This is a genomic window from Megasphaera sp. UPII 135-E (assembly GCF_000221545.1).
GTDB lineage: Bacteria > Bacillota > Negativicutes > Veillonellales > Megasphaeraceae > Megasphaera > Megasphaera hutchinsoni.
The window spans coordinates 1-49,811 of sequence record NZ_AFUG01000018.1; the positions used below are offsets into that span (position 1 = coordinate 1).

General features: G+C 38.9%; 41 protein-coding genes, 8 tRNA genes and 1 pseudogene. 39 read left to right on the plus strand and 11 right to left on the minus strand.

Annotated features, from left to right (window positions below; genetic code table 11):
- Positions 1–52: 52 nt before the first annotated feature.
- Positions 53–1,417, minus strand: coding sequence for a sodium:alanine symporter family protein (locus tag HMPREF1040_RS02910; protein ID WP_007392459.1), 1,365 nt, complete (start codon positions 1,415–1,417; stop codon positions 53–55).
- A 5-nt stretch (positions 1,418–1,422) separates the two neighbouring features.
- On the minus strand, positions 1,423–2,142 hold the full coding sequence (locus HMPREF1040_RS02915; protein ID WP_007392461.1) for a glycerophosphodiester phosphodiesterase: 720 nt from the start codon (positions 2,140–2,142) through the stop codon (positions 1,423–1,425).
- Between the two features lie 257 nt (positions 2,143–2,399).
- On the opposite strand from HMPREF1040_RS02915, the gene gyrA reads away from it, so the two are divergent.
- Entirely contained in the window at positions 2,400–4,838 is a 2,439-nt protein-coding gene (gyrA, locus tag HMPREF1040_RS02920; protein ID WP_007392467.1) for a DNA gyrase subunit A, read from the plus strand.
- A gap of 273 nt (positions 4,839–5,111) precedes the next feature.
- Positions 5,112–6,266 (plus strand): DNA/RNA nuclease SfsA, encoded by a 1,155-nt coding sequence (sfsA, locus tag HMPREF1040_RS02925; protein WP_007392428.1) that lies wholly within the window; start codon positions 5,112–5,114, stop codon positions 6,264–6,266.
- Between the two features lie 68 nt (positions 6,267–6,334).
- Here the strand turns inward: sfsA and HMPREF1040_RS02930 are convergent, their stop codons facing one another.
- Complete coding sequence (locus tag HMPREF1040_RS02930) at positions 6,335–6,763, minus strand: MarR family winged helix-turn-helix transcriptional regulator (protein ID WP_007392443.1); 429 nt, start codon at positions 6,761–6,763, stop codon at positions 6,335–6,337.
- Positions 6,764–6,977: 214 nt separating this feature from the next.
- On the opposite strand from HMPREF1040_RS02930, the gene HMPREF1040_RS02935 reads away from it, so the two are divergent.
- Complete coding sequence (locus HMPREF1040_RS02935; RefSeq protein ID WP_007392432.1) at positions 6,978–7,427, plus strand: GtrA family protein; 450 nt, start codon at positions 6,978–6,980, stop codon at positions 7,425–7,427.
- 63 nt (positions 7,428–7,490) lie between these two features.
- Here HMPREF1040_RS02935 and HMPREF1040_RS02940 read toward each other — a convergent pair whose 3' ends face one another.
- Positions 7,491–8,330, minus strand: a complete 840-nt coding sequence (locus HMPREF1040_RS02940) for a pyridoxamine kinase (RefSeq protein WP_007392446.1) — start codon at positions 8,328–8,330, stop codon at positions 7,491–7,493.
- Between the two features lie 257 nt (positions 8,331–8,587).
- Here HMPREF1040_RS02940 and HMPREF1040_RS02945 point away from each other — a divergent pair, with 257 nt between their 5' ends.
- The 9 genes from HMPREF1040_RS02945 to HMPREF1040_RS02985 all read left to right on the plus strand — a co-directional run bounded on the left by HMPREF1040_RS02945 (position 8,588) and on the right by HMPREF1040_RS02985 (position 18,395).
- The gene (locus HMPREF1040_RS02945; RefSeq protein WP_036257437.1) at positions 8,588–9,931 is read left to right on the plus strand and encodes an acetyl-CoA hydrolase/transferase family protein; all 1,344 of its coding nucleotides are present in this window, start codon (positions 8,588–8,590) and stop codon (positions 9,929–9,931) included.
- Between the two features lie 78 nt (positions 9,932–10,009).
- Entirely contained in the window at positions 10,010–11,473 is a 1,464-nt protein-coding gene (locus HMPREF1040_RS02950) for an aminotransferase class I/II-fold pyridoxal phosphate-dependent enzyme (RefSeq protein ID WP_007392435.1), read from the plus strand.
- Positions 11,470–12,153, plus strand: coding sequence for a thymidylate kinase (locus HMPREF1040_RS02955; RefSeq protein ID WP_007392429.1), 684 nt, complete (start codon positions 11,470–11,472; stop codon positions 12,151–12,153). The genes HMPREF1040_RS02950 and HMPREF1040_RS02955 overlap by 4 nt, the downstream gene beginning before the upstream one ends.
- Before the next feature lie 95 nt (positions 12,154–12,248).
- Complete coding sequence (locus HMPREF1040_RS02960; RefSeq protein WP_007392436.1) at positions 12,249–13,244, plus strand: DNA polymerase III subunit delta'; 996 nt, start codon at positions 12,249–12,251, stop codon at positions 13,242–13,244.
- Positions 13,241–14,083, plus strand: a complete 843-nt coding sequence (locus HMPREF1040_RS02965) for a stage 0 sporulation family protein (protein ID WP_007392430.1) — start codon at positions 13,241–13,243, stop codon at positions 14,081–14,083. The genes HMPREF1040_RS02960 and HMPREF1040_RS02965 overlap by 4 nt, the downstream gene beginning before the upstream one ends.
- A complete protein-coding gene (locus tag HMPREF1040_RS02970; protein WP_007392438.1) occupies positions 14,073–14,810 on the plus strand; it encodes a tRNA1(Val) (adenine(37)-N6)-methyltransferase in 738 nt (245 codons plus the stop codon). Before HMPREF1040_RS02965 ends, HMPREF1040_RS02970 begins: the two co-directional genes overlap by 11 nt.
- On the plus strand, positions 14,811–15,671 hold the full coding sequence (gene rsmI, locus HMPREF1040_RS02975; RefSeq protein ID WP_007392448.1) for a 16S rRNA (cytidine(1402)-2'-O)-methyltransferase: 861 nt from the start codon (positions 14,811–14,813) through the stop codon (positions 15,669–15,671). It begins immediately after the preceding gene.
- Positions 15,672–15,688: 17 nt separating this feature from the next.
- The gene (gene metG, locus HMPREF1040_RS02980; protein ID WP_007392453.1) at positions 15,689–17,626 is read left to right on the plus strand and encodes a methionine--tRNA ligase; all 1,938 of its coding nucleotides are present in this window, start codon (positions 15,689–15,691) and stop codon (positions 17,624–17,626) included.
- Position 17,627: 1 nt separating this feature from the next.
- Positions 17,628–18,395, plus strand: a complete 768-nt coding sequence (locus HMPREF1040_RS02985) for a TatD family hydrolase (protein ID WP_007392440.1) — start codon at positions 17,628–17,630, stop codon at positions 18,393–18,395.
- Between the two features lie 55 nt (positions 18,396–18,450).
- On the opposite strand, the gene HMPREF1040_RS02990 is transcribed toward HMPREF1040_RS02985, so the two are convergent.
- A complete protein-coding gene (locus HMPREF1040_RS02990; protein ID WP_007392450.1) occupies positions 18,451–19,404 on the minus strand; it encodes a LysR family transcriptional regulator in 954 nt (317 codons plus the stop codon).
- 567 nt (positions 19,405–19,971) lie between these two features.
- On the opposite strand from HMPREF1040_RS02990, the gene HMPREF1040_RS02995 reads away from it, so the two are divergent.
- Positions 19,972–21,267 (plus strand): amino acid permease, encoded by a 1,296-nt coding sequence (locus HMPREF1040_RS02995; protein ID WP_007392452.1) that lies wholly within the window; start codon positions 19,972–19,974, stop codon positions 21,265–21,267.
- 49 nt (positions 21,268–21,316) lie between these two features.
- Here the strand turns inward: HMPREF1040_RS02995 and HMPREF1040_RS03000 are convergent, their stop codons facing one another.
- From HMPREF1040_RS03000 to mgtA (HMPREF1040_RS03015), 4 genes are all read right to left on the minus strand, one after another.
- On the minus strand, positions 21,317–23,158 hold the full coding sequence (locus HMPREF1040_RS03000) for a phosphoethanolamine transferase (RefSeq protein ID WP_007392439.1): 1,842 nt from the start codon (positions 23,156–23,158) through the stop codon (positions 21,317–21,319).
- Positions 23,159–23,343: 185 nt separating this feature from the next.
- Positions 23,344–26,091 carry a magnesium-translocating P-type ATPase gene (gene mgtA, locus HMPREF1040_RS03005; RefSeq protein ID WP_007392456.1) on the minus strand — a complete coding sequence of 916 codons (2,748 nt, stop codon included), beginning with the start codon at positions 26,089–26,091 and terminating at the stop codon, positions 23,344–23,346.
- A gap of 95 nt (positions 26,092–26,186) precedes the next feature.
- The gene (locus HMPREF1040_RS03010) at positions 26,187–26,693 is read right to left on the minus strand and encodes a winged helix-turn-helix domain-containing protein (RefSeq protein ID WP_007392451.1); all 507 of its coding nucleotides are present in this window, start codon (positions 26,691–26,693) and stop codon (positions 26,187–26,189) included.
- 12 nt (positions 26,694–26,705) lie between these two features.
- On the minus strand, positions 26,706–29,354 hold the full coding sequence (mgtA, locus tag HMPREF1040_RS03015) for a magnesium-translocating P-type ATPase (RefSeq protein WP_007392464.1): 2,649 nt from the start codon (positions 29,352–29,354) through the stop codon (positions 26,706–26,708).
- A 198-nt stretch (positions 29,355–29,552) separates the two neighbouring features.
- On the opposite strand from mgtA (HMPREF1040_RS03015), the gene HMPREF1040_RS03025 reads away from it, so the two are divergent.
- From HMPREF1040_RS03025 to HMPREF1040_RS03040, 4 genes are all read left to right on the plus strand, one after another.
- A tRNA-Asp gene (locus HMPREF1040_RS03025) sits at positions 29,553–29,629 on the plus strand.
- 5 nt (positions 29,630–29,634) lie between these two features.
- Positions 29,635–29,710, plus strand: a tRNA-Phe gene (locus tag HMPREF1040_RS03030).
- 11 nt (positions 29,711–29,721) lie between these two features.
- Positions 29,722–29,808 (plus strand) — tRNA-Leu (locus tag HMPREF1040_RS03035).
- A gap of 455 nt (positions 29,809–30,263) precedes the next feature.
- Positions 30,264–30,902 (plus strand): peptidoglycan recognition family protein, encoded by a 639-nt coding sequence (locus HMPREF1040_RS03040; RefSeq protein WP_007392468.1) that lies wholly within the window; start codon positions 30,264–30,266, stop codon positions 30,900–30,902.
- Positions 30,903–30,982: 80 nt separating this feature from the next.
- Here HMPREF1040_RS03040 and HMPREF1040_RS03045 read toward each other — a convergent pair whose 3' ends face one another.
- Complete coding sequence (locus HMPREF1040_RS03045) at positions 30,983–31,852, minus strand: metal ABC transporter substrate-binding protein (protein ID WP_235808629.1); 870 nt, start codon at positions 31,850–31,852, stop codon at positions 30,983–30,985.
- Between the two features lie 227 nt (positions 31,853–32,079).
- Here HMPREF1040_RS03045 and HMPREF1040_RS03050 point away from each other — a divergent pair, with 227 nt between their 5' ends.
- The 16 genes and pseudogenes from HMPREF1040_RS03050 (at position 32,080) to HMPREF1040_RS03120 (ending at position 46,955) form a co-directional block, all read left to right on the plus strand.
- Positions 32,080–32,754 (plus strand): metal ABC transporter ATP-binding protein, encoded by a 675-nt coding sequence (locus HMPREF1040_RS03050; RefSeq protein WP_007392434.1) that lies wholly within the window; start codon positions 32,080–32,082, stop codon positions 32,752–32,754.
- Positions 32,747–33,550, plus strand: coding sequence for a metal ABC transporter permease (locus tag HMPREF1040_RS03055; protein WP_007392455.1), 804 nt, complete (start codon positions 32,747–32,749; stop codon positions 33,548–33,550). Before HMPREF1040_RS03050 ends, HMPREF1040_RS03055 begins: the two co-directional genes overlap by 8 nt.
- Before the next feature lie 9 nt (positions 33,551–33,559).
- The gene (locus tag HMPREF1040_RS03060; protein WP_007392447.1) at positions 33,560–34,036 is read left to right on the plus strand and encodes a Fur family transcriptional regulator; all 477 of its coding nucleotides are present in this window, start codon (positions 33,560–33,562) and stop codon (positions 34,034–34,036) included.
- Positions 34,037–34,166: 130 nt separating this feature from the next.
- Positions 34,167–34,493, plus strand: a complete 327-nt coding sequence (locus HMPREF1040_RS03065) for a metalloregulator ArsR/SmtB family transcription factor (protein ID WP_050791353.1) — start codon at positions 34,167–34,169, stop codon at positions 34,491–34,493.
- Positions 34,494–34,512: 19 nt separating this feature from the next.
- Positions 34,513–35,010 carry a histidine phosphatase family protein gene (locus HMPREF1040_RS07685; RefSeq protein WP_007392444.1) on the plus strand — a complete coding sequence of 166 codons (498 nt, stop codon included), beginning with the start codon at positions 34,513–34,515 and terminating at the stop codon, positions 35,008–35,010.
- Between the two features lie 11 nt (positions 35,011–35,021).
- Positions 35,022–35,825 (plus strand): bifunctional hydroxymethylpyrimidine kinase/phosphomethylpyrimidine kinase, encoded by an 804-nt coding sequence (thiD, locus tag HMPREF1040_RS03075; protein WP_141557791.1) that lies wholly within the window; start codon positions 35,022–35,024, stop codon positions 35,823–35,825.
- 17 nt (positions 35,826–35,842) lie between these two features.
- A complete protein-coding gene (locus HMPREF1040_RS03080) occupies positions 35,843–36,649 on the plus strand; it encodes a hypothetical protein (RefSeq protein ID WP_007392433.1) in 807 nt (268 codons plus the stop codon).
- A gap of 317 nt (positions 36,650–36,966) precedes the next feature.
- Positions 36,967–38,628 (plus strand): ribonuclease J, encoded by a 1,662-nt coding sequence (locus HMPREF1040_RS03085; RefSeq protein WP_007392437.1) that lies wholly within the window; start codon positions 36,967–36,969, stop codon positions 38,626–38,628.
- Positions 38,629–38,764: 136 nt separating this feature from the next.
- Positions 38,765–39,646: a DUF2232 domain-containing protein gene (locus HMPREF1040_RS03090; RefSeq protein ID WP_007392466.1), complete on the plus strand. Its 882-nt coding sequence runs from the start codon at positions 38,765–38,767 to the stop codon at positions 39,644–39,646.
- A gap of 30 nt (positions 39,647–39,676) precedes the next feature.
- Positions 39,677–41,692 (plus strand): DHH family phosphoesterase, encoded by a 2,016-nt coding sequence (locus tag HMPREF1040_RS03095; RefSeq protein ID WP_007392449.1) that lies wholly within the window; start codon positions 39,677–39,679, stop codon positions 41,690–41,692.
- Positions 41,693–41,694: 2 nt separating this feature from the next.
- A complete protein-coding gene (gene rplI, locus HMPREF1040_RS03100; protein WP_007392426.1) occupies positions 41,695–42,141 on the plus strand; it encodes a 50S ribosomal protein L9 in 447 nt (148 codons plus the stop codon).
- A gap of 17 nt (positions 42,142–42,158) precedes the next feature.
- Positions 42,159–44,063, plus strand: a complete 1,905-nt coding sequence (lonC, locus tag HMPREF1040_RS03105; RefSeq protein ID WP_007392445.1) for a Lon family ATP-dependent protease — start codon at positions 42,159–42,161, stop codon at positions 44,061–44,063.
- A gap of 14 nt (positions 44,064–44,077) precedes the next feature.
- Positions 44,078–45,411 (plus strand): annotated as a pseudogene (gene dnaB / locus HMPREF1040_RS03110) (replicative DNA helicase).
- Between the two features lie 40 nt (positions 45,412–45,451).
- Entirely contained in the window at positions 45,452–45,973 is a 522-nt protein-coding gene (locus tag HMPREF1040_RS08295; RefSeq protein ID WP_007392469.1) for a S49 family peptidase, read from the plus strand.
- An 8-nt stretch (positions 45,974–45,981) separates the two neighbouring features.
- Complete coding sequence (locus HMPREF1040_RS08300) at positions 45,982–46,398, plus strand: S49 family peptidase (protein WP_007392463.1); 417 nt, start codon at positions 45,982–45,984, stop codon at positions 46,396–46,398.
- Positions 46,395–46,955 carry a YIP1 family protein gene (locus HMPREF1040_RS03120; RefSeq protein WP_036257435.1) on the plus strand — a complete coding sequence of 187 codons (561 nt, stop codon included), beginning with the start codon at positions 46,395–46,397 and terminating at the stop codon, positions 46,953–46,955. The genes HMPREF1040_RS08300 and HMPREF1040_RS03120 overlap by 4 nt, the downstream gene beginning before the upstream one ends.
- Here HMPREF1040_RS03120 and HMPREF1040_RS03125 read toward each other — a convergent pair.
- Entirely contained in the window at positions 46,905–47,837 is a 933-nt protein-coding gene (locus HMPREF1040_RS03125; RefSeq protein ID WP_007392431.1) for an epoxyqueuosine reductase, read from the minus strand. The genes HMPREF1040_RS03120 and HMPREF1040_RS03125 overlap by 51 nt on opposite strands.
- 216 nt (positions 47,838–48,053) lie before the next feature.
- On the opposite strand from HMPREF1040_RS03125, the gene HMPREF1040_RS03130 reads away from it, so the two are divergent.
- The 6 genes from HMPREF1040_RS03130 to tuf form a co-directional block, all read left to right on the plus strand.
- A tRNA-Thr gene (locus HMPREF1040_RS03130) sits at positions 48,054–48,129 on the plus strand.
- Positions 48,130–48,135: 6 nt separating this feature from the next.
- Positions 48,136–48,221 (plus strand) — tRNA-Tyr (locus HMPREF1040_RS03135).
- Between the two features lie 5 nt (positions 48,222–48,226).
- Positions 48,227–48,302 (plus strand) — tRNA-Met (locus HMPREF1040_RS03140).
- Between the two features lie 42 nt (positions 48,303–48,344).
- A tRNA-Thr gene (locus tag HMPREF1040_RS03145) sits at positions 48,345–48,420 on the plus strand.
- Positions 48,421–48,425: 5 nt separating this feature from the next.
- A tRNA-Met gene (locus HMPREF1040_RS03150) sits at positions 48,426–48,502 on the plus strand.
- Positions 48,503–48,668: 166 nt separating this feature from the next.
- Positions 48,669–49,811: elongation factor Tu (gene tuf, locus HMPREF1040_RS03155; protein WP_007392442.1), on the plus strand; the 1,143-nt coding region annotated here is incomplete at its 3' end.

Genomic DNA, 49,811 nt, shown 5'->3' on the forward strand with positions numbered 1-49,811 from the left:
CGGTATGAGTATGGGAACTCATACCGCCTTTTTATTAGCTGATTAATATATGCTATTGTTCTGTTCGGTTATAATATTTGGGATTACTAAAATATTCTTTTGTTTTTTTCCGCACAACAGGGAATAAAATGAAGAGCGCTATCATGTTAGGAATAATTACTAATCCCATTGCTAAGTCTTGGATGCTCCAAACTAAATTGATTTTGGCAGTTGCACCAATGATGCATAAAAAGGGGAAAATATATTTTATTTTATCCGTTACAGCGGGACCAAATGCATAAGTGAAACTTTTTGCGGCATTCCACCATTGTCCCATGAGAGTAGTGAAACAAAAGATAAGTAAGGCTAAGGTTCCTGCGTGTTTTAACGGGCCCCAAATGGTGCCAAAAGAATTTAAGGCCATTACGGTTGCGGAATTGTCAGTTAAATTCATACCTGTAACACCGATAACTAAAGCGGTAATAGTACAAATAATAATTGTATCTACAAATACTTCTGTAACGCCTGTGATTCCTTCATCGACAGGATGAGGAACAATTGAACTACCATGAGCAAAAGGTGCGGTGCCTTCACCCGCTTCATTTGAGTACATCCCGCGAGTAATCCCATATTGCATGGCCGTGAATATGACATATCCGCCTGTCCCACCAGCTGCGGCTTTAAAGGACCAAGCTTGTTCAAAAATTTCAGCAAAAATATGAGGAACGGCTTGGAAGTTGATGATAATAACAAGTAAGCCGATTACGACATAAAACACGGACATGATAGGAACTAAATTCATGGCAATATTGGCTAAGCGTTTTAGCCCACCTAGTGTAATGGAGAGTAAGCAAATAATTAAAACGACACCAGTACCGAAAGTAGAAATACCATAATTTGATTGTAAAATACCAGAGATGGTATTGGATTGTACTAAATTTGCACCCATCATTTTTATACACATTAAAATAGCGATAACCACACCTAACCAGGGAAGTTTTAAGCCGTCACGAATATAATACATGGGACCACTTAAAATATTTCCTTCCGAGTCTTTTCCGCGGTGAATTTGAGAAAGGACAATTTCACCATATTTTAAAGCCATTCCGAAAAAAGCGGCGAACCACATCCAAAATACAGCACCCATACCGCCTGATACAATTGCTGTAGCAACACCAACTACATTTCCTCCACCTACATTTCCTGCAAGTGTTACCATCATTGCTTTAAAGGTAGAAATAGAGCCATTGCCCTTGTCTTCGTGCCGAGATTTAAACGAATGAATCAATGTCTTTTTTATGATAAATGGAAAATAACGAATTTGAATAAATCCGTTTGCGATGGTATATAGGATACCTAAGCAGAGCAGAACATAGACTAGCCATTTGCCCCATAAATAAGAATTGATTAAGACAATCGTTTGTTCTAAAGCATCCATAAACATTAGCCTCCTTGAATGATCCGACGCACTAGGTCGGGATAATTAGTGATGACACAATCTACACCTTTTCCTAATAACGTGCGGATTGCCGTTTCGTCATTCACTGTAAATGTATTTATGCGAATGCCATGACTTTTTAATTCGATAATAGTATCGTCAGTCAGGCTTTCGTAAAACGGATGATAGCAGGAGATGCCTAAATCCTTGGTATATTTACCAGGGGCAATTAACCATGATTCTGTTAATAACCCATATACTAAGGTTGGAGCAATTTTTTTCATACGTAGTATGCTATGGTGATTAAAGCTAGAAATAATTACTTTGTCTTGGATTTGAAATGTTTGTATTAATGCATTTACTTTTTCTTCTATATGAGGATAATCGAATACACCGTTTTTTAATTCGATGTTGGTAATTAAATGTGTTTGCTGTACCCATTCTAAGTATTCTTGTAACGTAGGAATAGCTACTGGGGGCATATTGGGATACGAGGCGGCAGCATTTAGCTGTTGTAATTCCGTTAAAGTAAAATCACGAACAAAACCAGTTTTGTTCGTGGTACGATCAATTCGTTCATCGTGTATAATTACCGGAAAACCATCTTTTGTTAATTGGACATCTAATTCGATTCCATCGGCACCAGCAGATAACGCTTTTTTGAATGCAAGCATGGTGTTTTCAGGATAAGAACCACTAAACCCTCGATGGGCAAAATTTAACATGGTGAAGACTCCTTTGGTTAAGTAATTGTGACCAAGCTTATTATATCATGATACATTATTTTGAAGAAGTAATAAAAAACAATATATAGGTAATTTTAAATAATACATGATATGCTAATTTGTAATTCATCGCGACAGGGAAGGGGATGTGATAAATAACTATCAAAAAAAGATAAAATTTGGTATAATATACTATTATATAAAGTATATCTATTATAGAAATGATAAGATAATTATAGGATTTACGAGGTGAAATTGTGGACGAACAATATACGGAAAAAGTGTTGCCAGTTTGTTTGGAAGACGAGATGCAAACATCATATATTGATTATGCAATGAGCGTTATTATTACACGTGCTTTGCCGGATGTGCGTGATGGATTAAAACCTGTGCATCGGCGTATTTTATATGCTATGCATGAAGCGGGAATGACTCCGAATAAGCCATATAAGAAATCGGCACGTATTGTTGGGGAAGTACTGGGAAAGTATCATCCTCATGGAGATCGTTCTGTATATGATGCAACCGTACGGTTAGCTCAGAATTTTTCTACTAGATATCCCTTAGTTGATGGACATGGTAATTTTGGCTCTGTGGATGGCGATTCTGCAGCAGCTATGCGGTATACGGAAGTACGTATGGCTAAGATTACCGGTGAAATGTTGGAAGATATTGATAAAGAAACCGTTGATTTTATGCCCAATTATGATGGCTCATTGCAAGAACCGGCTGTGTTGCCTTCAAAGATTCCGAATTTATTGGTTAATGGATCAGCAGGAATTGCTGTGGGCATGGCGACTAATATTCCACCTCATAATTTGGGAGAAGTCGTTGATGGTTGTGTTACCTTAATTGATAATCCTGAAGCTACCTTAGAAGACATTATGAAGTGTATCCAAGGTCCAGATTTTCCGACAGGGGCGAAGATCTTAGGTCGAGAAGGGATTTTAAAAGCGTATACAACGGGGCGTGGCAGTATTAAAATGCGTTCCTGTGCGACGATTGAGTCGATGAATAAAGGGAAAAATAGGATTGTTGTTACAGAAATCCCTTATCAAGTTAATAAAGCACGGGTTATAGAGTCCATTGCTGATTTGACGCGGAATAAACTGATTGATGGTATTACGGCGTTGCGCGATGAATCAGATCGCAAAGGGATGCGTATTGTTATTGAATTGAGAGCAGACGTTAATCCTGATATTGTATTAAATAAATTATACAAGCATACGCAATTACAAGAGACATTTGGCGTGATTATGTTGGCTTTAGTGGACGGGCATCCGCGTGTGTTGACACTAAAGCAAGTGTTAAACTATTATTTAGACCATCAAAAACAGGTTATTACGAGAAGAAGTCAATTTGAATTAAACAAAGCCTTAGCACGAGCACATATATTGGAAGGGTTATTAATTGCGTTAGATCATATTGATGAAGTTATTCGTATGATTAGGGAATCTGCTAATGATGATGTAGCTAAATCTTCGCTTATGCAGTCTTTTGGGTTAAGTGAAAAACAGGCTATCGCTATTTTAGATATGCGGTTGCGGCGTTTAACTGGGTTAGAACGAGAAAAAATAGAAGAAGAGTATAAAGAATTAGAAGAACGCATTGCTTATTTACGAGCTGTATTAGCAGATGAGCATAAGGTGATGGAAATTGTAAAACAAGAATTATTAGAAGCTAAAAAACGGTTTAGTGACATTCGGCGTACTCAACTCGTAGCAGATTCATCGGAATTAGGAGTGGAAGATATGATTCCAGATGAACGGATGGTGTTAACCTTAACGCGGCGTGGATATGTAAAACGCATGAATGCGAATGTTTATCATACGCAAAATAAGGGCGGTCGCGGTGTGCGAGGTATGGGTACGAAAGAGGAAGATACGGTAAATCATTTATTGTATACGTCATCTTTGCATACGGTGTTGTTTTTCACTAATTTAGGGAGAGTATACAGATTAAAAGCATATGAAATTCCTGAAGCGAATAATCGAAATTCTAAGGGAATTGCAGCTATTAATATTTTACCTCTTGATGAAGGAGAAAAAGTTAATGCCCTAATTGACTTAGATCAGGCGGATCTTTCCATGCATTTGTTCATGGCAACAGAACAGGGATTAGTAAAGAAAACGCCGCTGATTGAGTTCAAGAATGTTCGTCGTAATGGTTTAATTGCGATTTCTCTAGTAGAAGGAGATCATTTGGCAAAAGTTCGCTTAACTAAAGGAGATCAGCGGATTATTTTGGCAACAAAACAGGGGATGGCGATTTGCTTCAATGAAAATGATGTACGACCGACTGGGCGTAATACGCGAGGCGTTCGTGGTATTTCTTTAGCTCCAGATGATTTGGTTATCGGCGCGGATGTACTGGCACTAGAATGCCAAGTACTTACTGTCAGCGAGGAAGGGTTTGGCAAGCGAAATAATATGGATGCATATAATATTCAACGGCGAGGTGGCAAAGGCGTTAAAAACTTTAAAATCACGCAAAAAACTGGAGCGATTGTCGGTGTAGAAGTGGTTAGAGAAGAACAAGAATTAATGCTTATTACGACAAATGGTATCGTTATTCGGACAGATATTGAAAGTATAGGTGTAAAAAAAGGTAGAAACACATCCGGTGTAAAGATTCAAAAACTAGAAGAAAATGATAAAGTTGCTGCATTAGATACGATTACTGTCGAAGGAGAATAACTAGATAGTTGTAGATAAAAATAGAAATGACAAGCGAAATGCTGGCATTTCTATTTTTATCTAACAGAAAAGAAAAAATATGATAAGGAATTTATCACTTATATTTGACAAAAATAATAAGATATAGTATGATTTATTTGAATAGAAGAAGAAATACTATGTTGATATAGCATAATAAGTCTTTTCCTATTTTGTCTATCTTTTCAGTTTTATTTCCCTATTTCTGCCGTACATTCCTCCGAAGTACGGTAGATTTTTTTTAGGAGTAAATATATGGAATGGAATACTTCGTTATTAAAAAAAGGTACCTTTATACGTCGCATGAATCGTTTTGTGTGTGAAGTGGAAATTGATGGCATTTCCACGATATGTCATTTGCCGAATCCAGGACGAATGTGGGAGTTATTGTTTTCACAAGTTCCTGTTTACGTTCGGCAATGTATGAATGCAACGCGCAAGACCCCTTATGATCTAGTTGGCGTAGAGCGGGAAGGGATTCCGGTTTTATTAGATACTCAATATACGAATGACGTAGCGGCTTATTTTATTCAGCATAAGCAAATACCTGAATGGCGGTCATGGAAGCTGATTCGAAGAGAAGTGACCGTAGGGCATAGTCGGTTTGATTTGCTGTTGGGGCGAGGAGATGAGCGTTTTTATGTAGAGGTTAAGTCTTGCACCTTATTTAGCAAAAATGGGGCTATGTTTCCTGATGCTGTGACGGAACGAGGAAAAAAACATTTGCTGGCATTAGCGGCGATGCATGATAAGGGAATCCGGACAGGCCTTTTATTTTTAGTTCATTGGGATAGGGCGAAGTGGTTTTTACCTGATTATCATACAGATCCTGAATTTGCTACTGTTTTTTCCAAAGTTGAGCATAAATTGGATTGGCAAGCTGTTTCAGTGCAGTGGGATGAATCGTTTCAAATGCCTAGGCCCAGGGAAAGATTGCTATATCCTTCGGCAATATTACAACAGGAAAACAAGGATGCGGGAGCATATATGCTAGTGTTAGAAGTGGAGCAAGAACGGGATATAGAGGTCGGGAAAAAGGGGATCGTACACGTTTGTCCTGGGTATTATGTATATGTCGGTTCAGCTAAGAAAAATTTGGCTGCTCGCATTGCACGACATAAGAGAAATCTAAAAAGGTTACATTGGCATATTGATTATCTTAGGCAGGTGGCAACGGTACGGGCGGTTATTCCTATTCGGACTAGTGCCGATGTGGAACATATTTTAGCGTCTCAGGTAGTGCGGATTTGTGACTGGCATATACGCGGCTTTGGCTGTACTGATTGTGCTTGTACAACACATTTGTTTGCGTTTAAAGAAAATCCTATTCACTTGCAGACATTTATGAAGATAGTTGAAGATGTTCGGATGAATCGTTTGGATGCATGCATTTTAGCTAACTTAAGATAAAAATAACCGTCTATGTCACGTTTGGAGTGATGTAGGCGGTTTATATTATATGTATTTAGTTTTTGTGATTAAGAAGACAAGGAAACACCTTGAATACGACCTAATAGTCTAAATAGTTCTTGCCGCTCTGCTGGCGTTAAATTACTTAAGAGGCGTTGGTTTAGACTATCTATTTCGTGTAACAATGGATCTTTTAGTTGCCATCCCTTTTCAGTTGCTTCTACGCGGATGCTTCGACGATTATTAGGATTTAGAATGCGTGTAACTAACCCTTGTTTTTGCATACGATCAAGGACACCAGAGATGGTGGAGTTTTCTACATGCAAGGTTTGGGCAATTTCTTTTGGAGTGATACTGGTTTCTTTATCCCAAAGACAGGTTAAAACCCCATATTGTCCTGGTGTAATGCCGAAACGGCTTAATGCATTTGAAAAGACAAGAAACACTTCGTGTTGAGCAATGGTGAGTGCAAAATTAATACAGTTTTTATGAGGCATAGTAGGGATCTCCTTTCTCTTAAACATTGTGAAAATAATTCGTATTGCAAAGTAAGTATAGTGTAGCATACTTTTGAAATGATGACCATATTTAGATATTAATTTGTGAAAAATATATCAGAATTGACATACTTATTCTTAATTAGAGAAGGATGACAGGTATTATTTCATGAGATATAATGGATGAAGAGATAGATAAGAAAGGTTGGGAGTCATGAAAGAAAAAAAGCTGTTTGGCTTTATATATACGGATAAAGAATGGATGAAAGTTATATTGTATTTATGTATTGGCGGAACAGCAGCTATCGTTGAATGGATTTTGTTTTATGTGTTGTTTTATTCATTTACTGTAGGTAATATTTTTTTACTTCAGACGCCGCGTGTATTGGTAGCTACGGCAGTAGCGTTTGGGTTAGCAACATTATATCATTATTGGTTAGGAAATATATTTGTTTTTGAACAGGGGAGTCGTCACGCAAGAACAACGGAAATTTCTTTGATTTTTTTAGTTAGTACCATTGGGTTAGGTTGGAATTTATTACTCATGTGGTTTTTTACTTCTCCTATATGGCTAGGGATAACCCCTTTTTATGCGAAAGTATTAGCGAGTGCCATTGTTACCGTTTGGAATTATATGTCTAGAAAAGTTTGGATTTTTAAATGATAAAGGGTGACTGTTTCTATTAAGAGGATAAAAACAGTCACCCTTTAGTGTATTTTTATAGGATTATTTCATATTCCATAATTTATGCAAATGGGGTTCTAATTGAATGCCTTCACGATAATCCGTTTTTGCTTCGTATGTATATGTGATAACTTCACTTAAGAAATCAGCAGCTGTTTTTATAGCTGGAAAGAGGTTCATTCCGCTTAATAAAGAACCCGTAATTATGCTGGTAAATATATCGCCTGTTCCACAGGTGGAAAAAGGAATTCTTTTGACCGTGTATTCATCATAAAGCATCGTATCATGGTCATAGCAGACAATTTTTATATGTTTTTCCGTATCGGGGATACTAGTGATGATTACTTTTTTTGGACCGAGAGAAGATAATTTTTGGCAAATCTCTTTTATTTTTTTTGAAGTAGGGATTTCTGTTTGCTTATAAGGTATATCTGATAATAAGGTGGCTTCTGTATAGTTTGGTGTAATGAGGGTTGCTTTTTGAATGAGTTTACGCATCGCTGGAACAATTTCTGGCGTAAAGATGGGGTATAATTTACCATTATCACCCATGGCAGGATCGACAATAATCCATTCCGTATTAGCACCTAAGCGGTCAATTGCATGTTCGACTAAGTTGATTTGTGAGATATCGCCGAGAAAGCCACTATAAATAGCACTATAAGTGTAGTTTAACTCTTCCCATTTATTAATGAATTGCGGCATGGTTTTTGTGCAATCTGTAGAAATAAAAGATGGGTAGGTTAAATTATTACTAAATAAGGCTGTGGGTAAAGGGCAAACTTGAAAACCCATAGCAGAAATAATGGGGATAGCGGCAGTTAATGAACAGCGACCAAAAGAACAAAGATCATGAATAGCAAGAACACGTTTGGTAGACATAGTAAAACCTCCTAGTAATAGATTATCTTTTATTGTACGTATAATGGGACTATTCGTAAACAGGACAGATGGAATATAATCTGTCTTGTTTTTTTATTAAAATGTTAAATAAAAATAAATAAAAAAAGATAAAAAGAAAAGCTATGCAAAAATAGCAAATGAAAAACAACTATATGTTCTTGAAAAGTGAGGGAAGTAAAACTTATAATGATATTGTGCAATAATGAACGTACTATATAGGAAAGGAATGAATGCAAATGTCTACATGGAGCGATATGTATAGACAAAAATGTAAGTCTGCTACAGAAGCAGTAAAATTGGTGTGTTCAGGTGATTGGGTTGATTATGGGATGGCGACGTCGCAACCTGTTTTATTGGATGAGGCGTTAGCAGCACGAAAAGAAGAGTTACACGATGTCAAGGTTCGCATGGCACTGTCTTTAGCACCGCGAAAAGTGGTGGAATGTGATCCAACAAGAGAAACGTTTACTGCTATGAATTGGCATATGGGGAGTTATGATCGGAAACAATGTGCCCGTGGAAGTATGTTTTTTTTACCCATGAGCTATCGCAATGAGCCATCTATGTATAGAGATATTCTAGATGTAGATGTTGCAATGATTATGGTTGGTCCTATGGATGAACATGGGTATTTTAATTTTGGATTAACTGTTTCAGCAACAGAAGCAATAACGAAGAAAGCCAAACGAGTGATTGTGGAAGTGAATGAAGCGGTGCCTAAAGTACGCGGCGGTCGGGGTGAAGTCATTCATATTTCCGATGTCGATGTGGTTGTTGAAGGGCCGAGACGAGAAATGCCGACGTTGCCTTTTGTGCTAGGTGATGATATCGATTTAAAGATTGCTAAAATGGTAGTGGAAAAAGTTCCAGACTATGCAACGTTGCAATTAGGAATAGGTAGCTTACCTAATACGATTGGTGTGATGATCGCTGAATCGGATTTAAAGGATTTGAGTGTGCATACGGAAATGTTAGTTGATTCTTTTTATAAGATGCATCAAACAGGGAGATTAACGAATAAGTATAAGGAAATTAATACCGATAAGACAGCTTGGTCTTTTGCTTGCGGATCTTCCGAATTGTATGAATGGATAGATGATAATCCTTCTCTATCGGCTTTTCCTGTTGATTTTATTAATGACCCCTTTGTTGTAGGTCAGATATCGCGGTTTATCTCTATTAATAGTTGTATTGACATTGATCTTTTTGGTCAAGTATCGTCAGAATCAACGGGTTTTCAACATATTAGTGGGAGTGGAGGACAGCTTGATTTTACGGATGGTGCTTATCGTTCACCCGGCGGCATGAGTATTATTACATTACGCTCCACTTTTTATGACAAAAAGACGAACCAAGTTCATTCGCGGATTTTGCCTACGTTTCGTGATGGTACGATTGTTACCGATCCTCGTTCACAAGTGCATTGGATAGCAACGGAATATGGTATGACGAACCTTATGGGGGCTTCAACATGGGAACGTGCAGAACGCTTGATTAGCTTGGCTCATCCTGATTTTAGAGAATCTTTAATAGCGGCAGCAGAAAGTATGAAAATTTGGCGTAAAAGTAATAAGAAATAATAAAAATAATCCCTCGGAGATATGCGAGGGATTATTTTTTTGTAGTATGGTACAATAGTATATTAGGAGGTGCATGATATGGATGTGGTAAATCAACAACGGGCTCCTTTTGTTGAGGCCTTAGAAGCATATTGTCAACTGCATATGGTCCCCTTTCATACACCAGGACATAAACTTGGGCATCAGTCATCAGCATATCAGAAGATGTTGTTTGGGGAGGCTTTAATACGAGATTTAGGTGTTATGTATGCTTTAGATGATTTGTTTCAACCAAAGGGAGCGTTACGGGAAGCGATGGATTTAGCCGCTGATTTATATGGTGCGGGACATACTTTTTTTTCTGTCAATGGGACAACGGCCTGTGTAGAAGCTATGTTGTTAGCAGTATGTCAAGCTGGTGATGAAATTATTCTTTCGCGAGAAGCACATAAAAGTGTATTTCATGGAATTCTTCTTAGTCGAACTATTCCTGTATATGTTTCTAGTCAATTTGCAGAAAAAGAACAGGTTTCGTTAGGACCGACGCTTGAGGATATTAAAGCTACCGTGGATAGTCATCCACATGCCAAAGCATTGATGTTGACGTATCCAACTTATGATGGAATTGCGATTGATTTACCTTCAATCATACAATATGCACATGAAAATGGATTATATGTGTTGGTTGATGAAGCACATGGTGCACATTTGCCGTTTCATCCTGATTTACCACCCGAAGCACTTGCTTGTGGTGCAGATTGCGTAGCCCAAAGTACTCATAAATTAGCAGGATCACTCACGCAAACATCGATGCTACATTGTCGGCAGGGTTTTCCTTACGTAGAACGTATGGCGAGAGCAATGGAAATAGTACAATCGACAAGTCCGCATTATTGGTTTCTTGCCTCTTTAGATAGTGCAAGGCAACAATTAGCTGTTGAGGGAAAAGTACTGTTAGCAAAGACGATGGAGCTTGCGAGATATGCAAGAGAAGAACTGAATAAATTGCCAGGGATTTATGTCTGGGGGCGCGAGGTTGAACGATACACTGGTGTTATTGGGGTAGATGAAACAAAAATAGTGATTGATTTTGCGGACTTGGGGCTAATGGGCGTTCAGGCGGAAAAAGAATTGCGCAAACAAGGTATTGAAGTGGAACTAGTAGCAGGCACACATGTTCTTGTGTTGATTACTATCGGTGATGATATGGAATCTATTCAATCACTTATTAAAGCTTGTCAGATTATTTCCTCTAATCACAAAGTACACAAAGTGCAAGCGGTTAAAGAACTACCTTTGCCTCAGCCAGAGGTAGTGATTACACCAGGAGAAGCATGGAATAAGACATTAGAGCAGATTCCTTTTGCACAAGCAAATCAGCGTATTGCTGGCGAAACTATTCTGTTTTATCCTCCGGGGATTCCTGTGGTGGCTATCGGAGAAAGAATAACATCTTTGTGTATTGCTTATATACAGAAGAAGATGAATGAAGGATATGTACCTCATGGAGCTTCAGATCATACACTTAAAACGATTTTGGTAGTAAAGGATGGAAAAGAATGAAAGGAAAACTCATTATTATTGAAGGTGGCGATGGTAGCGGTAAGGCGACGCAAACGCAATTATTAAAAAGGCGGTTACAGCAAGAAGGATATGCTGTACAGGCAGTTAGCTTTCCTGATTATGATAGTCCTTCTAGTACATTAGTTAAGATGTACTTACATGGCGATTTCGGGAAAAAACCAGAAGAAATAAATCCTTATGCGGCATCCACTTTTTATGCTATTGATCGCTTTGCTTCTTATCAAATGAAGTGGCGTGATTTTTTGGCACAAGGAATGACGATTTTGGCAGATCGGTATACGACAAGTAATATGTTATATCAAATGATTAAAATAGATTCGATAGAAGAACGTAAGGTTTATTTAAAGTGGCTATGGGATTTTGAATTCAATAAATTAGACTTACCAATACCAGATGAAGTCATCTTATTAGATGTGCCACTGGACATTACGGAAAAGCTAATGTTGGAAAGAATTGGAAAAACAGGGGGAGAAACAGGCGATATTCATGAAAAAAATAAATTGTTTTTAAAACAATGTCATGATGCTTATGATATGTTGGCAAAATTATATGGGTGGCAGCGGATACAGTGTGCTGTCGACGGGGTATTGCGAAATCGTTTAGATATTCATGAAGAAATATTTCACAAAGTTGTTTCTATGATAAATGAGAATGTATAAAGAAACTATAGTGAATAAGTCACTAGAACTAGACTTTATAGTTATTTTTTTTTATAATTAAATATTAAGAACGCTAGCAAAGGAAGAATCTATAGATGGATTTTCAGTATTGGGATTATGTAATTGGGCATGCAGCGATAAAAAATAAAATAAAAAAGTGGTTAGCGTCTGATCGTATGCCGCATGCATTGATCTTTTCTGGACCGGAGGGTGTAGGGAAAACGACCTTTGCATGTGCTTTAGCAGAGGTTTTAGTACAACGGAAAGTGTTTCAAAAAGGGATGCCGAAGATGGGAGATCACCCTTATTTGGCTTGGGGGGAAGACGTATATTTTATATCCCCTATTACAGCTCAATTAAAGGTGGAACAATTTCGTCAGGTACGAGAAAAATTGATATTGCGTAATGCTGAAAAGGCTATGAAGGTGTGTATTATTGATCATGCCGAAACAATGAATGCTGCTTTTGCTAATGGCATGTTAAAAATAATAGAAGAGCCGCCTATGGGCGTTATTTTTATTATTATTACGAATCAACCAGAAATATTATTGCCGACGATTGTTTCACGTTGTGTAAGCTGCCATTTTGATTATGTCGATAAAGAGAGCTTACAAATGGGATTAGCTACTGTTGGAGGTCGTTCATTAGAACAAATTCAACAAGTTGTTCAACAGGCAAATGGAAATGTAGTAAGAGCATTTGCTTTATTAGAAGGAACTACGGAGGATTGGCGTCCTAAGGCCATGGAATTTTTAAGAATTTTAGGAACGCATCCGAGTCCTTATGCAAAAAGTCTAACGCTTGCTGCGTTATGGGGAAAAGAAGATTTGGCACTTTTTTTACAAAGTCTTGTACAAGTGATACACGATGTGATGATAGTACATTATGAAGCCGGAGATATAGTGAATATATCGGCAAGTCACAGAGAACAATTACAATACATTAAAAGGAATTGGACTCTTTCTTCATTGGCACGACTTATGAAAGTTGTAGAAGAATGTAGAAAAGCGTTAAGATTAAATTTAAATGTAAAAACCATTTTTGATTATCTTTGTATTCAGAGTATTACGAATAAGGAGGACTTGCGTTGATAGTAGTAGGTGTACGCTTTAAACCTGCGGGAAAAGTATATTATTTTGATCCCCAGGAAGTGACCTTAGATATAGAAGATGGCGTTATTGTCGAAACAGCACGAGGAATGGAATTTGGAAAAGTAGTTATTCCGCCTCGCGAAGTTTCCGAGAAAGAGGTTGTTCAACCATTAAAACCGATTATTCGCCGAGCACTTCCCAAAGATATAAAACAAGTAGAAAAAAACAAAGAACGGGAAAAAAAGGCCTTTACGGTATGTTTAGAAAAAATTGCTAAACATAAATTGCCGATGAAACTTATTGAGGTGGATTATACTTTTGATATGGGGAAAATAATCTTTTTCTTTTCGGCAGAGGGGCGAATTGATTTTCGCGAACTCGTGCGTGATTTAGCAGCTGTTTTTCGTACGCGCATTGAATTACGTCAGATTGGACTACGAGATGAAGCAAAGCTGATTGGTGGTATTGGGTGTTGTGGTAGACCTTTATGTTGTGCTACTTTTTTAGGAGAATTTAAACCAGTGTCTATTCGGATGGCGAAAACACAAGGAATGTTTTTGAACCCAACTAAAATTTCCGGTAGTTGCGGTAGATTGATGTGTTGTTTGCGATATGAAAATCAATCATATACATCTGGTGAATTAACTTGTCAAAATTGTTCTAAAATTTGTATGCACCAAGCACCACCAGCTATTGGAAAAAAAGTTATGACCGATGAAGGGGTGGGGACTGTTTTACGCATACAGGGAAAAGAACATACCGTGCGGGTACAATTAGAATCAGGGCAAACGATTAAGGTAAACTGGACGGATGTGGCTGAAATTGAACATGAAAGTTAAACAAGGAGAAAGAATAGACTCTTTGTTGTTGGAAGGCATGAAAATTATTCAGCGGTCCGATCAATTTTGTTTTTCGTTGGATACGATTTTATTAGCTCATTTTGGTAGTAGACCGCGGGGACCTATTTTAGATTTAGGGACAGGGACCGCAGTTATTCCACTTATTTTAGCAGCTCGAGGAGCGACATCTATTGAAGCGATAGAATATAATCCTATTATGGCAGATATTGCACAACGAAATGTTTTACTTAATCAGAAAGAGTCAGATATTCATATTCAAAAAGGGGATTATAGAAAGTTACAAGCATGGTATGCTAGCGGATCTTTTGCTATGGTTTACGCTAATCCGCCTTATCGTGAAAAAAGTCGGGGGGCGTATAGCCAGCAAGCTGGGATTCGGCGTGCTTGTCATGAAGAAACAGTTACGTTAGAAGAAGTTATTAAAGCCGCATCATTTGCTTTGAAGTATGGAGGATATTTTCGTATGGTTCATATTACGGAGCGATTAACGGATATTTTAGCCCTTTTACGTAGATATGGTATAGAACCGAAACGATTGCAATTTGTTCATTCACGGTTAGATAAAGCAAGTAAAATTTTTTTAATGGAAGGTAGTCGGGGTGGTAATCCTGGATTAGAAATACTACCACCTTTAGTGGTACATCGTGATGATGGATCGTATTGCGATGAAATTTTATCCTATTATCAAGGACAGGGAGAAATGTAGATGGCAGAAGTTTTTCAAAAAGGGACATTATATCTTTGCCCAACGCCGATAGGCAATTTGGAAGATATTACTTATCGGACTGTACGCTGCTTGCAGTCAGCTGATGTAATTGCCGCTGAAGATACGCGACATACGAAACAATTATTGGAAGCATACCAAATAGAAACACCACTTACTAGTTATTATGAGCATAATAAGTTGACAAAGGGACCAAAGTTAATCGAACGGTTGCAGGCGGGGGAGATGATTGCTTTGGTTAGTGATGCGGGTATGCCAGCGATTTGTGATCCAGGGAGTGACTTGGTTCGGCTTGCCTTACAACATAGCATAAGAGTGGTTCCATTGCCTGGGGCCAATGCGGGATTAACTGGATTAATTGCTTCAGGTATGGATACAACGAGATTTACTTTTATTGGTTTTTTACCTAAGACAAAAAAACATCGCATACCAGTATTAAGATCTTTGCAGGAAATAAAGGGTACGTTAATTTTTTATGAAGCACCGCATCGCTTACGGACGGTTTTACAAGAGATGCAAAAAATTCTTGGAAGTCGAGCAGTGGTTATTTGTCGAGAATTAACTAAACGGTATGAAGAATATTTACGGGGCACCTTAGACAATGTGTTGGAGTTATTTTCGGAAGATACTTATAAAGGTGAATTTGTCATATTGATAGAAGGCATGCAGGAAACATGCGATGTACATTGGACAAAAGAGGACTATATAGAAAAAGTACAGAAATTAACAGAACAGGGAATAAAAAAGAAAGCGGCGATACGTATGGTTGCAATACAACTGGGCGTACCAAAGCGGGATGTATATCAAGCTACAATACAAATGGCTGATTATCATAAAAGTTAATTTAGGAGGCTTCTACAATGAGTGATAAAAAAAAGTATTATATTACCACCCCAATTTATTATCCTAGCGCAAAATTACATATAGGACATACTTACTGTACAACAATAGCGGATGCATTAGCACGATTCCATCGGTTATGTGGGGAAGATGTATTTTTCTTAACGGGTTCGGATGAACATGGTCAGAAAATTCAACGGGCGGCAGAAGAAAAAGGAATAGCTCCTATTGAGTATGTAGATCAGATTGTTTTGTTGTTTCAAGAATTATGGAAAAAGTTAAATGTTTCGTATGATGATTTTATTAGAACTAGTGAAGCACGACATGAAAAAGTGGTTCAAAAATTAATGGAAATTTCTTATAAAAAAGGAGATATTTATAAGGGGGAATATGCTGGTTGGTACTGTACACCGTGTGAAACGTTCTGGCCTGAAAATAAACTTCCTGAGAGAAAGTATATTTGCCCTGATTGTGGACGAGATTTAGAATTGGTTAAAGAAGAAGCCTATTTTTTGAAAATGAACAAATATGCTGATGCATGGCTGCGTTTTATTGAAGAAAATCCTGACTTTATACAACCAGAAGCTCGTCGTAATGAAATGATTGCGTTTGTCAAAAGTGGCTTAGAAGATTTGTGTGTATCTCGTACTTCTTTTGATTGGGGGATTCCCGTGCCCTGGGATCCTAAACATGTAGTATATGTTTGGTTTGATGCATTGGCTAATTATTTGACAGCGATTGGCTATGACTCAGATCAAGCACTTTTTGAAAAATTTTGGCCAGCCGATTTACATTTAGTAGGAAAAGAAATTGTTCGTTTCCATACGATTATTTGGCCGATTATTTTGATGAGTTGTGATATCCCTATACCTAAAAAGGTATTTGGACATGGTTGGCTTATTGTTGATGGAACAAAAATGAGTAAGTCTTTAGGTAATGTAGTAGATCCGATTCCGTTGATTGAGCACTATGGGGCGGATGCGTTGCGATATTATTTATTACGAGAAATTAGTTTAGGGAATGATGGAAATTTTTCCTTAGCATCGTTTATTAAGCGGATTAATTCTGATTTGGCGAATGATTTAGGTAATTTATTGCAACGTACATTAGCTATGGTGGAAAAGTATAACGCCGGCATTGTAAGGGAGGCAAAAGAAAAATTGCCTGTAGATGAGAATTTGAAATTGTATGCTGTGCAGGCCGTAAAGGCATTTGAAGAAGAAATGAATACGATGAAACTTAATGATGCAATTCAATCTGTATGGACATTTATTCGTCGTACGAATAAATATATTGACGAAACCATGCCTTGGGTATTAGCTAAAGATGAGAGTCAACGAAATCGTTTAGATACAGTATTATATGATTTGAGCGAATCGCTTAGAATTATTGCTATTTTAATCAGTCCGATTATGCCAAAAGCGGCACAACGTATGTGGGAACAGCTAGGACTAAAACATTTTGAAAAGACCTTATTAGCGGATGCGGTATGGGGTGGATATCCAGCTAATACAATGATTTGTAAGGGTGATGCATTATTCCCACGGTATGATTTACAAGAAGAGATTGTCGACATGGCACCTATAGCATCTGCAACGAAAGACATTTGTACGGCTGCTAAAGAGGCTATTAAGCCAGAAATTGGAATTGATGATTTTGGTGTTGTTGATTTGCGCGTGGGAAAAATTTTGGCATGTGAAAAAGTAAAAAAAGCTAAGAAATTATTGAAATTACAAGTTGATTTAGGTACAGAAGAACGGCAGATTGTTAGTGGTATTGCTTTGTATTATACCCCGGAAGAGTTAATCGGGCGGCAGGTTGTTGTCGTTACTAATTTGAAACCAGTTACCCTATGCGGAGAAGAATCAAAAGGAATGCTTTTAGCAGCTTCTGATGGAGATGAAAAATTACAAGTCGTATTTGTAGATGGTATGATGCCAGGAAGTCGGGTGCGATAAGATGTTGTTTGATACACATTGTCATGTACATGACGAGGCTTATAATGAAGATCGAGATGCCGTTATTCAACGTGCTTTTCAATCAGGTGTACAATATATGATGTTTCCTGGTACCGATATTCCTACGTCGGCAGCAGCAGTTGAATTAGCCCGTCGGTATGAAGGCGTTTATGCAGCGGTAGGAATTCATCCAGAAGAAGCGGCGGAAATTACGGATGAAGCATTTGCACAGATTCGATATTGGATAACTCATGAGCCCAAAGTAGTGGCGTTAGGGGAAGTCGGGCTAGATTATCACTGGCCTGAACCTTCACGGGAAATTCAAAAGAAGGTATTTATTGAACAGGTTAAGATGGCGGTGGAATTAGATATTCCTATAGATATTCATGATCGTGAAGCACATGGGGATATGATGTATATTTTGCATACGTATGGTAAGGGCATTCGTGGTGTATTTCATTGTTATTCGGGCAGTTTGGAAATGGCTCAGGAATTGATGAAAATGGGATTTTATTTTGGCTTTACAGGAACGACTGTTTTCCCTAATTCTAAAAAAGTAAAGCGGTTGGCGGCGGAATTACCGTTAGAACGAATATTGATTGAAACAGATAGTCCCTATTTAACACCACCACCATATAGAGGCAAACGGAATGAACCCCGATATGTACAATATGTAGCTGCCGAGATTGCACGGTTGAGAAATATGGAGACTAGCGAGGTAGCACGAATTACGTTAGAAAATGGAAAACGAATTTTTCAAATTAATTAAGTGATATGGTAGGATAAAACAAACGGGTAAAAGTAGATACTTTCACCCGTTTGTTTTATTTTTCCGAAGAGGAATCTCGGCTATCATAGGCGTATTTTATGGTAATTCTTTTTTTCAACGTATGAAAAAGTGTAGAAATTTCAAGTGTTGCTGGATATGAGGCATGAGTGACAGCAAATAAGGTAAAATGAAAATTTGGATCAGTCAATTTTATAGATTGGAGGGAATTTTCGGCGATGTTAGAATATAATGTACCAGGTCCAATGGTAAAAGCGGTGGTATTTTTGATAATTCGCCAGAGCATAGCGGCATCCGTGACAGATATATTTTTTTTGCTATCACTAAAAAGATATGTTTTTAAGGCATTGGTAAGAGTATCATCAGGTGAAGTAGCAAAGGAAACTTGTGAAAAAGTACGCAATTGACCAATGGTTAAGCAGGGATAAATAGATAAAGGGTGGTAAGGCTTTAGATATACATAAGGGGATAATTCACCTAATATAAAAATATGTAAGCCTTGTTTAATCCAATGTTCACGACGCTTTTGTAAAATTGGCGAGGGTAAATACAGTAAACCAACTTGTAATTTTTCTAAAGTAACAGCACGGATAATTTCCGAAGGTGGTTTTTGCAGTATATTAAGGGTATACAACGGGTGGCTATTAGCGGTAAGTAAAACATCTGTAATAGCGGTTAAAAATAAAGGGTGATACTGATAAGCAAGGGATACTTCGTAAGGTAAGGGATAATCAACAGGGCCATGAAAATGATGCTGTAAGTTTGTTGCTTGACGTAATATGGTTTGTGCAAAATATAAAAATTCTCTTCCTTCTGTTGTAAAAGAAATTCCATTGTGTGTGCGGGTTATTAATTTTATTTGAAATTCTTTTTCTAAATCTTTAATAGCAGCACTAAGACTGGGTTGAGAAATAGATAAAGCTTGTGCTGCTGAGGAAATTGAAGGATGATATAATAACTCAGATAGATATTTTAATTGTTGTAAGGTCATAATACAGACTCCTTATATAGTTAGACTATGGACTAGGGAAAGGTAAGAATGACTGTTTAGCATGAATAATGAAAAAAAATAGAAAAGATAGAAATGTGGATAATCAAAAAAGATAAAAATAGTAGATAAAAAAATTATTCTTTTTATTAAAAAAATATAAGCTGAGAAAAAAATAAAAAGCAATATGCGGATAGGGAAAAAAAGAAGTATTTTTTTATGTATAAAAAAAATATATAAAAAATGACTGAAAGAAAAGTAATAATCAAAATTACTTAAAAATATAATTAAAAAAATAAAGTATAAAAGTATTTTTATATAGTTTAAAACTATATAAAACGGAGAGAAAATATAATTTTTTACATCTTTTTTTCTGCGTGGTATACTACAAGTAAGTCGTGATGCTGTTAAATATTGTTGATTTTACTTTATTATAGATGCATGACGAAATGTTTGCAACTATGCATACAGAAAAGAAAGCTATTTATTTTATGTATATATATAGAAAAAAAATATACATAATAAAAAAGATACTTAAATTTATAATGAATTAGTTAGGAGGAAGAAATTATGAATTCAGTGGCAGCATTGGCTCAACGAGCGGGAATGACCGAAAGTGAGTGGAAAGATGCAGTCCGTTTTGATAGTACGGACTGGGGTTGGATTATCATGAGTATTGGTATGGCAATTGGTGCGGGAATTGTCTTTTTACCAGTACAAGTGGGATTAGTGGGTGTTTGGGTATATTTGTTTTCTGCAATTATTGCTTATCCTGCGATTTATTTACTTCAACGTTTATTTATTAATACGTTAGCTTCATCGCCTAAGTGTGAAGATTATCCCAGTGTTATTAGTGGATATTTAGGTAAAAACTGGGGATTTTTCTTAGGTATTTTATATTTTCTTAGTATTTTGATTTGTGTCTTTATGTACTCGACGGCGTTAACTAATGATAGTGCTTCGTTTTTATATTCCTTTGGGGTCACGAAGACAGTGCTGTCGGCAAATCCACTGTATGGATTGGCAATTATATGCGTGATGGTATTTTTGGCAGCTCAAGGAGAAAAATTGTTGTTTAAAATGGCAAGTTTTATGGTATTGACCAAATTGCTTGTTGTTGTATGTTTAGGCCTGATTATGGTAAAACACTGGAATCTTATGAATATTGGTGCATTTCCGGAAACGGGCTATTTAGTAAAGAATATGATTGCGATGTTACCGATTACATTGACATCAATTTTATTTGTTCCTAGCTTAAGTCCGATGGTTATTTCTTATCGTTCACATAATCAATCTATTCATGTCGCACAGTATAAAGCGATGCGAGCTATGAAGATTTCTTTTGCAGTCTTGTTTGTTACGGTTTTCTCTTATGCTATTTCCTTTAATTTAGCGATGGGACACGATCAAGCTGTTTTGGCATATTCTCAAAATATTTCAGCTTTGGCTATTGTTGCCCGCGGATTTGATGGTAGTGCCGTTAAAATTTTTAGCCTTATCTTAAATATTTTTGCAGTAGTGACAGCCTTTTTCAGCGTTTTTATGGGCTTTAGAGAAGCATGTCAAGGAATTGCTTTGAATATATTGCGCCGAATTATGCCAGAAGAAAAAATTAATAAGGTTATTGTAAAAAAAGGCATATTATTATTTGCTATTATAATAGCCTGGGGAGCGATAGTTTTAGATGTTCCCATTTTAAAATTGTTGACGTTACTCGGTCCTATTTTTGGTTTTATTGCATGTTTGATACCAGCGTACTTAGTGTATAAAGTAAAACATTTAGAGCGGTTCCGCGGTGTATCGTTAATATTGATTGTTATTGCTGGTGTTTTATTGATTATCTCCCCGTTTTTAGCATTCTTTTAAGGGTAATAAAAAAAGACCAAACAATTATGTTTGGTCTTTTTTATTACCCTTAGTATTCTTTATCTTCTAATAAGCTGCTTTTTCCGAAGCGTGTTACTAAATCTTTTCTTTCCATTTTCCATAAAGGTGAAGCAAGACTCATAGAGGGATCATAATGAGGTGATTTCATATTTAAAATGCCGCAAACCAATTCATAGGCTAAGTCGTTTGTAAAATACTTGTTTTGATGATTCTTTAAGGTTTGTGCTATTTCGGTATTTCGTTGTAAGTAATTATCGGATAAATAGCAGAACATCGGTATCCGGAGTACTGTAAAAGGCGCAATATCTGGTTGACGTAAACGCGTAGGATCACTACCGTGATCGGAAAAATAAAGCATAGCATCTAAGTTTAAATGATCCTTGCCATACTTATATACTTCGTGTAAAAACCAGTCGTTATATAAAATTGTATTATGAAAGTCGGCAACGCGATTGATTTGGCCATCATTAAATTTTTGGAATTTAGCAGGATAGCGATTGCGATATTCCACATGGCTTCCCATTAAATGTAAAACGACAAAGTTACGATCTTTGGGATTTACCTTTTTCAAAAACTTTAGTAAGGATTCATCTAAGGTAGAATATTTAGCATCACGATCAACCCATTCATGAACATCTGCTGTATGGGCTACTAAGGAAATCGGGGTGTCAGATACGCCGACAGAGCCTTGATTACTGAACCAGTAGGTTTTATAGCCTGCTTTTCGTGCCATATCAATAATTGATATGGACTGATTAAATTCTTTGTGATTATAAAAATTGGCTTCGGTTAAGGCGTGTTCTAAAACTGGAACTGTATACCATACGCATGCATACGCATTGGTAAAGAAGGTAAAATGAGGATCTTGTTTCATTGCTGATAGCCAGGGTGTATTAGGTGGCTGAGAAGGATTGTAAACATGCATATACGTACGTGTTTCAGATTCGCCAATAACTAAAATAATCGTATTAGGATCTTTACGGGGATGCAATTGTATAGCATTTAATTTTGCATAGCGATTGTCATGCGTAGTAGCGTATAATTTGGCATGTTGTAGATATTCTTTAGAATCTATAAATGTTTTGATAGGAAATGCTGTTGGTAAAATTTCACCGGCTAAAGCACCAATTGATGGAAAAATAATAAATAATGAAATTAATGGAATAAATGGAGTGTATAGAGGTGTAATGGCTGCTTTTTTTTGACGATAATTTAGTATATAAGAACCGATGATGAGAATTAATAATACAAGAATAATGCCGGATATTCTGTACATACCTAAAGAACCAAAATATTCTTTTGTTTCACGAGGCCCTGTTTGGTTAATTAAAAGAGCACCTGTAATGGTAATACAAGAATTGTATAATAAATAATATACCCATTGAATGATAATGATAAAAAATGAGGCTAATTGTAATATGGTTACAATTAGTGCACTGAGAAAGCGCGGAATATATCGAATGAGAGCCATATTAATACAAAAAAGAATAGCAAATAAGTAAAGGCCCACATAGATATCATAAATGTTATTAATATAAATAACGTTATGGGTTAATAGGGTGGTGTAATTTAAATAAGGTCCTGTGATTATCCAACCTAGGGCAACTATAGCGGGCGGCAAAATGGAAGTGATTGATATATTGTGCCAATATAGTCCTAGCGGGAGTACTACCGCCAATACGGCCGGTATTAATCCTAGTATTACATTTTGGATATTATCTGCACCTAATCCTAGCGATACACTATATTGCCAACGATAGAGTATAGCATATAGTATGATATAAAGTAGAATAAGGGTAGCGAGGGTGCGTTTTTTGCTGCCCGCAGGAAAAAGTCGAGATAAAAAAGTAGAACGATTTTGAATAGACATGGCATTAATCCTTTCTTTGTGTGTACGTTTTCTTTTATATGACGAACCTATTATACCGCAAACCGACGGAATAACCTAGAAGAGAATCATATTTATTTATGTTTTTTCCGCCGGCGGGACGGCGGCACTCCGAAACTTTTTGCGCCTGCCGTTTCGGACGGCAGGCGCAACAGGTTCTACAGCGGTTATAATAACTGCCCGTAACGATGCAGATATATTTTTTTGATGCCCGTCGTGAGGCCCATATAGAGTGCGACACACGGAATTAAGTAGGCGAAGAAGCCTGCCGGCAACGGTAAAAAGCCGATAGATTGTCCCATATGCGTATAAGGAATGAGGGTCAGACCGAGGATGCCGCAGGCCGTTAAAAAGGACAGGCGGAACGAGGCATTACTGTGGAGAAAGGGCAGTTTGGCAGTGCGCAGCATATGGATGACCAAGGTTTGGGTCCACATGGATTCTATAAACCAACCGGCTTGAAACATTCCGGCATATGCGGCTTGATGCGCCGCTAAAGCGGCTCCGGAAAAATGCTGTGGCAATTCGTTATAGAGAATGCCGTGCGAGGTGCAGAGCGGGCAAATAATGAAGTACATTACTAAATACGTGGTAATGTCGAAAATCGAGCTCGTAGGTCCCAGCCAAAGCATGAACCGACTGACGGAAGAGGCGTCCCACGGACGCGGCCGGCGCAGGTATTCCGCATCCACATTGTCCCAGGGCAGGGCGGTACAAGATAAGTCGTAAATGAGGTTTAATAAGAGCAAATGCAGACTCATCATGGGCAGAAAGGGCAGTAAGGCGGCGGAGACTAAGACGGAAAACATGTTGCCGAAATTGGAAGAGGCCGTGATTTTTATGTATTTTATCATGTTGGCGTAGGTTTTTCGGCCGGCAATAATGCCTTTTACCAAGACGGTCAGGTCTTTTTCCAATAAAATAATATGTGCCGATTCTTTGGCAATATCCACCGCCGTATCGACGGAAATGCCCACATCGGCGGCTTTCATGGCGCCCGCATCATTAATGCCGTCGCCGAGAAAGCCGACTGTATGGCCGGCCGTTCGCAGGGCCGTCAGAACGCGCACTTTTTGATCCGGCGTCAGGCGGGCGAAGACTTGCGTGCGGGCGGCGGCCGCGGCCAGTTCGTCGTCCGTCATGGCGGCGATTTCGTCGCCGCATAAGAGGCTCGTGCAATCTAAGCCGACTTGCCGGCAAACTGTACGGGAAACATATTCGTTGTCGCCGGTTAAAATTTGGGTTTCAATTCCGTAGTCTTGTAACGCGGCGACGGCCCGGGCGGCCGATTCTTTGGGCGGATCCAAAAAGGCCAAATAGCCGAGGAGGGTCATTTCCCGTTCATCTTCGGCCGTACAAATACCGGCTTGCGGGGGATCGGATTTTTTCGCCAGAGCCAATACACGAAAGCCTTTTTTATTTAGGTCGGCCGTTACGGCGGTAATGGCGGCAATTTCTTTGTCGGATAAAGGACGGATTCCCTGCGGCGTTTCCACGGTCGTACAAATGGCGGTCATTTCATCGACGGCGCCTTTGGTGATCATTTGTCGCCGCCCGTGACGGTCTCGCACGACTACCGACAGGCGTCGTCTTTTAAAATCGAAGGGAATTTCATCCACTTTTTCATAGTGCGCCGTACGTTCCTGCAGGGTCGACGCGTCGATTTCTTCGGCGGCTTTTTCTATAATGGCAATATCCATAAGATTTTTATAGCCGGTTTGAAAATAACTGTTTAAATAGGCATAGTGCAGGACGCGCGGATCTTCCCGACCGGAGACATTAAGATGATATTCCAGAGCCACTTTATTTTGGGTTAAGGTGCCGGTTTTATCGGTGCAGAGAATATCAATGGCGCCTAGATTTTGAATGGCGTTCAAATTTTTGACAATCGTTTTTTCTTTACTCATGGACAGCGCCCCTTTCGCCAGGGCGGCCGTGACGATCATGGGGAGCATTTCCGGGGTCAGACCGACGGCAATGGAAATGCCGAATAATAAGGACTGCAACCAATCCCCTTTGGTAAGCCCGTTCAGGACAAAGACGACGGGCGTCATGAGCAGCATAAAACGAATTAATACGCGGGTGACGCCGTTGACGCCTTTCGTAAAGTTCGTTTCTACCGGGGCCTGCGTAAGATTGGCGGCCAAGGCGCCGAACAAGGTGCGGGAACCGGTGCCGATTACCAGGGCCGTAGCCTGGCCGGATACGACATTGCTGCCCATAAAGGCGATATTGGTGTACGCCGTCATGCGTTCTTGAAAGGGATTGACGGCGGCAACTTTTTCGACCGTATCGCTTTCGCCGGTCAGGGCGGCTTCACTGACGAAAAAATCTTTGCCGGTTACAATGCGACAATCGGCGGGTACCATATCGCCGGTGGATAAATGCAGGATGTCTCCTACTACGACCGTATCCATGGGAATTTCCCGGCGCGGTTGCTGCGGCCGCAGGACGGTACAGGTGGCACTGATCATGTCCAGAAGTTTGCCGACCGCATTGTCGCTGCGGGATTCCTGTACATAGCGCAAGATGCCGGAAATCACTACCATAATGACAATAATCAGTACCGTAACGGGATTGGTATCGGCCGGCGTATTGCCGAACAAGGAAAACATAGGAAAAATAATGTCCGTAACGGCGGAAATTAACGCTAAACAGATTAAAATAACGGTAAACGGATTAATAAAGGCATTTCGCAATAATTCCCACCGTGTTTTACTTTTTCCGTGTTCGATTTTGTTGGACCCGTATTTGAGCCGATGGGCGGCAACGAAGGTTTCCGGTAAGCCTTCGGGCGTTGTTTCATAGCGTTGCAGCGTGTCCGATACGGGATGTATGGCGGCAAAATCAAGGGCGGATTTAGCCGCATATACCGCCTTCGGGGCGGTCGTACGGGTAGAAAAAATTTTTTTCATGATCCTCATCTCCTTTTTATTTTCTCCGGTTAGTAGTATAAAAAAAAACGCAACGACTTAACATGGTTAAATCCTTGCGTTTTTCTTGTTATCGGTCAGAAACGGTCATTAAATTTGTAGCCGATTCCCCAGACCGTCAGAATGTATTGGGGACTGTCCGGCTGGACTTCTATTTTTTTTCGTAATTTGCGAATAAAAGCCATAATATTGCTGTCATCATATACATACGCATGACCCCAAACGGCAGTATAAATTTCTTCTTTCGTAAATACTTGACCGCGATTGCGGGCTAAAAAATATAAAATATCAAATTCTTTGGGCGTTAAATTGACGGGGCGATCCTGCAGGGTGACCGTATGGGACGTGGCGGAGATGGTCAAGGCGCCCAGCCGTAAGGCGGACGGGGACGGACCGGAAGCGTCGGCAGCGCCGGCGGGCGTGCCGTCCAGGACTACGGATTGTAAGGTGCCCCGCAGTAATTCCTGTAGATCCGCGGCCAGCGTACGGGCTGCGGGGGAGTCGGGATGGGCGTGTTGTAAGTGGGCAATAAGCCCGGTTTCCAATTCCGGATCCAAGCGAATAATACTGATATGTTTTTTCACCGAACCGCCTCCTTACAGTAATTTTTTGTATTTTCGAATATAAATATATTTGCCCGCACCGACACAGAGAATATACGCCGCACAAATTCCCGGTAAAAAGACAAAGTAGGGAGCCGGCATGGTGACCAAACCCACTACGGGGATGCCGACCGTAAAGAGCAGGCCCGTAAAGACGAAGAGCCCCGCCAGGGTGACACTCATGACCTGCCAAGAAGGACGACTTTCAATAAAGGGCATTTTGGAGGTCCGTAAAAAATATAAAATGACAATTTGCGTCCATAAGGATTCCAGGAACCAGCCGGTTTGAAACAAGCGGATATATTGTTCCTGCAGGACCGGCGGCAGGGCGGCGGAAAAAACGGGACAATGCAGGACGAGCGGAATGAACATGTAGTACAGAAAGGCGAAGGTAATGCCGTCGAAGACGGCGCTGATAGAACCGAATAGCAGCATGAATTTGCCCAAATGTTTTCCCGACCAGTCTTTCGGATAGGCAATATCTTCTTCATCGACCGTATCCCACGGCAGGACAATACAAAGGGCGTCATAAAATAAATTTAACAGCAGCAATTGCAGGGACGTCATGGGCAGGAAGGGCAGGCAAAGTCCGGCCATGACGACGGAAATAATATTTCCCAAATTGGAGCCGGCCGTAATTTTTAAATATTTTAACATATTAGTAAAGGTTTTTCGCCCTTCCCTAATGGCGGTTGCCAAAATTTGTAAATCTTTATCCAGTAATACGAGATCGGCGGAATCTTTTGTGGCCGGTACGGCCGTATCGACGGAAATGCCCACATGGGCGGCCAGTAATGCCGGCATGTCGTTAATGCCGTCGCCCATAAAGCCGGTCATGGCCGGTTGACGGTTGATACTTTGGACGATTTGCACTTTTTGTTCCGGACTGAGTTCGGCAAACACCGTGTTTTTTCGTACCGTTGCGTCGAAGGCCGCGGCATCCAGGTCCTGTAAGTCCGCCCCGCTGACAATATGCTGCGCCGGAATGCCGACGCGACGGCAGACGGATTTGGCAATTTCTTCGGCATCGCCGGTCAGCAGTTTGGGGGTAATGTGCAGGGCTTTTAATTCTTCCAGGGAAATGCGGGCCGACGGTTTGGGCGCATCGAAAAAGGCAATATACCCGAGGAGGGTTAAGTCTTTTTCATCCTGCGGACGGATGACGGTCGTGCCTTTCGGAAACGTTTTGACGGCAACGGCAATGACTTTCATGCCGTCTTCCAACATATCCTGTACGATCGTATAGACATCGGCAAAAGAACCGTTGCGAATCGGCAAGGTTTTGTTTTCATAGGCGACGGCGGTGCAGCGTTTATAAATATCTTTTAAATTTCCTTTGGCAATCAATACGGGGTGTTTTTTGGGGGCGCCCACCAGTACTGTCGCAATTTTACGGGTGTAATCGAAAGGAATTTCCGCCAATTTATGATAATATTCGGTTAAGGTGCGGTAATAGTCGGTGCGGTGAGGCATGGCGGCGCAGGACAAAATGGCCGTGTCTATGGGATTGCGAATGCCTGTATGGTAAAAACTGTTGATATAGGCCAAATCCAGGACTTTATGACTTTCTTTGCCTAAAATATCCATAAAATATTCGAGAACTATATTTTCCCGAGTTAAGGTGCCCGTTTTATCCAGACAAAGCACTTGCAAACTGCCGAGCCCCTGGAGCGTATTTAAGTTTTTGACGATCGTTTTTTTGTGCGATAAGGAAATACTTCCCTTGGCCAAGCAGGCCGTTAAGACCATGGGCAGCATTTCCGGAATCAAGCCTACGGCTACGGCCAGGGAAAAGGCCAAGGCGCTGCTCCAATGGTGATCGGGAAGACCCCGTAAAATAAAAATGAGGGGAATAAAAATAAAAATAAAGCGCAACATGACATAGGAAATGGAGCGGGTGCCTTTTTGGAAACTGTCCTTAAACGGGCGGGACACCCGGGCGGCTTTTCCGTATCGGGTCCGGTTACCGACGGCAATGACCGCACCCAGTCCCGTGCCGGAGAGAACCGTCGTGGACATGTAGGCTATATCGGGCGCAGTACGACCGGCGGCCGGTGCGGCGGGAGCGGCCGTTTTTTCTATAATGCGGCTTTCGCCGGTCAGGGCGGCTTCCGACACAAATAAATCGGCAGTTTGTAATAAGCGAATATCCGCCGGAATGGTTTGCCCGGCCGTGAGCAGGACAATATCGCCGACGACCAGTTCCGTATGGGCAATATGGCAGCACTTGCCTTGCCGCCGTACGGTGACGGTCGTATGGAGTAAGGCGCGTAATTGGTCGCCTGCATGTTTGGCTTTTATTTCTTGTGAAAATCGCAGCAGACCGCCGATGACAATCATGATGACAATAATGCCCGCCTCTACTTTCCCGCCGGCGGAAAAGCCGTTCGTATAGGAATCGGTGACATACGAAATAAAGGCGACAATGGCCAAAATAATACAAAAAGGATTAATAAATGCACAGCGTATACGATAGCATAAGGTATCGGCAGGTGCCTGCGAAAACGTATTTTCACCGTCTTGCGTACGGCGGCGGCGGACTTCTTCCGGGCGTAAGCCGTCAAGGGTTACCTGCAGGTGTTGCAATACGGCGTCGCCCGACATGGCGGCAAAATCGGGGGCGTCATGAGAATCCTGTGCCATATGGCGTTCATCCTTTCTTTTTATCAATGATTATCCTTATTGTAACACGGATTGTCCAAAATAATATAAGAAAAATCTTGCTTTTTTCTTGCTTCCCTTGTTCCGGGCAAGAAGGCGGAAAAAAGACTTGCCAAATATTAGGTTGCATGGTAAAATGATTCTTGTTCGAAGCTGTGGCTTCGGAGGAAAGTATGAGATGGCCCCGTGGTGTAGCGGTTTAACATGTCGCCCTGTCACGGCGAAGATCGTCGGTTCAAATCCGATCGGGGTCGCCATATTTGCTCAGGTAGCTCAGTCGGTAGAGCAGGGGACTGAAAATCCCCGTGTCGGCGGTTCGATTCCGTCCCTGAGCACCAAATAAGTACAGGCGGTCGTGGCGGAATGGCAGACGCGCTACTTTGAGGGGGTAGTGAACATATTGTTCGTATGGGTTCAAGTCCCATCGACCGCACCAATAGTAAATAAGCGTTTCTCGAGAAATTCGAGAAACGCTCTTTTTGTTTGATTATATGTTGATGACAGTTTAACTGAAATAGTTGTCATATGGAGAGAGGTTAATTAGCATAAAATTTAAAAATATTTTGCATTTTAAAAATAACATCGGTTTTCATCATAGGTGTAATCTGAATTACTGCCAAGTATTAAAATGGGGGGAGCTATTTATAATCACGGCTCATGGCTTAGCGATATTTTACGCAAGTAGACATTTTCCTTACTTACGATACTAATGCTTGATGCTTCTGACATGGTGGTGGGCAATAATAACATCTTCAGCTATGTACTTGAATAGTGATACAACCTGTTTTTATTCATTCAATTATAAATAATAACAATTCTTAGACAGTAGTTATTGCTAGTGGTATAATATAGGAGTAATTAGAATTTTTAGTATGGGTAGAGGCTTTTATTATGAGAGATGTAAGTCGTAAGGATTTTTTATGTAAGTCATTTTTATCAATTGTGAGTGTAACGGTTGGATCAGCGTTACTTCCTGGGATCGCAAGTGCAAGTGGTTTAGATATACAAAAGATCATTGATGAAACAAAACCGATGTCCGAAGAGGTGAAATTGCACATTCATCGTCCCAAATTAGTTTTTGCTGAAGCATTACAGCCTCGGCTTGAAACAAAGAGAATTATTATGCATCACGTAGGAGGAACGAATCGGGAAGCAAAGGCAGAGGAAATACATCAGTGGCATTTACAAAATGGATGGGCTGGTATTGGTTATCATTTTATTATTCATAAAGATGGGAGTATTGAACAGGGGCGACCTATTGAGATGATTGGAGCACACTGTTATCGTTATAATTCTGATTCGGTAGGTATCTGTTCAATTGGAAATTTTCAAGAGTATTATCCAACCGATAGGCAGTTAGAAACGGCGGGAAAATTAATTGCGTATGTTTGTAGTTTATATGATATTGTACCAGGAAAGGATACTATTTTTGGACATCGCGATTTAAATAAGACGGAGTGTCCAGGCGATCATCTTTATGCACAATTAGATAATTTACGAAAAGTAGCTTTTAATTATTTACAGGGATAATTGAAATATAATAAAAAAATCTGCAACCATGTGGCTGCAGATTTTTTGTTGTTATAAAGTGCTAGTTATGTTAAGAAAATTTATTGTAAGCTTTTAAAAATTTTATCGAGATTTTCTTGCATTGCATTAATATATGTTTTTCCACCTTCGCTGCTTTCTAAGGTGTTAATTGTTTGTACTTGTGCACCTACTTCTTTTGCCAATGTTTGAGATACTTTGGGACTTACCATTTCTTCTGCAAAAATTGTTTTTACTTTATGTTGTTTGCAATATTTTACGAGTTCCGTCATGTTTTGCGGGCTTGGTTCGCCATCGGCAAATACGTCTTCAACACTGTTTTGTTCTAGTCCGAATTCACGGCATAAATAAGCAAAAGCAGCATGACCAGTTACAAAGTGTTTTTTCTTGACGCTTGCAAATTTAGAAGCATATTGATCATGTAATGTTTTGAGCTGAACAATATATTCTTTTGCATTTTTTTGATAAAAATCTGCGTTTTTGGGATCGGCTTTAGCTAATGCATTCGCAATATTTTGCACTTCTATTTGTGCTTCATTTAGACCTAACCAGCAATGCGGATCATATTGACCGTGTTCTTTAATTTCGTCTTCATCCGTATTCATAATCGCTTTGATGCCTTTTGATGCTTCTACGGTGATTAAGTCTTTGTTGTTCGCTGACTGAATTGCTTGGTCTGCCCAAGGTTCCATCCCTAATCCGCTATATACAAATACTTTGACTGAACTTAAGGATTTCATGTCTTTGGTGGTTAATTCAAAATCATGAGGCTCTGTTCCATCGGGAATAATAGTAACTACATTTACTTTATCTTTTCCTACAGCTTCTACAAATTCTTTCATCGCATTAAAGCTCGTCGCTACTTGCAATTTTTCCGCATTAGGAGTTGCTGGTGTATTTTGTGCTTCCTGATTCCCACATGCGGTAAGCATGAATGCAGCTGCAATTGTTAAGATACCTGCGGATAACCATTTTTTTAACATATATATCCCTCCTTTTTATTAAATGCAAATAAAATGCATTTGCATTGCGATAGATATCATAACACGTTATGACAAGAACGTCAACTAAATGCAAACAACTTGCATTTTGTAATGGCCGACTATATAATGTAAGTGTAAAAGTGTATATTTTTGTATATTGATAAAAGGGGTAATCTATGATTTTGTTTAAAAATGTATATTTTACATATGGTAATGGAGAATATATATTGAAAAATATTAATTTTACTATTAATAAAGGGGAATATACGGCTGTTGTAGGTGAAAATGGTAGTGGTAAAAGCACATTGGTAAAGCTTTTATTAGGGCTGTTATCACCAACGAGAGGATATATAAAAAGGGAATGGAACCGCTGTGCTTATGTACCGCAACGATTTGAATCTCTCAATAGTCAATTTCCTATTACTGTTTATGAAGTATTAGATTGTTATAGAAAAGTCTTGCATATAAAGGATAAAACGACGATCAAAATGTGTTTGGATAATTTAAAAATTTTTGATTTACGAAACCATTTGATTGGGGATTTATCGGGGGGACAATGTCAGAAAGTGATGATTGCCAGAGCTCTCTTGGGAAATCCGGATGTGTTGATATTCGATGAGCCATCTACGGGGATTGATATGCCTAGCCAAATGGAATTATATCCATTTATTCATTCGCTTAATAAAGATAAGGGAATTACCATTATTACGGTTGAACATAATTTGAAATTTGCTGTGCATTATGCTATGAAAATGATTCATGTTGCCGATGGAGCGGCACACATTTGTACATCACGTGAATATGTACAAGAGTTTTTGCATCATAAGGTAGGGAGTGAACCTAATGTTTGAATATACGTTTATGCAAAATGCTTTTATGGTTTCGATATTGATATCGGTTGTTTGCCCCATTATTGGGATATTTTTAGTGTTGCGTCGTTATGCTATGATTGGCGATACATTGGCGCATACTTCGTTAGCTGGGGTAGCTGCAGGATTGCTATTTCAAATTAATCCGATTGTTAGTGCATTTGTGTTTACGTCTGTATTTGGAATTTTAATTGAAATATTGAGAAATAAATTTAAACGGTATGCAGAACTAATTTTAGTTATCGTCTTATCGTTGTCTGTCGGTATTGCGATTACCATTATTAGTTCAGGACATGTACATGCGAACGTAGAGTCATTTCTGTTTGGGAGTATTTTAACTGTATCATATGCAGATGTTTTGGCTGTAGGTGTTTTGTGTATAGCCACGTTAGTGACGGTTTGTGTATTGTATTCTCGCTTGTTGTTACTTACGTTTGATGAAGATGGCGCACAGATTGCGGGGGTTCATAGTAGGCTTATTAATTACGTGTTTGCTGTTTTAGTGGCAGCAACGGTTTCGGTTGCTATTCGTATTGTGGGAATTTTAGTGATTAGTTCGTTAATTGCATTACCTGTTGCCACGGCATTGCAATTACATGTAGGATTCCGAAAAACAATGGTAATAGCGATCTTTTTTAGCTTTTTTGATATTCTAGTTGGGTTAGTTACTTCGTATTGGTTTAATACTGCACCAGGTGGGATGACTGCGATTATTTCTGTGCTTATGCTGGTAGTTGTTATTATAAGTAAAGAGTTTATTACATTGGGAAAAAAGTGAGGGACATACATGGTTAATAAAAAATACATGGGCGAAGATTATCGAGATTATTTGCATCGATATGGATTGAAGAGTACACGCACACGGAATATGGTATTGCATATGTTTATTGAAAATGAAGGGGTATTAACAGCAGAAACCATTTATCGACAGTTAATTGGTGATCAGCATCGCATTAATTTTTCAACGGTATATCGTATTTTAGAAATGTTTACAGAGAAAAAAGTTATCATTAAGACTTTATTACCAAATTCTCGTACGTATGGATTTTTATTACGGGCTTCTGGGCATACGCATCGGTTGATTTGTTTGCGGTGTCATCAAATTGTTGAAATTGCAGACTGTCCATTGTCTGATTTTGAAAATATACTAGCTCAGAATACACATTTTCAAATTGCAGGACATCATTTAGAAATCTATGGATATTGTCAAATATGTCAAGAAGAACGACTGCAAGAGGCGCTAGCTGCTACGGAAAGTGCATAGATTATCTAGCATGATATAGTACATTATCAAAGAACGTAATGTATGAATATGGTATAATATGTTTCATAAGATGGATATATAATGGATAGGGGGAACAGCGGTGACGCAAGAAGAGTCCAAGAAGATTGCTATGCAAGCGTTAAGTGAGGGCTTATTTCAGCATGATGAGCAGAGATTGAAACGATATATTCAAGTATTAGCCAATAATTTTAAAATTTTAGGTGATCCTACAAGATTACGTATTTTGCAAGTTCTTATGAATCATGAATTATGTGTTCGTGATATTGCTGACTTGATACATATGGAACAGTCCGCTGTTTCGCATCAATTGCGGACATTGCGTGATGCAGGATTAGTTATTTTTCGGCGAGAAGGAAAGGTTGTATATTATTCGCTAGCAGATGACCACGTATTCACATTACTTTCTGTTGGCATAGAACATGTTTCAGAATTTTAATATATGGAAGAGAGGTTATATGCGTATTTTTATTATGCGACATGGCGAAGCAACAGCGGCTACCTTGGATACAGCTGATAGACAGCGAGTATTGTCGTCCACGGGAATACAACAAGCTAAGCAAGTGGGGCGTTTATTAGAGCAATATTTAAAAAGAGAATCTATTCGTCTTTGGGCGAGTCCCTATAAACGATCAATAGAAACAGTTACGTATCTTCGTACTGCATTGCCGTTGGCTTTAGTGGGCGTCCACGAAGCAATTGCCACGGGAAATCGAGAAAAGATAGAACGGGAGTTACTAGGTGCATCAACGGAAGAAAATGTATGCATTGTGGGACATATTCCTTATGTTAATCAGTGGGTGCAGCAGTGGTCGGGTATTGCATTACCTTTTGAACCTGCGGATATGGCTGTTTTGACCTATTTGAAGAAAGATGATATGGCAAAAGGCAATATGCAACTTAGTGTATATATTAGTAATGGTGGGTGTCGTTGGTTGTTAGGAAAAAATATATAGGAGGAGAAATGATGATGAAAACAGTATTGTCGATTGCTGGAACAGATCCGTCGGGTGGGGCCGGCGCCGCGGCGGATTGTAAGACGATTTGTGCTCATGGTTGTTTTGCATTTAATGTTATTACCGCAGTAGTATCACAAAATACACAGGGCGTACGTGATTTTATGGATGTGCCACCACAGTTGATTACATCACAAATTGATGCCGTGTATGATGATATGTCAGTAGATGCGGTTAAAATTGGTATGGTAAGTAATCCAAAAACGATTCATGTTATTGTACAGGCATTGAAAAAATACAAGCCTCGTTTTACGGTTATTGATCCCGTTATGGTTGCAACGAGTGGACATCGGTTGTTAGCAGCTGAAGCGGAACGTACACTTGTACAAGAATTGCTTCCGCAAGCGTATGTGTTGACGCCTAATATCCCAGAGGCAGAAGTGTTGTCAAATATGGAAATAAAGACAATAGAAGATATGGAAAAAAGTGCTAAAAAAATTAAGGAATTACAACCAGAGTGGGTATTGATTAAAGGTGGTCATCGTGTAGCGGATTCTATTGATGTGCTATATAATGGCACTCAATTTTATTATTTAAAAGGCGATCATTTAGATAGCACGAATACACATGGTACGGGATGTTCTTTGTCTAGTGCTATTGCAGCGAATTTGGCAATGGGAAAACGTGTAGTAGAAGCAGTTCAAGCAGCGAAAGAATATGTTTTTCAAGGAATTTTGCATGCTCCTAATATTGGCAAGGGAAATGGACCGATTCAACATTTTTACTATCTTTATCATCAGGCTGGATGGGAATAAAAAAGGAGGGCTTATTTATGGCGACGTGTAAAACAATATTCCGATATCTTTGTATGGGGATAGCCGTAGTGGTTATTGGTATGGTAGGAGCATTACATATACAAGCCGCTGATAAAACCGTGGGAGCCACTGATTGGCAGCAAATTGTGCAACACAATGTTAATTGGCAACCAATGGAAATGCAAGTGAATATGGCCGTAGAGATGCCTGTTGTAGGTAATGGATATGGGCAGTTAAATGTGCGAATGGATGCGAAGGGAAATATCACCGGAGTAGTAGACGCTCATTTTTTTGGCGTAGTGAATGAACATATTTCTGTTCCTATGTGGGGTGAAAAAAAGGGAAATTTGTATTCTTTTTATTATAAGGTGCCTCAAATGTATGGTGGAAAATGGGTAACATTTACTGTACCTGTTTTAAATATAATGGATAAAAAGCAAATGAATGCTGCTGTTGATTGGCAATCTGTTTCCGATGTAATGCAAATAGAACCTAATGTATATCGACTTGTATTAGGACCATCTTATTTTGCAAAAGTGTTGCAGAAGGTTCAACAAACACAGGGCATGATGGCAATGCAGGTAGATAAAATAGCTTTTTTACAGAAACAGATGCAGAACATACAGATTGTTATGTATGTTCGTGTTGATCCAGTAACTAAACATATTGTTCATATAGAAGGTGACCTTACACCATTTGTGCAATTGATCGTTATGCAAGCACCGAATTTGGGATATAAAACAAACATTCCTTTAGCGGGATATAATTTGATTAGTCAGATTGCGGCTAATTGTCGTGTGCGCTTTTTTTGCAGATTATCGTGAAGGAAAAAAAGAGTCTATTATTGTTCCGAAGGCGGTCAAAAAAGTAGCTGTACCCCTTTCACCTTCTAATCCTCTTTACAAATAAAAAAGCTCCTTTTAACAAAATAAAGTTTCATAAAAATAGTTGACAGCGTAAAAAAAATAGAGGAAAATAGAATAGATAAAGTATTTTCGAATTATACTGTTGAGTAATTTTATGGTGTTATTGTCCCTTGCTGTTTGTATTGGTACGGAAATTTGCAGTTGTTTTTTTACGCAATATTAAAACGGGGACATAAAGAATGAAACGTTTTTATTTTATATAGGAGGTATATGTTTTGGCTAAAAAGGAAAAATTGATGATCATTCCTTTGGGCGGATTAGGTGAAGTTGGCAAAAATATGACTGTCATTCAGTATGGTGATGATATTATTGTTATTGATGCGGGACTGGCTTTTCCTGATGACGATATGTTTGGTATTGATTTAGTCATTCCTGATATCAGTTATTTAATTGAGAACAGGGATAAGGTTCGGGCTGTTGTCATCACTCATGGACATGAAGATCATATAGGAAGTTTGGCATATTTATTGAATGAAGTGAATGTGCCCGTATATGCTACTAAGTTAGTTTGTGGACTTATTGAAGGTAAATTAAAGGAAAATCATATTTCGCGGTATACCTTGCATGAGGTTCATCATGGTGATGAAGTGCAGATTGCTTCTATGCGAGTAGGTTTTATTCACACTAATCATTCGATTCCGGATTCTAGTGCATTATATTTTAAAACACCTGTAGGCACTGTCGTACATACGGGCGATTGGAAAATGGATTTAACGCCTGTTGATGGATTGCAAATGGATATTCATAAATTTGCCGAATTGGGAAAACGTGGTGTTTTATTGTTGATGTCCGATAGTACTAATGCGGAAAGACCAGGGTATACGGAGTCAGAAACAACTGTAGGAGATGCATTTCGCAAAGCTTTTCGTGAAGCTAAGGGGCGTATTATTTTAGCTACCTTTGCATCAAATATATCTAGAATCCAACAGGCGATTAACACGGCGGCACAGTTTAAACGAAAGGTAACTGTATTGGGACGCAGTATGGTCAATAATGTGCAGATTGCTACTGAATTGGGATATTTAGAAGTACCACAAGGAATGCTAATTGAACCGGATGAATTAAATCGTTATCCAGCGGATCAAGTGTTGATTTTGACAACCGGGAGTCAGGGAGAACCAATGGCCGGCTTATCTCGTATGGCTGTGAATAACCATCGTAGTGTTACGATTATGCCTGGTGATACGGTTATTATTTCGGCAACTCCAATTCCTGGAAATGAAACAGGCGTGTCCCGTACGATTGATAATTTGTTAAAATTAGGGGCTAATGTAGTGGCTGGTCGAGATAAAAAAATCCATGTTTCTGGTCATGCAAGTCAAGAAGAATTAAAAATTATGTTGGAATTGATTAAGCCTAAGTACTTTATTCCTGTACATGGAGAGTATCGAATGTTACGTGTACATGGTGATTTAGCAGTCATGATGGGAGTTGAAAAAGATCACGTTCTCATCGGCGATAATGGTCAAATTTTTGAATTTACCAATCGAAGTGGTCGTAAAACAGGGCGTGTTAATGCAGGGAGAGTCTTTGTTGACGGCTTAGGCGTTGGAGATGTTGGAAATATTGTTATTCGTGATCGGCAACAATTGGCGATGGAAGGAATGGTTGTTGTAGTGATGACATTGGCTAAGGGAACTAGTCATGTTGTTGCGGGACCAGATATTGTTTCGCGGGGCTTTGTTTACGTACGTGATTCGGAAATGTTGATGGACGAAGCACATGGAAGAGTGACGGCTGTTTTAGAACGATGTGAAGCAGGTAATATTAAGGAATGGTCAACGATAAAATCTCAAGTTCGGGATACGTTGAGTCGATATTTATATGAAAAAACGAGACGTCGACCGATGATTTTGCCGATTATTATGGAAGTCTAATGATAAGTAAACAGCGGAGGCCTTTGCCTCCGCTGTTTACTATATAGATAACTCATTATATTATTGTTAATGGAGGATAAGTATTATGAAAGGAATATCACTGAGATCTCGAATAAGTTTTATTGGAGGAATACTATTGTTAGCTTTTTTGTGTGGAAGTATGCCTCTTATCAGTATCCCTTGTATGGTACTATTTTCTATCTTGGTAATCGGCCTACAACAACAAATGGGATGGACTGGAACTGCCTTATTGGGGATGATAGCTATGGTTATCGTAGCACAGTGGTTGCCTCCTGCATTTGCGGTATGTCTGGTGCTTTTTGGATGGGGGAGCGGGGCACTTGTGGCTTGGGGGAGTCATAGACAGTGGCATTCTTCGCGTTTATGGGTAGTGACAATGGTATATATGTGTGTATGTATTGGACTATTATGTATAGGCATGCAATGGTTTGAATCTATATCTATCTTGACGATAATACAACAAGAGAGCCAAAAAATTTTACAGATGGCTGTATCTCAATATGGTGTATCTCAGGCTATCGAAGATGATCGTTTGATTGCAGCGAAAGAAGTAAAGGAAATCGTGCAACTTATTCCGTATGTTTTGCCGGGGACAGGTATTGTTATCATGTCTATATTGGCATATGTGGTGAATAAGTTTGGCCTCTTTTTAGCACAGCGTGGACCCAAACAAGTAGCCCCTTTTGCCCCTATTCATAGTTGGGAAATTGGGTGGGGTGTGTTATACTTATATATATTGTCTTTAATTATTAAATACTGGGGAGATGTGCTGTCGCTTACGTGGGTATATGTTGTAGGTGTTAATCTTATGCAAGTTTCTTTCTTTTTTGTTAGTGTTCAGGGGTTAGCCAGTATATTTAGTATGTTGCATCGTAAATATAGAAGAAAAGGGGTACAAGTTTTGTGTTTGTTTCTGTTTTTTTGTATGCCTCTATTTTCGTATATTACATTTATTCTTGGTGCAATTAGTATGGTCGCTAATTATCGTAAAAAATGAGGACTGTTATCACATATAGGAGACCTTATTATGTTGAAAAAAATATTATCACAAAGGACAGAACAACCTTTTTTTTGGATTACTATTGGACTTTTAGTAGTTGTTTATATATATAGTTGGGTAGTTGCCTTATTAGCACTTATTGTAAGTATAGGTGCCTATTTATTGATGCGAAAAAGTAGTAATGAACGCAATTTAGAAATGAGGCAATTACTAAATTCTATTTCGCAAAGTGTGGATCAAGCCTCTACTTATGCGGTACAAAATTTGCCGATGGGAATAGCTATTATTGATATGCAAACGAACGTATGTTGGTCGAATAGCGTTTTTCGTGATTGGCTGGGTGATGCATGTGAAGAAACGGAACTTAGTCAATTAATGCCTCATTTAGATATGGATAAATGTTGGGGAAAAGTTGGCTATTTTTTTGAACAAATTGGAGCCCGTTATTATCGCGTTGTTTATAAATATTTACAAACTGAAGACGATATAGATGATAATTATTTAATTTTATATTTTGAAGATATTAGTGAAACGGAAATACAGAAAAAGCATTGCTTAGAAACGATTCCCGTTTTTTGTGATATTGAAATTGATAACATGGAGGAAGTTGGAAAGGGATTATCGCCCGTGCAACAGGCCACCTTATGGACAAATGTTAATAATTGTTTAATTGATGAATTGACAAATTTAGGTGGATTTGTTCGTGCTTATGGGAATGCGAAATATTTTGCTTGTATGAGTTATAAAGCTTTATCGTATTTACAAGAAGATAACTTTTCTTTTTTTGAGAAAATTCGCTCGATTCATACGGTAAATCGTATACCTGTTACGATTAGCATGGGGATTGCTGCGGCTACCGAAGATATGGTTATTCAAGGGCAGGCTAATTTTAATGAATTAGCCGAAAAGACTCAGGCAGGATTAGATTTAGCGTTAGGGCGCGGGGGAGATCAGGCAGTTGTATATGAAGCAGATGGAACCCCGCACTTTTATGGAGGTAAAACAAAATCGGTAGAGAAAAACACTAGGGTTAGAGCTCGAGTAGTAGCACAAGCTATTCGTGAATTAGTAGATACAAGTGAACGTATCCTGATTATGGGACATGAACGAGAAGATTACGATAGTATTGGTGCAGCTGTTGGTGTAGCACATATGGCATATGTAGCCAATAAACCAGTTCATATTGTGGTAAGTAAGCAAACTGATGCAATACAACGATTAAAAGTGCAAATTAGCGAACAATCAGAATATAAGGATTTGTTTATTTCGGCAGAAATGGCAGAAGAAATTTGTGATGGGGGGACTTTATTGTTTATTGTGGATACACATCGTCCATATATGACGGTGGCACCACGGTTAATAGAACGGACGGAAAAAAGGGTAGTGATAGATCATCATCGTCGTAGCTCAGATTTTATTCAAAAACCATTATTAACTTATTTAGAGCCGTCTAGTTCTTCGACATGTGAATTGGTAACGGAATTACTTCAATATTATCAAGAAGATATGGAATTAGATAAGTTAGAAGCTACGGCATTATATGCAGGTATTATTGTTGATACGAAAAATTTTGCCGTACAGACAGGCGTACGTACGTTTGATGCAGCTGCTTATTTAAGGCGAAGTGGTGCTGATCCAGAAATCGTTAGAGAATTATTTAGTTCGGATTTTGAAACATTAAAAAATCGGGCTAAGATTTTGTCAGAGGCACATATTTCTGGGGGCATTGCTTTTGCTGTATGCCCTAAAGGGGTTAAAAATGCGACTATTTTAGCAGCACAAAGTGCGGATACATTAATTAATATTGATCATGTACAAGCTAGTTTTACTTTTTATGAATTACCAGATGATAATATCGGGGTAAGTGCACGGTCTAAAGGAGAAATAAATGTACAACTAGTTATGGAGGCGTTAGGTGGGGGTGGACATCGGACAGTGGCAGGTGTTCAACTAAAAGGACAAACGATACAAAGTGCACAACAAGCAGTACGTGATGTAATACAGAAATTATTGATAAATGATATAGAGAAGGAGAATGAGTGAGAATGAAGGTTATATTATTACAAGATGTAAAAAAATTAGGAAAAAAAGGTGAAATTGTAGAAGTTACAGAAGGATATGGGCGGAATTTTTTATTGCCTAGAAGATTAGCTGCACCGGGAACACGGGAAAATATCAATGATGCACAACAAAAGAAAGAAGCCAATCAACATAAAGCTCAGGTTGCTAAAGATGAAGCGGTTTTATTAGCAAGTCAATTAAAAAAAGTAGAACTAACTATTCCTGTTAAAGTAGGCGAAGGTGGAAAAATTTTTGGTACTATCACGGGAAAACAAATTTGTGATGCCGCGAAAGAACAGTATAATATCATATTAGATAAAAAGAAAATAGAGACGAAAGAGGCAATTAAAGGACTAGGCTCTTATGAGGTGATTATTCGTGTTCATCCTACCATTACTAGTGTGATAAAAATCCATGTTGTAGAAGGCTGAATTTTTAGGGGAGCATTATGAAAGAGTTATTAGATAAATTATTACAGCGACATAAATATTTAGAACCAACGGCAGAAGAGGAGTTACGGCGGCAAGTAAATGTTTTATATGGTGCTTTTACGGGACTTATTGGCTCGGAAAAAATGGTGCTTAGGGCTAGCAAATATTCTGCATTAACGTACATTCATTCAGAAGATCCACGGCAACGTTTAGTGGGATTACAACGGTTGGTATATGAAAGTACATCGTACGATCGTATTCCAGATGATAATGAAGTCGTAGATATATTGAATGATTTAGAGTCGGTTTTGGCAGAAATGTTAGCACGGCAAGCTGTTGAAGAAAGATTAGAAAAGAAAATAGCACAACGTATGGAAGAAAAACAGCAAGAATATGTCCAGGAAATTAAGATGCAGATTATTTCTGAAGAGTCACAAGATGTGGAAACGCCACAAACAAAACGAAAATTAGAAGAATTGAAAAAATTGGATACAGTTCAATTAACAGAGTCTGTTATGGAACGAGTTCGTCCGAAAACATTAGGCAATATTATTGGACAAGAGCGTGCTGTGGAGGCGATGCAAAGTAAGCTTGCATCGGTTTATCCTCAACATCTATTGTTGTATGGACCACCAGGGGTAGGGAAAACGACAGCCGCCCGTATTATTTTAGAAGAAGCGAAGAAAATGTCATTTACTCCATTTAAAGAGAACGCTCCTTTTATTGAAACGGATGGGACGACATTACGTTGGGATTCGAGAGATATGACTAATCCTTTGCTTGGTTCTGTGCATGATCCCATTTATCAGGGTGCCAAAAGGGATTTGGCAGATACAGGAATTCCCGAACCTAAACCAGGATTAGTTACAGATGCACATGGTGGAATATTGTTTATTGATGAAATTGGGGAAATGGATCCGATGTTACTTAATAAGTTATTAAAAGTATTGGAAGATAAAAAAGTGTCTTTCGATTCTGCTTATTATGATGAAACGGATCCTAATGTGCCAGAATATATTCGAAAATTATTTTGTGAGGGAGCACCAGCGGATTTTATTCTTGTTGGGGCGACGACAAGGGACGCATCGGAGATTAATCCAGCCATTCGATCTCGTTGTGCAGAAGTGTTTTTTGAGCCATTAGTACCTCAGGATATTGAAAAAATTGTGAGAAATGCAGCAGTACAGTTAGGCGTTACTATAGAAGCAGGGGTACCGGAACAAATTGCGTTATATACGGTTGAAGGGAGAAAGGCCGTTAATATTTTAGCTGATGCCTATGGTGTTGCGGTATATCAAAAAAAAGATAAAGATAATATTTTATTGACTTGTGAACATGTTAAGCGAGTAGCACAAATTAGTAGACTCGTTCCTTATGCAGTAAAAAAAGCATCGGATACGCCTATCGTAGGAAAAATATTTGGCTTAGGCGTTGCTGGTTATTTGGGATCGGCATTAGAAATTGAAGCTATCGCGTTTCCAGCACATCAGTCGGGAAAAGGATATTATCGCTTTAATGATACGGCGGGGTCGATGGCTAAAGATTCTATGTTTAATGCCGCTGCCGTAGTACGTCAAATTACGGGAAAAGAATTATCGGATTATGATGTGAATATTAATTTTGTTGGGGGCGGAAATATTGATGGTCCATCTGCGGGATGTGCGATAACTACCTTGTTAATTTCCGCTTTAATGAATACTCCGATTCGGCAAGATTATGCTGTTACAGGAGAAATTTCGGTACAAGGTAAGGTAAAACCAGTGGGTGGTGTTTTTGAAAAAGCATATGGTGCAAAACAGGCGGGAATGAAAGGGATAATCATCCCTAAAGAAAATGAGATGGATATACCAGAGGGACATTTACAGTTGGATATTCGGTCTGTTGAAACAATACAAGATATTTTAAAAATAATGTTGGTATAATAGGAGGGCGATTGATGGATCAACGAATTCCCCCGCAAAATGTAGAAGCAGAACAAGCCGTATTAGGAGCAATGATGTTAGAAAAAGATGCGGTTATTACGGCTTTGGAAAAATTGCGGGCACGTGATTTTTATAGAGATACTCATAAAATAATCTTTACAGCAATGGAACGGTTGTATAAAAATCAGCAAGAAGTTGACATTATTACGCTGCCTGAAGAGTTGCGAAAGATGAAAAAGTTGGATGATGTAGGTGGATTGGAATATATTCTTAGTTTACCTAATGTAGTTGCAACAGCCGCGAATTTATCTTATCATGCCAATATTGTACGCGAAAAAGCATTGTCACGCGATTTGATATCTACTTGTACAGAATTATCTGTTGAAGCATATAGTGGAGAAAAAGGTACGGAAGAGTTGATGGATCAAGCGGAACAAAAATTTTAAAATTAGCGGATAATCAAAACAAAGATTCTTTAGTTCCGATTGGACAAGTTGTCTCAACAGTGGTCAAGCAGGTAGAAAAATTATATGAAAATAAAGCGGGCTTAACGGGGTTGCCTACGGGGTTTAGAGATTTTGATCGGATGACTTCCGGATTGCAACCGTCTGATTTAATTTTAATTGCTGCACGTCCTAGTATGGGGAAAACCGCTTTTACCTTGAATATAGCACAACATGTGGGCGTACGTTTACATAAATCGGTTGCATTTTTTTCATTAGAAATGTCAGCGGAACAATTAACGCAACGCATGATTTGTCAATTAGCGCATGTGGATTCGCAAAAAATTCGTACGGGGCAAATTTATAGTGATGATGAATGGAAAAATGTGTGGCAGGCATGTGAAAAAATATATACTGCGCCTATTTATATTGATGATACGCCGGGTATATCTATTGCAGAAATGCGTTCTAGGGCACGAAGACATAAAGCAGAACATGGATTAGATTTAATTATTGTTGATTATTTACAATTGATGCAAGGGAGAAACTCTGAAAGTAGGCAGCAAGAAATTTCTGAAATTTCCCGTTCTTTAAAAAGCTTAGCTAGGGAATTAAAAGTACCACTTATTGCGTTATCTCAATTAAGTCGAGGCGTAGAAAGTCGTCAAGACAAACGGCCAATGCTTAGTGATTTGCGTGAATCGGGTGCATTGGAACAAGATGCGGATGTGGTTTCTTTCTTATATAGGGAAGATTATTATGATAAAGAAACGGTGGATAAAAATATTACAGAAATTATTATTGCTAAACATCGTAATGGACCAGTTGGGTCGGTAAAATTATACTTTAAAAACGAATTTACTTTGTTTATGGATTTAGATACTAGGCAAGAAGAACGTATGTAATATGTGAGCTTATGTACAGAATCATGTCATGGAGGGTATGATGGAAAAGAATAAAAAGGTATATATTACGGGAATTATTCTTTGTGTGTTATTGGTATTAGCAATAGTATCTGTGGCAATGCAAATGGATAAAAGGGGAGTCTTTTGTTCGACTGAGAAAAAAATTGCCTTGATTACGATAGACGGCCCGATTGTTGGGGGGAATGAACAAGGAGCCGTTTTTGGTGCTACTACGGCTACATCGGGAACGTTGATGCGACAAATTCGTGAAGCGACAGCAGACGAACAAGTAGGGGCTATTTTATTACGATTAGATAGTCCAGGGGGAAGTGCGGCGGCGACACAAGAAGTTGCCCGTGAATTACAACGAGCTAAGGATAAACACATTCCCATTATTGTTTCTATGGGGGATACGGCAGCATCAGGTGCATATTGGTTAGCCACTTATGGTGATAAAATTTTTGCTAATCCATCGACGATTACGGGAAGTATCGGGGTATATATGTCTTATTATGATGTACAAGGACTGAGCAAAAAAATAGGGGTACATGAAGAAAAATAAAATCGGGTATGCATAAAGATATTTTTTCCCCATTTCGCGATATGACCCCGGAAGAACGACAAATAACACAACAGATGGTTAATGATATGTACAATCAATTTGTTATGGTTGTCGCTAAGGGCCGACACATGGATCCTGCCGTTGTAAAACCGTTAGCAGATGGGCGTATCTATACGGGAACACAGGCAAAAGCGTTGGGACTTATTGATGAATTAGGAAATTATTATGATGCATTAAATTATACAAAAAAGAAATTACATATTAGTGATGATGATTGTATTGTTACGTATGATGATATGGAAAATTGGAAACAGTGGGTTCATGGACAGTTGCAGTCTACGGCTGTTTTTCAGAATAGATTTGCCTTATATGGGCAAGAAGTAGTGCGTCCGTTAGCATTGATGAAGGAGGCAAACATGCAATGAAATCATATGGTAAGCAAATTTTATTAGATATCTATGGCGTTGTTTGTGACCCGTATCAGACATTTCAGCTTATCACAAGTCAATCCCATTGGCGTGAAGGGATAGCGGTATGGATTCTTGCTATGTTATTTATGATCCCACAGGGGATTTTGGCTGATCATGGCGATAGTTATTTTTATGGTATCACCATAGGAAAAGCATTCTGGCTTTTGTACTTGGCAGCCATTACGCATGGTGTTTCACGGCTATTTACTAAAAACGGAACATTTACGGGTATATTTGCGGGTTGTTGTTTTTCTTTTATTCCACAATATATTCGAGGGGTTGTATATGCCTTACCATTAATTGGAAATAGTTGGGGTGGTACATTTATTTCTGTTATAATGGGTATCTGGTCATTTATATTGTGGATCATTGCCATTCAATGTAATTATCAATTGAATTGGCGTAAAGGACTTGTCGTTGCGATTATTCCTACGATTATTCCTATTTTATGTATAATAGGATTATTTGTGGGAGGGATCGTTTTTGGTATTTGGGTTTTGTCGTTGTTCTGAGTTTGATTGTATTTCTTCTAAATATTGTATATTTCTTAATAGAATGCCTTTTCCTCGCCAGGAAAAGGCTCTATTTTTATATAGCTGTTGAAATTGGCGGTTAGATAGCTCTTGTAAATCTGATTTTTTTAAATAAGCGATGCGAGATTGATGAAATTCTTTTATAGGTGTTTCGGGAATATCATGATTGTGGGGACATACATCTTGACATATATCACAACCGAATACAAGCGGTGTTTTTTGAATTACTTGAATTTCCATAGGCGATAACTCGCCTTTTTTTTGTGTTAAATAGGATTTACATAGATGGTAATCATATTTGGCTGTATCTAAACAATGGCCCAAGCAAGACCGTTTGCATGCACCACAATGAAAGCATTCACGTTGTTGAGGATGATCTGGTTTAAGGGGGAGAGAAGTTAAAATACTGCCAATGAAACAAAATGAACCATAGGTTTCATTAATAAAACAATTATTGTCACCGATAAAGCCCAGTCCAGCGAGATAAGCTAAATAACGATCGGATAGAGGGGCTGTATCCACAATAGATAGAAAGTCTTGGTGAGGATATGTTTGGGTTAAAAAACAAGTAACTTCATTTAAATAGTGGTGAATGATGGTATGATAGTCGATACTGCGGCAATATAAAGATAAGTTATAAGGATGTGGATCCTTTACATAATATGGAAATAGTAAGACGATGACGGATTGACAAGAAGGTAATAAGGTAGTAGGTTGATAGCGTGCATCGCCTTCTCCAGCAGCTAAGGGACATATATCTTGTGGATAAGAAGGAATAGAAAATGTACCAGGAGCGATGCCAACACAAGGAATTCCTAACGTATAGATATATTGTTTTATTAGGTTTGTATCTCGCTCCATGGGGAGACCTCTTTTCGTATAGTTATATTGGATTTATTATAGCATATGCGATATAGAGTAGAAATATATAAGTCTATGTATTCACGAGTGGCAGCAGAGGGGATGTTATAAGATAGAAATCAGTTATGACGTTATTTATTTACAAAATACATATTTAGTGTTGACAAGCAGCATGTAAATTAGTATAATATATTCGTTCTCTGATTTAGTGAACAAGCCGACGTAGCTCAATTGGTAGAGCAACTGACTTGTAATCAGTAGGTTGTAGGTTCAAGTCCTATCGTCGGCTCCAGTATTTGGTGGGGTTCCCGAGCGGTCAAAGGGAGCAGACTGTAAATCTGCCGGCTTTCGCCTTCGAAGGTTCGAATCCTTCCCCCACCACCAAATGTCGCGGGGTGGAGCAGTTGGTAGCTCGTCGGGCTCATAACCCGAAGGTCGTAGGTTCAAGTCCTGCCCCCGCTACCATACTTTTTATTGTTTTTTATGGTGTTCTTTGCAGGGTAATAAGCTGTTGTAGCTCAGTCGGTAGAGCGTATCCTTGGTAAGGATAAGGTCACCGGTTCAATCCCGGTCAATAGCTCCATACATGGCGGCTTAGCTCAGTTGGCTAGAGCATGCGGTTCATACCCGCAGTGTCCAGAGTTCGAATCTCCGAGTCGCCACCAATATAGTAATGACCTCGTTTTTAAACGGGGTCATTTTTTATCTATTATTATGTATCATAGTTACTTTTATTGTAAATTTGAAACGTTTCTATGTTTTAAAATTGAAGAAAATTATGGTAAAATACAAATATACACTATTTTGATCCTAAAGGAGGAATCGAGAAAAATGGCAAAAGAACATTTTGAAAGAACGAAACCGCATGTTAATATCGGAACCATTGGTCACGTTGACCATGGTAAAACAACATTGACAGCTGCTATTACAAAAGTATTATCCCAAAAAGGATATGCAAAATTTGAAGATTATGCAGATATTGATAAGGCACCAGAAGAACGTGAACGTGGTATTACAATCAACACGGCACACGTAGAATATGAAACAGACGCACGTCATTATGCACATGTGGATTGCCCGGGGCATGCTGATTATGTAAAAAATATGATCACCGGTGCAGCTCAGATGGACGGAGCTATTTTGGTTGTATCCGCAGCAGATGGTCCTATGCCACAGACCCGTGAACATATCTTGTTAGCTCGTCAGGTAGGGGTTCCTGCTATTGTCGTATACCTCAATAAAGCGGATCAGGTAGATGACCCAGAATTAATTGAATTGGTCGAAATGGAAGTACGTGAATTGCTCAGCTCTTATGACTTCCCGGGAGACGATATCCCTATCGTTGTAGGTTCTGCATTGAAAGCATTAGAAGGGGACGCAGAAGCAGAAAAGAGCATTTTGGAATTGATGGCGAAGGTTGACGAATATATTCCGACACCAGATCGTCCGACGGACAAGCCGTTCTTGATGCCGGTTGAAGATGTATTTACGATTACTGGTCGTGGTACTGTTGCTACGGGACGTGTAGAACGCGGAACGGTTAAAGTAGGCGATACGGTAGAAATCGTAGGGTTAGCAGAAGAACCAAAACAGACCGTTGTTACGGGTGTTGAAATGTTCCGTAAATTGTTGGATTTGGCAGAAGCTGGTGACAATATCGGTGCATTGTTGCGTGGTGTAGATCGTAAAGAAATTGAACGTGGACAAGTATTGGCAAAACCAGGATCCATTCATCCACACACTAAATTTAAAGCACAAGTATACGTGTTGACAAAAGATGAAGGTGGTCGTCATACGCCGTTCTTTAATGGTTATCGCCCACAGTTTTATTTCAGAACAACGGACGTAACGGGAGTTATCCAGTTACCAGAAGGAACAGAAATGTGCATGCCTGGTGATAATGTAAAAATGGATGTAGAATTGATTACACCGATTGCTATTGAAGTAGGCTTACGTTTCGCTATTCGTGAAGGT

What these genes read in the sequence shown, in the direction of transcription:
- HMPREF1040_RS02985 (WP_007392440.1), top strand. Translation starts at nt 17,628, where the DNA reads ATGTTGTTTGATACACATTGTCATGTACATGACGAGGCTTATAATGAA.
- HMPREF1040_RS02940 (WP_007392446.1), bottom strand. Translation starts at nt 8,330, where the DNA reads ATGTCTACCAAACGTGTTCTTGCTATTCATGATCTTTGTTCTTTTGGT.
- rsmI (WP_007392448.1), top strand. Translation starts at nt 14,811, where the DNA reads ATGGCAGAAGTTTTTCAAAAAGGGACATTATATCTTTGCCCAACGCCG.
- HMPREF1040_RS02990 (WP_007392450.1), bottom strand. Translation starts at nt 19,404, where the DNA reads ATGACCTTACAACAATTAAAATATCTATCTGAGTTATTATATCATCCT.
- lonC (WP_007392445.1), top strand. Translation starts at nt 42,159, where the DNA reads ATGAAAGAGTTATTAGATAAATTATTACAGCGACATAAATATTTAGAA.
- HMPREF1040_RS02945 (WP_036257437.1), top strand. Translation starts at nt 8,588, where the DNA reads ATGTCTACATGGAGCGATATGTATAGACAAAAATGTAAGTCTGCTACA.
- HMPREF1040_RS02995 (WP_007392452.1), top strand. Translation starts at nt 19,972, where the DNA reads ATGAATTCAGTGGCAGCATTGGCTCAACGAGCGGGAATGACCGAAAGT.
- mgtA (WP_007392456.1), bottom strand. Translation starts at nt 26,091, where the DNA reads ATGAAAAAAATTTTTTCTACCCGTACGACCGCCCCGAAGGCGGTATAT.
- HMPREF1040_RS02910 (WP_007392459.1), bottom strand. Translation starts at nt 1,417, where the DNA reads ATGGATGCTTTAGAACAAACGATTGTCTTAATCAATTCTTATTTATGG.
- HMPREF1040_RS03000 (WP_007392439.1), bottom strand. Translation starts at nt 23,158, where the DNA reads ATGTCTATTCAAAATCGTTCTACTTTTTTATCTCGACTTTTTCCTGCG.
- HMPREF1040_RS03040 (WP_007392468.1), top strand. Translation starts at nt 30,264, where the DNA reads ATGAGAGATGTAAGTCGTAAGGATTTTTTATGTAAGTCATTTTTATCA.
- HMPREF1040_RS08300 (WP_007392463.1), top strand. Translation starts at nt 45,982, where the DNA reads ATGCATAAAGATATTTTTTCCCCATTTCGCGATATGACCCCGGAAGAA.
- HMPREF1040_RS02950 (WP_007392435.1), top strand. Translation starts at nt 10,010, where the DNA reads ATGGATGTGGTAAATCAACAACGGGCTCCTTTTGTTGAGGCCTTAGAA.
- sfsA (WP_007392428.1), top strand. Translation starts at nt 5,112, where the DNA reads ATGGAATGGAATACTTCGTTATTAAAAAAAGGTACCTTTATACGTCGC.
- HMPREF1040_RS02930 (WP_007392443.1), bottom strand. Translation starts at nt 6,763, where the DNA reads ATGCCTCATAAAAACTGTATTAATTTTGCACTCACCATTGCTCAACAC.
- rplI (WP_007392426.1), top strand. Translation starts at nt 41,695, where the DNA reads ATGAAGGTTATATTATTACAAGATGTAAAAAAATTAGGAAAAAAAGGT.
- HMPREF1040_RS07685 (WP_007392444.1), top strand. Translation starts at nt 34,513, where the DNA reads ATGCGTATTTTTATTATGCGACATGGCGAAGCAACAGCGGCTACCTTG.
- thiD (WP_141557791.1), top strand. Translation starts at nt 35,022, where the DNA reads ATGATGAAAACAGTATTGTCGATTGCTGGAACAGATCCGTCGGGTGGG.
- HMPREF1040_RS02935 (WP_007392432.1), top strand. Translation starts at nt 6,978, where the DNA reads ATGAAAGAAAAAAAGCTGTTTGGCTTTATATATACGGATAAAGAATGG.
- HMPREF1040_RS08295 (WP_007392469.1), top strand. Translation starts at nt 45,452, where the DNA reads ATGGAAAAGAATAAAAAGGTATATATTACGGGAATTATTCTTTGTGTG.
- HMPREF1040_RS03125 (WP_007392431.1), bottom strand. Translation starts at nt 47,837, where the DNA reads ATGGAGCGAGATACAAACCTAATAAAACAATATATCTATACGTTAGGA.
- HMPREF1040_RS03065 (WP_050791353.1), top strand. Translation starts at nt 34,167, where the DNA reads ATGCAAGCGTTAAGTGAGGGCTTATTTCAGCATGATGAGCAGAGATTG.
- HMPREF1040_RS03095 (WP_007392449.1), top strand. Translation starts at nt 39,677, where the DNA reads ATGTTGAAAAAAATATTATCACAAAGGACAGAACAACCTTTTTTTTGG.
- HMPREF1040_RS03050 (WP_007392434.1), top strand. Translation starts at nt 32,080, where the DNA reads ATGATTTTGTTTAAAAATGTATATTTTACATATGGTAATGGAGAATAT.
- HMPREF1040_RS02970 (WP_007392438.1), top strand. Translation starts at nt 14,073, where the DNA reads ATGAAAGTTAAACAAGGAGAAAGAATAGACTCTTTGTTGTTGGAAGGC.
- HMPREF1040_RS02960 (WP_007392436.1), top strand. Translation starts at nt 12,249, where the DNA reads ATGGATTTTCAGTATTGGGATTATGTAATTGGGCATGCAGCGATAAAA.
- metG (WP_007392453.1), top strand. Translation starts at nt 15,689, where the DNA reads ATGAGTGATAAAAAAAAGTATTATATTACCACCCCAATTTATTATCCT.
- HMPREF1040_RS03055 (WP_007392455.1), top strand. Translation starts at nt 32,747, where the DNA reads ATGTTTGAATATACGTTTATGCAAAATGCTTTTATGGTTTCGATATTG.
- HMPREF1040_RS02955 (WP_007392429.1), top strand. Translation starts at nt 11,470, where the DNA reads ATGAAAGGAAAACTCATTATTATTGAAGGTGGCGATGGTAGCGGTAAG.
- HMPREF1040_RS03045 (WP_235808629.1), bottom strand. Translation starts at nt 31,852, where the DNA reads ATGCTTACCGCATGTGGGAATCAGGAAGCACAAAATACACCAGCAACT.
- HMPREF1040_RS03080 (WP_007392433.1), top strand. Translation starts at nt 35,843, where the DNA reads ATGGCGACGTGTAAAACAATATTCCGATATCTTTGTATGGGGATAGCC.
- mgtA (WP_007392464.1), bottom strand. Translation starts at nt 29,354, where the DNA reads ATGGCACAGGATTCTCATGACGCCCCCGATTTTGCCGCCATGTCGGGC.
- HMPREF1040_RS03120 (WP_036257435.1), top strand. Translation starts at nt 46,395, where the DNA reads ATGAAATCATATGGTAAGCAAATTTTATTAGATATCTATGGCGTTGTT.
- HMPREF1040_RS02915 (WP_007392461.1), bottom strand. Translation starts at nt 2,142, where the DNA reads ATGTTAAATTTTGCCCATCGAGGGTTTAGTGGTTCTTATCCTGAAAAC.
- HMPREF1040_RS03060 (WP_007392447.1), top strand. Translation starts at nt 33,560, where the DNA reads ATGGTTAATAAAAAATACATGGGCGAAGATTATCGAGATTATTTGCAT.